At 71.3% G+C, this 56,500-nt stretch carries 56 protein-coding genes and 1 pseudogene (1 of these 57 cut by a window edge); 31 read left to right on the top strand and 26 right to left on the bottom strand.

All coding sequences use genetic code 11. From position 1 onward, the window contains the following. A protein-coding gene (gene hydA / locus RIN75_RS30725) for a dihydropyrimidinase (protein ID WP_309115544.1) crosses the window boundary here: on the top strand, positions 1-92 show its final stretch. It extends 1,294 nt beyond the left edge of the window; only the last 92 of its 1,386 coding nucleotides appear in the window; its start codon lies off the left edge, out of view; it ends in the stop codon at positions 90-92. Between the two features lie 11 nt (positions 93-103). Then, positions 104-1,096, top strand: a complete 993-nt coding sequence (locus RIN75_RS30720; protein WP_309115543.1) for a TIGR03842 family LLM class F420-dependent oxidoreductase — start codon at positions 104-106, stop codon at positions 1,094-1,096. Position 1,097: 1 nt separating this feature from the next. Here the strand turns inward: RIN75_RS30720 and RIN75_RS30715 are convergent, their stop codons facing one another. Beyond that, complete coding sequence (locus tag RIN75_RS30715; protein ID WP_309115542.1) at positions 1,098-2,003, bottom strand: LysR substrate-binding domain-containing protein; 906 nt, start codon at positions 2,001-2,003, stop codon at positions 1,098-1,100. Between the two features lie 78 nt (positions 2,004-2,081). Here RIN75_RS30715 and RIN75_RS30710 point away from each other — a divergent pair, with 78 nt between their 5' ends. From RIN75_RS30710 to RIN75_RS30675, 8 genes are all read left to right on the top strand, one after another. Next, positions 2,082-2,903 (top strand): TIGR03619 family F420-dependent LLM class oxidoreductase, encoded by an 822-nt coding sequence (locus RIN75_RS30710; protein WP_309115541.1) that lies wholly within the window; start codon positions 2,082-2,084, stop codon positions 2,901-2,903. A gap of 65 nt (positions 2,904-2,968) precedes the next feature. After that, positions 2,969-4,999: a threonine--tRNA ligase gene (gene thrS, locus RIN75_RS30705; RefSeq protein ID WP_309115540.1), complete on the top strand. Its 2,031-nt coding sequence runs from the start codon at positions 2,969-2,971 to the stop codon at positions 4,997-4,999. Further along, positions 4,996-5,538 (top strand): HIT domain-containing protein, encoded by a 543-nt coding sequence (locus RIN75_RS30700; protein WP_309115539.1) that lies wholly within the window; start codon positions 4,996-4,998, stop codon positions 5,536-5,538. Before thrS ends, RIN75_RS30700 begins: the two co-directional genes overlap by 4 nt. A 220-nt stretch (positions 5,539-5,758) precedes the next feature. Continuing rightward, entirely contained in the window at positions 5,759-6,598 is an 840-nt protein-coding gene (locus RIN75_RS30695; RefSeq protein ID WP_309115538.1) for a helix-turn-helix transcriptional regulator, read from the top strand. 981 nt (positions 6,599-7,579) lie between these two features. Continuing rightward, positions 7,580-8,188, top strand: a complete 609-nt coding sequence (gene pgsA, locus RIN75_RS30690) for a phosphatidylinositol phosphate synthase (protein ID WP_309115537.1) — start codon at positions 7,580-7,582, stop codon at positions 8,186-8,188. Beyond that, positions 8,185-9,117 (top strand): phosphatidylinositol mannoside acyltransferase, encoded by a 933-nt coding sequence (locus RIN75_RS30685; protein ID WP_309115536.1) that lies wholly within the window; start codon positions 8,185-8,187, stop codon positions 9,115-9,117. The genes pgsA and RIN75_RS30685 overlap by 4 nt, the downstream gene beginning before the upstream one ends. Beyond that, on the top strand, positions 9,114-10,232 hold the full coding sequence (locus RIN75_RS30680; protein ID WP_309115535.1) for a glycosyltransferase family 4 protein: 1,119 nt from the start codon (positions 9,114-9,116) through the stop codon (positions 10,230-10,232). Before RIN75_RS30685 ends, RIN75_RS30680 begins: the two co-directional genes overlap by 4 nt. Positions 10,233-10,342: 110 nt before the next feature. After that, positions 10,343-11,308: an NUDIX domain-containing protein gene (locus tag RIN75_RS30675; protein ID WP_309115534.1), complete on the top strand. Its 966-nt coding sequence runs from the start codon at positions 10,343-10,345 to the stop codon at positions 11,306-11,308. A gap of 302 nt (positions 11,309-11,610) precedes the next feature. On the opposite strand, the gene RIN75_RS30670 is transcribed toward RIN75_RS30675, so the two are convergent. The 5 genes from RIN75_RS30670 to RIN75_RS30650 all read right to left on the bottom strand — a co-directional run bounded on the left by RIN75_RS30670 (position 11,611) and on the right by RIN75_RS30650 (position 13,894). Further along, a complete protein-coding gene (locus RIN75_RS30670; RefSeq protein WP_309115533.1) occupies positions 11,611-11,985 on the bottom strand; it encodes a PH domain-containing protein in 375 nt (124 codons plus the stop codon). Continuing rightward, the gene (locus tag RIN75_RS30665; protein ID WP_309115532.1) at positions 11,982-12,518 is read right to left on the bottom strand and encodes a DUF4240 domain-containing protein; all 537 of its coding nucleotides are present in this window, start codon (positions 12,516-12,518) and stop codon (positions 11,982-11,984) included. The genes RIN75_RS30670 and RIN75_RS30665 overlap by 4 nt, the downstream gene beginning before the upstream one ends. Further along, entirely contained in the window at positions 12,505-12,837 is a 333-nt protein-coding gene (locus RIN75_RS30660; protein WP_375296046.1) for an aldo/keto reductase, read from the bottom strand. Before RIN75_RS30660 ends, RIN75_RS30665 begins: the two co-directional genes overlap by 14 nt. Positions 12,838-13,023: 186 nt before the next feature. Continuing rightward, positions 13,024-13,647 (bottom strand): Clp protease N-terminal domain-containing protein, encoded by a 624-nt coding sequence (locus RIN75_RS30655; protein WP_309115531.1) that lies wholly within the window; start codon positions 13,645-13,647, stop codon positions 13,024-13,026. Between the two features lie 19 nt (positions 13,648-13,666). After that, the gene (locus RIN75_RS30650) at positions 13,667-13,894 is read right to left on the bottom strand and encodes a helix-turn-helix domain-containing protein (protein WP_309115530.1); all 228 of its coding nucleotides are present in this window, start codon (positions 13,892-13,894) and stop codon (positions 13,667-13,669) included. A gap of 133 nt (positions 13,895-14,027) precedes the next feature. Between RIN75_RS30650 and RIN75_RS30645 the strand changes: the two genes are divergently transcribed. Further along, on the top strand, positions 14,028-14,501 hold the full coding sequence (locus tag RIN75_RS30645) for a hypothetical protein (protein ID WP_309115529.1): 474 nt from the start codon (positions 14,028-14,030) through the stop codon (positions 14,499-14,501). A gap of 5 nt (positions 14,502-14,506) precedes the next feature. Here RIN75_RS30645 and RIN75_RS30640 read toward each other — a convergent pair whose 3' ends face one another. Genes RIN75_RS30640 through RIN75_RS30620 form a run of 5 tightly spaced genes read right to left on the bottom strand, consistent with a single transcriptional unit; the run spans position 14,507 to position 19,358 of the window. Then, complete coding sequence (locus RIN75_RS30640; RefSeq protein ID WP_309115528.1) at positions 14,507-15,208, bottom strand: GntR family transcriptional regulator; 702 nt, start codon at positions 15,206-15,208, stop codon at positions 14,507-14,509. Continuing rightward, positions 15,208-15,975 (bottom strand): 3-oxoacyl-ACP reductase, encoded by a 768-nt coding sequence (locus RIN75_RS30635; protein WP_309115527.1) that lies wholly within the window; start codon positions 15,973-15,975, stop codon positions 15,208-15,210. The genes RIN75_RS30640 and RIN75_RS30635 overlap by 1 nt, the downstream gene beginning before the upstream one ends. 14 nt (positions 15,976-15,989) lie before the next feature. After that, positions 15,990-17,348 (bottom strand): aldehyde dehydrogenase family protein, encoded by a 1,359-nt coding sequence (locus tag RIN75_RS30630; protein ID WP_309115526.1) that lies wholly within the window; start codon positions 17,346-17,348, stop codon positions 15,990-15,992. Then, positions 17,345-18,037 carry a gamma-glutamyl-gamma-aminobutyrate hydrolase family protein gene (locus RIN75_RS30625; protein ID WP_309115525.1) on the bottom strand — a complete coding sequence of 231 codons (693 nt, stop codon included), beginning with the start codon at positions 18,035-18,037 and terminating at the stop codon, positions 17,345-17,347. The genes RIN75_RS30630 and RIN75_RS30625 overlap by 4 nt, the downstream gene beginning before the upstream one ends. Beyond that, the gene (locus tag RIN75_RS30620) at positions 18,018-19,358 is read right to left on the bottom strand and encodes a glutamine synthetase family protein (protein ID WP_309115524.1); all 1,341 of its coding nucleotides are present in this window, start codon (positions 19,356-19,358) and stop codon (positions 18,018-18,020) included. The genes RIN75_RS30625 and RIN75_RS30620 overlap by 20 nt, the downstream gene beginning before the upstream one ends. A 156-nt stretch (positions 19,359-19,514) precedes the next feature. Here RIN75_RS30620 and eat point away from each other — a divergent pair, with 156 nt between their 5' ends. The 5 genes from eat to RIN75_RS30595 all read left to right on the top strand — a co-directional run bounded on the left by eat (position 19,515) and on the right by RIN75_RS30595 (position 25,537). Continuing rightward, positions 19,515-20,927, top strand: a complete 1,413-nt coding sequence (eat, locus tag RIN75_RS30615) for an ethanolamine permease (RefSeq protein WP_309115523.1) — start codon at positions 19,515-19,517, stop codon at positions 20,925-20,927. A 318-nt stretch (positions 20,928-21,245) separates the two neighbouring features. Then, entirely contained in the window at positions 21,246-21,485 is a 240-nt protein-coding gene (locus RIN75_RS30610) for a cellulose binding domain-containing protein (protein WP_309115522.1), read from the top strand. A 108-nt stretch (positions 21,486-21,593) separates the two neighbouring features. Continuing rightward, a complete protein-coding gene (locus RIN75_RS30605) occupies positions 21,594-22,457 on the top strand; it encodes a 3-hydroxybutyryl-CoA dehydrogenase (protein WP_309115521.1) in 864 nt (287 codons plus the stop codon). Between the two features lie 690 nt (positions 22,458-23,147). Continuing rightward, a complete protein-coding gene (locus RIN75_RS30600) occupies positions 23,148-24,182 on the top strand; it encodes a tryptophan dimethylallyltransferase family protein (RefSeq protein WP_309115520.1) in 1,035 nt (344 codons plus the stop codon). A 32-nt stretch (positions 24,183-24,214) separates the two neighbouring features. Continuing rightward, a complete protein-coding gene (locus RIN75_RS30595) occupies positions 24,215-25,537 on the top strand; it encodes an NAD(P)-binding domain-containing protein (protein WP_309115519.1) in 1,323 nt (440 codons plus the stop codon). Positions 25,538-25,545: 8 nt separating this feature from the next. Here RIN75_RS30595 and RIN75_RS30590 read toward each other — a convergent pair whose 3' ends face one another. The 7 genes from RIN75_RS30590 to RIN75_RS30560 form a co-directional block, all read right to left on the bottom strand. Then, entirely contained in the window at positions 25,546-26,139 is a 594-nt protein-coding gene (locus RIN75_RS30590; protein ID WP_309115518.1) for an ATP/GTP-binding protein, read from the bottom strand. After that, on the bottom strand, positions 26,120-26,494 hold the full coding sequence (locus RIN75_RS30585) for a DUF742 domain-containing protein (protein ID WP_121219503.1): 375 nt from the start codon (positions 26,492-26,494) through the stop codon (positions 26,120-26,122). Before RIN75_RS30585 ends, RIN75_RS30590 begins: the two co-directional genes overlap by 20 nt. Beyond that, positions 26,491-26,925, bottom strand: coding sequence for a roadblock/LC7 domain-containing protein (locus RIN75_RS30580; RefSeq protein WP_309115517.1), 435 nt, complete (start codon positions 26,923-26,925; stop codon positions 26,491-26,493). The genes RIN75_RS30585 and RIN75_RS30580 overlap by 4 nt, the downstream gene beginning before the upstream one ends. Positions 26,926-26,968: 43 nt before the next feature. Continuing rightward, entirely contained in the window at positions 26,969-29,455 is a 2,487-nt protein-coding gene (locus RIN75_RS30575) for a sensor histidine kinase (RefSeq protein WP_309115516.1), read from the bottom strand. A 238-nt stretch (positions 29,456-29,693) separates the two neighbouring features. After that, entirely contained in the window at positions 29,694-30,617 is a 924-nt protein-coding gene (locus RIN75_RS30570) for a superoxide dismutase (RefSeq protein WP_309115515.1), read from the bottom strand. Positions 30,618-30,768: 151 nt separating this feature from the next. Then, positions 30,769-30,894 carry a hypothetical protein gene (locus RIN75_RS30565; RefSeq protein WP_309115514.1) on the bottom strand — a complete coding sequence of 42 codons (126 nt, stop codon included), beginning with the start codon at positions 30,892-30,894 and terminating at the stop codon, positions 30,769-30,771. Positions 30,895-31,183: 289 nt separating this feature from the next. Further along, the gene (locus RIN75_RS30560) at positions 31,184-34,195 is read right to left on the bottom strand and encodes an NB-ARC domain-containing protein (protein WP_309115513.1); all 3,012 of its coding nucleotides are present in this window, start codon (positions 34,193-34,195) and stop codon (positions 31,184-31,186) included. Positions 34,196-34,544: 349 nt separating this feature from the next. On the opposite strand from RIN75_RS30560, the gene RIN75_RS30555 reads away from it, so the two are divergent. Continuing rightward, positions 34,545-35,606, top strand: coding sequence for a hypothetical protein (locus RIN75_RS30555; RefSeq protein WP_309115512.1), 1,062 nt, complete (start codon positions 34,545-34,547; stop codon positions 35,604-35,606). Positions 35,607-35,732: 126 nt separating this feature from the next. On the opposite strand, the gene RIN75_RS30550 is transcribed toward RIN75_RS30555, so the two are convergent. Next, positions 35,733-37,802: a tetratricopeptide repeat protein gene (locus tag RIN75_RS30550; protein ID WP_309115511.1), complete on the bottom strand. Its 2,070-nt coding sequence runs from the start codon at positions 37,800-37,802 to the stop codon at positions 35,733-35,735. Positions 37,803-37,957: 155 nt separating this feature from the next. Between RIN75_RS30550 and RIN75_RS30545 the strand changes: the two genes are divergently transcribed. Both RIN75_RS30545 and RIN75_RS30540 read left to right on the top strand, forming a co-directional pair. Further along, positions 37,958-39,370, top strand: a complete 1,413-nt coding sequence (locus RIN75_RS30545; RefSeq protein WP_309115510.1) for a DUF1996 domain-containing protein — start codon at positions 37,958-37,960, stop codon at positions 39,368-39,370. Between the two features lie 2 nt (positions 39,371-39,372). Next, positions 39,373-39,726: an Imm1 family immunity protein gene (locus RIN75_RS30540; RefSeq protein ID WP_309115509.1), complete on the top strand. Its 354-nt coding sequence runs from the start codon at positions 39,373-39,375 to the stop codon at positions 39,724-39,726. Between the two features lie 179 nt (positions 39,727-39,905). Here the strand turns inward: RIN75_RS30540 and RIN75_RS30535 are convergent, their stop codons facing one another. Beyond that, a complete protein-coding gene (locus RIN75_RS30535) occupies positions 39,906-40,286 on the bottom strand; it encodes a hypothetical protein (RefSeq protein WP_309115508.1) in 381 nt (126 codons plus the stop codon). A gap of 138 nt (positions 40,287-40,424) precedes the next feature. Then, complete coding sequence (locus RIN75_RS30530; protein ID WP_309115507.1) at positions 40,425-41,903, bottom strand: PucR family transcriptional regulator ligand-binding domain-containing protein; 1,479 nt, start codon at positions 41,901-41,903, stop codon at positions 40,425-40,427. A 150-nt stretch (positions 41,904-42,053) separates the two neighbouring features. Here RIN75_RS30530 and uraH point away from each other — a divergent pair, with 150 nt between their 5' ends. The 10 genes from uraH (at position 42,054) to RIN75_RS30480 (ending at position 51,534) form a co-directional block, all read left to right on the top strand. Next, positions 42,054-42,362, top strand: a complete 309-nt coding sequence (gene uraH / locus RIN75_RS30525; protein ID WP_375296045.1) for a hydroxyisourate hydrolase — start codon at positions 42,054-42,056, stop codon at positions 42,360-42,362. Next, positions 42,362-43,234, top strand: a complete 873-nt coding sequence (locus RIN75_RS30520) for a xanthine dehydrogenase family protein subunit M (RefSeq protein ID WP_309115505.1) — start codon at positions 42,362-42,364, stop codon at positions 43,232-43,234. The genes uraH and RIN75_RS30520 overlap by 1 nt, the downstream gene beginning before the upstream one ends. 4 nt (positions 43,235-43,238) lie before the next feature. Then, a complete protein-coding gene (locus RIN75_RS30515; protein WP_309115504.1) occupies positions 43,239-43,724 on the top strand; it encodes a 2Fe-2S iron-sulfur cluster-binding protein in 486 nt (161 codons plus the stop codon). Beyond that, complete coding sequence (locus RIN75_RS30510) at positions 43,721-45,076, top strand: 8-oxoguanine deaminase (RefSeq protein WP_309115503.1); 1,356 nt, start codon at positions 43,721-43,723, stop codon at positions 45,074-45,076. Before RIN75_RS30515 ends, RIN75_RS30510 begins: the two co-directional genes overlap by 4 nt. Then, complete coding sequence (locus RIN75_RS30505) at positions 45,073-47,316, top strand: molybdopterin cofactor-binding domain-containing protein (protein WP_309115502.1); 2,244 nt, start codon at positions 45,073-45,075, stop codon at positions 47,314-47,316. The genes RIN75_RS30510 and RIN75_RS30505 overlap by 4 nt, the downstream gene beginning before the upstream one ends. 18 nt (positions 47,317-47,334) lie before the next feature. Further along, positions 47,335-47,817, top strand: a complete 483-nt coding sequence (locus RIN75_RS30500) for a nucleoside deaminase (protein WP_309115501.1) — start codon at positions 47,335-47,337, stop codon at positions 47,815-47,817. A gap of 263 nt (positions 47,818-48,080) precedes the next feature. Next, the gene (locus RIN75_RS30495) at positions 48,081-49,505 is read left to right on the top strand and encodes an NCS2 family permease (protein ID WP_309115500.1); all 1,425 of its coding nucleotides are present in this window, start codon (positions 48,081-48,083) and stop codon (positions 49,503-49,505) included. Between the two features lie 14 nt (positions 49,506-49,519). Then, positions 49,520-50,578: an XdhC family protein gene (locus tag RIN75_RS30490; protein ID WP_309115499.1), complete on the top strand. Its 1,059-nt coding sequence runs from the start codon at positions 49,520-49,522 to the stop codon at positions 50,576-50,578. Next, the gene (locus RIN75_RS30485) at positions 50,487-50,861 is read left to right on the top strand and encodes a gamma-glutamylcyclotransferase (RefSeq protein ID WP_309115498.1); all 375 of its coding nucleotides are present in this window, start codon (positions 50,487-50,489) and stop codon (positions 50,859-50,861) included. Before RIN75_RS30490 ends, RIN75_RS30485 begins: the two co-directional genes overlap by 92 nt. Positions 50,862-50,886: 25 nt before the next feature. Beyond that, positions 50,887-51,534, top strand: coding sequence for a hypothetical protein (locus RIN75_RS30480; RefSeq protein ID WP_309115497.1), 648 nt, complete (start codon positions 50,887-50,889; stop codon positions 51,532-51,534). Between the two features lie 37 nt (positions 51,535-51,571). Here RIN75_RS30480 and RIN75_RS30475 read toward each other — a convergent pair whose 3' ends face one another. The 4 genes from RIN75_RS30475 to RIN75_RS30460 are packed head-to-tail and all read right to left on the bottom strand — an operon-like array spanning position 51,572 to position 55,068. Then, positions 51,572-52,195 carry a response regulator transcription factor gene (locus RIN75_RS30475; RefSeq protein WP_309115496.1) on the bottom strand — a complete coding sequence of 208 codons (624 nt, stop codon included), beginning with the start codon at positions 52,193-52,195 and terminating at the stop codon, positions 51,572-51,574. 37 nt (positions 52,196-52,232) lie between these two features. Beyond that, positions 52,233-53,432, bottom strand: a complete 1,200-nt coding sequence (locus RIN75_RS30470; protein WP_309115495.1) for a sensor histidine kinase — start codon at positions 53,430-53,432, stop codon at positions 52,233-52,235. Positions 53,433-53,440: 8 nt separating this feature from the next. After that, positions 53,441-54,166, bottom strand: a complete 726-nt coding sequence (locus RIN75_RS30465; RefSeq protein WP_309115494.1) for an ABC transporter permease — start codon at positions 54,164-54,166, stop codon at positions 53,441-53,443. After that, entirely contained in the window at positions 54,163-55,068 is a 906-nt protein-coding gene (locus RIN75_RS30460) for an ABC transporter ATP-binding protein (protein WP_309115493.1), read from the bottom strand. The genes RIN75_RS30465 and RIN75_RS30460 overlap by 4 nt, the downstream gene beginning before the upstream one ends. Before the next feature lie 187 nt (positions 55,069-55,255). On the opposite strand from RIN75_RS30460, the gene RIN75_RS30455 reads away from it, so the two are divergent. Together RIN75_RS30455 and RIN75_RS30450 are read left to right on the top strand one after the other, a co-directional pair. Continuing rightward, positions 55,256-55,798, top strand: a complete 543-nt coding sequence (locus RIN75_RS30455) for an EF-hand domain-containing protein (RefSeq protein WP_309115492.1) — start codon at positions 55,256-55,258, stop codon at positions 55,796-55,798. A gap of 53 nt (positions 55,799-55,851) precedes the next feature. Continuing rightward, entirely contained in the window at positions 55,852-56,247 is a 396-nt protein-coding gene (locus RIN75_RS30450) for a hypothetical protein (protein WP_309115491.1), read from the top strand. On the opposite strand, the pseudogene RIN75_RS30445 reads toward RIN75_RS30450, so the two are convergent. Then, positions 56,244-56,500 (bottom strand): annotated as a pseudogene (locus RIN75_RS30445) (hypothetical protein); the annotation flags it as partial. The gene RIN75_RS30450 and the pseudogene RIN75_RS30445 sit on opposite strands and share 4 nt — an antisense overlap.

The following is a 56,500-nucleotide window of genomic DNA, read 5'->3' as shown; positions in this document are numbered from 1 at the left end:
GCGGCCGGGTGGTGGTCGACGGCGCGGGCTTCCACGGCGCGCCCGGCCACGGCCGCTTCCTGTCCCGCGACCTGAACCAGTACCTGGCGTGAGGGGGCCGGCCGTGGACTTCGGTGTCGTGCTGCAAACCGACCCGCCCGCGCGGGACGTCATCGCGGGCCTGAAAGCCGCCGAGGACAACGGTTTCCGCTACGGCTGGACGTTCGACTCGACGGTGCTCTGGCAGGAGCCGTTCGTCATCTACTCGCAGGTGCTCGCGCAGACGTCGTCGCTGGTGGTCGGCCCGATGGTGACCAACCCGAGCACGCGGGACTGGTCCGTGCTCGCGTCCCTGTTCGCGACCTTGAACGACATGTTCGGCAACCGCACGGTGTGCGGCATCGGCCGGGGCGACTCCGCGCGCCGCGTGATCGGCCAGAAACCGGCGTCGCTGGCGTACCTGTCGCAGGCCATGACCGTGATCAAGGGCCTGGCCGAGGGTCGGGAGGTTCAGCACCACGGCACACCCGTGCGCATCCCGTGGGTGCGCGACGGCAAGTTGGAGATGTGGATGGCCGCGTACGGTCCGCGCGCGCTCAAGATGGTCGGCGAGCAGGCCGACGGGTTCATCCTGCAAACGGCCGACCCGGACATCGCCCGCTGGACCATCGGCTCGGTGCGCGAGGCGGCCGTGGCCTGCGGGCGGGACCCGTCCTCGATCACCATGTGCGTCGCCGCGCCCGCGTACGTCGGCGACGACCTGCCCCACCAGCGCGACCAGTTGCGGTGGTTCGGCGGGATGGTCGGCAACCACGTCGCCGACCTGGTCGAGCGCTACGGCGCGGACGGCGTGGTGCCCAAGGCGCTGACCGACTACATCAAGGACCGGGAGGGCTACGACTACTCCCACCACGGCAAGGCGGGCAACCGTTCGACGGATTTCGTGCCGGACTACATCGTCGACCGGTTCTGCCTGCTCGGTCCGGCCTCCGCGCACGTGGAACGGTTGCAGCAGTTGAAGGAACTGGGCGTGGACAACTTCGCGCTGTACCTGATGCACGACGAGAAGGAGAAAACCCTGACCACGTACGGGAACGAGGTCATCCCGCACGTCTAGGTCAGCGATCCTGGAGCCGGTGGCGTAGCTGCACCGCCAACTGTGCAGCTACGTCATGCAACGCGTCCGCGAACGGGTGTCCCTCGTCGTCCGCCCTTGTCGCGATCACGACGGTTCGGCGGGCCTGCGGGTCGCGAACCCGGACCAGGGCCACGTCCGGCCGGACGGCGGGCGCGGCCAGGCCCGGCACGAGTGTCACGCCCAGTCCGGCCGCCACCAGGCCCAGCTTCGCCGTCCACTCCCGGACCGCGTACTCGACGCGCGGCGGGTCCGGCCAGGCGGCCAGGAACGTGTCGCTGGGGTCGTGGCTGCCCGCGATCCACCGCTGGCCCGCCAACTCGGTCAAGCCCACCGCGCCCCGGCCCGCCAGCGGGTGGTCGCGGGCGACGGCCAGCAGCAGCACGTCATCGAGGAGCGGTTCGAACGTCAGGCCCTCCTCCGCCGGGACGCCGGGCAGGGTGACGACCACCGCCAGGTCGACCGTCCGCGCGCGCAACCGCCGCAGGTGGGTCGGGGTCAAGCCCTCCCTGAGCACCAGGTCGATGCCGGGGTGAGCGGACCGGAAGGCCACGATCGCCTGCGGGACCAGCGACGCCACGGCCGTCGGGAACGCGCCGACGCGCAGTCGGCCCCGGCTGCCCCGCACCCCGTCCAGCTCTCGCCGCGCGGAGTCGACCTGGTCAAGGACGGCGTCGGCGTGGCGGCGCAGCACGTGGCCGGCGGCGGTCAGGCGGACGCCCCGGGCGGTCCGGTCGAACAACCGCGTGCCGGCCGCCGACTCCAGGGCGGCAACCTGCCGGGAGACCGCCGACTGCGTGTAGCCCAGCGCCTCGGCGGCGGCCGTGAAGGTGCCGCGAGTGGCGACCTCCCGCAGGACGCGCAGGCCGATCAGGGTGAACTCCGCCATGAGGCATGCCTATCACGCATTGGTCGCGTGCCAGATGCTCATTTGTCGCATGGCATGGGCGAACCTACGTTCGGAGCCATGAAGATCGGCCTGTTCGGCATCAACATGGGGCCCTGCGCGGAGCCGGGGGCGTTGGCGAAGATCGGCGGGCTCGCCGAAGAACTCGGGTACCACCGGCTGTGGCTGGGCGAACACGTCGTCGCCCCCTCGCCGCGGGTGCCGCCGTCGCCGATGGACCCGGACCTGCCGATCCTCGACCCGTTGATCGCGCTGACCTACCTGGCCGCGCTCACCCGCACGATCCGGCTCGCCACCGGGATCGTGATCCTGCCCCAGCGCAACCCGGTCGTGCTGGCCAAGGAACTGGCCAGCCTGGACGTGCTCAGCGGCGGGCGGCTCGACCTGGGCGTCGGGGTCGGGTACGTGGAACCGGAGATGCGCGCGGTCGGCGTGCCGATGGCGGGGCGGGGTGCGCGGGCCGACGAGTACCTGGCGGCGATGCGGGCGCTGTGGGAAATGCCGGCGCCGGCGTTCCGCGGCGAGCACGTGGCGTTCAGCGGGGTCGACGCCCACCCGAGGCCGCGGCAGCGACCCGTTCCGGTGTTCGTGGGCGGACACAGCGTGACGGCCCATCGGCGTGCGGCACGTCACCAGGGGTGGTACGGGTTCATGCTCGACCGGCGGCAGACGGCCGAGCGGGTCGCCTCCCTCGGCCCGGGCGTCGAGGTGGTGGTGACGCCCTCAGAACGGCTCGACCCGACCGTGGTGGCCGATTACGCGGAGTTGGGGGTGCACGAACTGGCGGTGTGCCCGCCCCGACGGCATTGGCTGCCGAGTGCCCCGGTGGACGCGTGGGAGGAGTTCGTGCGGGCGAACGCGCCGTCAACCGATGTCCGCTGATAAGCGCTGGGTGAGCACCGATAACATCTCGGGGAAAGGCACCACCAGCGACCCGAGGAGTCACCGTGTCCCAGTCGAGCCCCGCAGCCGCTCTCGCCCCACCGCGCGTGGTGGTGCCGGCCGGGACCACTGCGGGCACCGCCGTCCGGGAAGCCGGGCTGCCGGGCAAGGGGCCGGACGCGATCGTCGTGGTCCGCGACGCCGAGGGCCACCTGCGCGACCTGTCGTGGGCGCCGAAGGTGGACGTCGAGGTCGAGGCGGTGGCCGCGGACACCCCCGACGGCCGCAGCGTGATCCGGCACTCCGCCGCGCACGTGCTGGCCCAGGCCGTGCAGCAGCAGTTCCCCGAGGCCAAGCTGGGCATCGGCCCGCCGGTCAAGGACGGCTTCTACTACGACTTCCAGGTCGAGAAGCCGTTCACCCCCGAGGACCTGCAGGCGCTGGAAAAGCGCATGAAGCAGATCATCAAGGGCGCGCAGCGGTTCGACCGGCGCGTGGTCGAGTCCGTCGACGCGGCCAAGGCGGAGCTGGCGAACGAGCCGTTCAAGCTGGAACTGGTCGACATCAAAGCCGAAGGGTCGAGCACCGTTGTGGACTCCTCGGAAATCATGGAGGTCGGCGGCGGCGAGCTGACGATCTACGACAACCTCGACCCGCGCTCCGGCGAGCGGGTGTGGGGCGACCTGTGCCGCGGCCCGCACGTGCCGACGACCAAGCACATCCCGGCGTTCAAGCTGACCCGCGTGGCGGCGGCGTACTGGCGCGGCAACGAGAACAACCCGCAGCTTCAGCGCATCTACGGCACGGCGTGGGAGTCCCAGGAGGCGCTGGACGCCCACCTGGAGCTGCTGGCCGAGGCCGAGCGCCGCGACCACCGCAAGCTCGGCGTCGAGCTGGACCTGTTCAGCTTCCCCGACGAGCTGGGCTCGGGCCTGGCGGTGTTCCACCCCAAGGGCGGCATCATCCGCCGGGAGCTGGAGAACTACTCGCGCCGCCGGCACGAGGAAGCCGACTACGAGTTCGTGAACACGCCGCACATCAGCAAGAGCGGCCTGTTCCACACCTCGGGGCACCTGCCGTACTACGCGGACACGATGTTCCCGCCCATCGAGTTCGAGGGCGAGGACTACTACCTCAAGGCCATGAACTGCCCGATGCACAACCTGATCTTCAGGTCGCGCGGGCGGTCCTACCGCGAGCTGCCGCTGCGGCTGTTCGAGTTCGGCACGGTGTACCGGTACGAGAAGTCCGGTGTGGTGCACGGCCTGACCCGCGTGCGCGGCCTGACCATGGACGACTCGCACATCTACTGCACCAAGGAGCAGATGGGCGCGGAGCTGCGGTCGCTGCTCAAGTTCGTCCTCGACCTGCTCGCCGACTACGGCCTGACGGACTTCTACCTGGAACTGTCCACCCGGGACGACTCGCCGAAGTTCATCGGCGACCCGCAGGAGTGGGAGGACGCCACCGAGACGCTGCGGCAGGCGGCCGAGGACTCCGGCCTGGAACTGGTCCCGGACCCGGGCGGCGCGGCCTACTACGGCCCGAAGATCTCGGTGCAGGCCAAGGACGCCATCGGCCGGTCGTGGCAGATGTCGACCATCCAGCTGGACTTCAACCAGCCCAAGCGGTTCGAGCTGGAGTACACCGCGCCGGACGGCTCGCGGCAGCGGCCGATCATGATCCACCGGGCGCTGTTCGGGTCGATCGAGCGGTTCTTCGGCGTGCTGACCGAGCACTACGCGGGCGCGTTCCCGGCGTGGCTGGCCCCGGTGCAGGTGGTCGGCATCCCGATCGCCGACGAGCACGTGGAGCACCTGGAGCAGGTCGCGGCTGCGTTGAAGTCGCACGGCATCCGGGTCGAAGTGGACGCTTCCGACGACCGGATGCAGAAGAAGATCCGCAACCACACCACGCAGAAGGTCCCGTTCATGCTGCTGGCCGGCGGCAAGGACGTGGAGAGCGGCGCGGTGTCCTTCCGGTTCCGGGACGGGACGCAGATCAACGGCGTGCCGGTGGCGCGGGCCGTGGAGACCATCGTGGACTGGGTGGCGCGGCGCGAGAACGCCTCGCCCACGGCGGAACTGGTCCAGTGACGCCGCGGTACGAGGAGCAGGACGGGGTCGGGGTCCACGACGCGCTGCAACGGCTGTGGACCCCGCACCGCCTCTCGTACGTGCGCGGTGAGGGCAAGGCGGTCGGCGACGAGCCGGAGGGCTGCCCGTTCTGCCGGGTGGTCGAGCTGGACGACGCCGACGGCCTGATCCTCGCGCGCGGCGAGCGGGTGTTCGCGGTGCTCAACCTGTACCCGTACAACCCCGGGCACCTGATGGTCCTGCCGTACCGGCACGTCCCGGACTACACGGACCTGACGGTGGAGGAGACGGCCGAGTTCGCGGCGTTCACGCAGCGGGCGATGCGCGTGATCTGGGCCGTGGCGTCGCCGCACGGGTTCAACATCGGCATGAACCAGGGCGTCGTGGCCGGGGCCGGGATCGCGGCGCACCTGCACCAGCACGTGGTGCCCCGGTGGGGCGGGGACGCGAACTTCATGCCGGTCATCGGGCACACCAAGGTCCTGCCGCAGCTGCTCGGCGAAACCCGGCAGTTGTTGTCGGAGGCCTGGCATTTGTGATTCGCGGTCGCCGGTAATCGCCCGTGCAGCTGCATTGGCGGTTGTTGTTCGGTGTTGGGGGTTGTGCCGGCACTTGTCGCGAGTCGGGCGCTTGTCGCGGGTCGGGCGCTTGTGGGGTGGCGCGAATCACGTGCGATGTGCCGGATGATCTCCGGGTAACGGCCAGTATTCCCTGTGTGGCCGATCGTCACGGATCGCGTTCATCGATAACGTGCGTTTCATGACCGCACCTGAGCGTTCGCGGCTGGCCCGAGAACGGCTCTCGCGCGAGTTACGCAGGCTGCGCACGGAGGCCAAGATGACCGGCACGGCCACCGCGCGGGCGACCGGGATGAGCCAGTCGAAGCTGTCCAAGATCGAGAACGGCATGCTCCTCCCGTCCGTGACCGACGTGGAGCGCCTGGTCGCCGAGCTGTCGGCGACCCGGGAAACCCGGCTCGAACTGGTCGAGCTGGCCCGCCAACTGCACGCCGAAGCCGAAACCCGCCGCGTCGTCCTGCACCGCGGCGCCCACCGCCACCAGCAGACCGTCGCCCGCATCGAGGCGAGGGCGACCACGAGCCGCTTCTTCCAGAACGCCGGGGTCCCGGCGCTGTTGCAGAGCGAGAACTACCTCCGGGTGGTGCTGTCCGCCACGCCGGCGCACGAGCAGGAGACCGCGGTGGCGACGCTGCGCAGCCGCCGGGCGCGGATGGACGACCTGGGCAAGCGGTTCGTGTTCCTGCTCGCCGAGGCGGCCCTGCGGTGGCGGATGGGGTCGGCGGACCTGATGTGCGAGCAGCTGGACCACCTGCGTGCCTTGATGCGACGGCCGAACGTGCAGTTGGGGGTGGTGCCGTGGACAGCGGATGTGAACACGGTGGCGCTCCACGGGTTCCAGGTTTACGACGAGCGAGTGGTGACGTTGAGCGTGTTGACCGGGAACGCGACGATCACCGACCCGCACGACGTGCGCGAGTACTTGACGTTGTTCAACCGGTTGGAGAGGTTGGCGATGCGGGGGGAGCAGCTGGAGGACCTGCTGGACACGATCGCAACTGACCATCGGAAGCTGGGGTGACCCTGCTGGGGTGACCCTGCTGGGGTGACTTGGCTGGGGTGACTTGGCTGGCGTGATCCCGCGGGGGTGACTTGGCTGGGGTGACCTGGTCCGACCGGGCTGACCTGGTCCGTCCGGGCTGACCTGGTTCGACGTGGCTGATCGGGGCGCCTCGGCGCTACTGGGCGGCTGTGGTCGGCGGCGCGTGTGGGGCGGTGCGGCTCGGGGGTGCCGAGCCGCGGGTTGGGTTGGCGCGGGTGCCTCGGCGGGGTGGCGTGTCTTCTGCGGCTTCCGGACGGTCGGTGGTCGGCACGGCACAGGGCGCACAAGCCAGGGCGGCGCTGCCGCCGCCTCGCGGCTCCGCCGCGCGCGACTTCGTCGCCGGCACCTCGCCGCACTCCACCCTCCCCGTCCCCGGCCGCCGGACCGCCCCCGGTCGCTGCCCACCCCATCGCGCGCCCCACCGGCAGCCGCCCCGCCCTCGGCAGCCGCCGCCAGCCACCGCACGCCCGCCGGACCCGTGCCCCGCCACCCGCCGCCTGGCCACCGCCCCGCCGCCGGACTCGCGTCCCGCCGCTTGGCCGCAATCCCCGCAGCCGGACTCGTGCCCCGACACCCGCCGCCTGGCCGCCGCCTCTCCCCTCGCCCCGCAGCCTCACCATCCCCGCCACCCACCGCCCTATCCCCTCGCCCGCCGGCCACCCACCAGGTCGCCGCCCCTCCTCTTGCCCGCCTCCACCCAGCCCTCCCCCACCCCACCGGACCGTCGCCGGCCGCCGGTTTGGCGCGCGTTCGATCACCCCCGCCACCCTCCTCCCCCTGCTTTGTCGGTGCCCCGTGGGACAATGGAGACGGGGGCCGGAGGCCGCGACCGAGAGTGTTCTGGCTGGTGGTGGGCGACACGACAGGGATCTTCCGCCTACCGCGTCGGCTCGGGCTGAGCTGGGCCGTTAGGCTGCCTGGGACCCAGTCGTCCCCACCGGTAGGTGCAGTCGCCGCCCCATGCTGAACATCTTCGCCCGCGCGTCGGTTTCGCGCGTCACCGATCCGATCGGGGCGTGGCTGCTGCGCCGCGGCCTCACACCCAACGTCGTCACCGTGGCGGGGACGGTCGGTTCCGTCGCCGCCTCCCTCTGGTTCATCCCGCGCGGGCAGTTGTTCGTGGGAGCGGCGGTGGTTACGGCGTTCGTGTTGTTCGACCTGATCGACGGCGCGATGGCGCGGGCGCAGGGGGGTGGGACGAAGTTCGGGGCCGTGTTGGACGCCAGTTGCGACCGGATCGCGGACGGGGCCCTGTTCGCGGCGGTCGCGTGGTGGTGCTTCGGGGCCGGGGAGCACGGGTTGGCGGCGGCCTCGATGGTTTCGCTGGTGGGTGCGCAGGTCATCTCGTACGTGAAGGCGCGCGCGGAGGCCTCCGGGTTGGCGGCCGACGGCGGGGTCGCGGAGCGGGCCGAGCGGTTCATCGTCGTGCTGGTCGGGGTTGGGCTGCACGGGCTCGGTGTTCCGTACATCCTGCCCGTGGCGCTGTACCTGCTGGCCGCGCTGGTCCTGGTCACCGTGGTGCAGCGGGTGGTGGCCGTGTGGCGTGCCGCGAAGGAGCTGGGGACATGAAGGAGCGGCTGGCCGACCTCGGGTACGCGGCGGGGTGGCGGCTGGTGCGGCTGTTGCCGGAGAAGTGGGCGGTAGCGGCGTTCGACCGGGCCGCCGACTTCGCCGCCAAGCGCGATGGTGACGGGGTCCGGCAGTTGCGCGCCAACCTGCGGCGGGTCGTGCCGCAGGCCGGGGAGGCCGAGCTGGACGACCTGGTCCGGCTGAGCCTGCGCTCCTACGCCCGCTACTGGCGCGAGGCGTTCCGCCTGCCGTCGATGGACCTCAAGGCCGTCTACGCCGAGTGCGACCGGACCATCAGCGGTGTCGAGAACCTGGACGCGGCGCTCAAGGCGGGCAACGGCGCGGTCTGCGCGCTGCCCCATTGCGGCAACTGGGACATGGCGGGTGTGTGGCTGGTCGGGCACGTCGGTTCGTTCAGCACGGTCGCCGAACGGCTCCAGCCGGAATCGCTCTACCAGCGGTTCATCCGGTTCCGCGAGTCGCTGGGCTTCGAGGTGCTTCCGTTGACGGGCGGTGAGCGCAACCCGGCGGTGGTGTTGACCGAACGGCTGCGGGCGAACGGTGTCGTGTGCCTGCTCGCCGATCGGGACCTGACCGCAGGCGGTGTGCCGGTGACGTTCTTCGGGGAGCGGACCCTGATGCCCACCGGCCCCGCTCACCTGGCCGCGACGACCGGCGCGGCGCTGTTGCCGGTGGGGCTGTGGTTCACCGATGGCGGCTGGTCCATCCGCATCCACCCGCCGATCCGGGTGTCGGGCACGAGCGGGGTCGGGCCGGCCACCCAGCAGATGGCCGACGTGTTCGCCGCCGACATCGCCGCGCACCCCACCGACTGGCACATGCTCCAGAAGCTGTGGTTGGCCGACCTGCCGAAGAGCAGGCAGCGGGCGCTGCAACGGGTCCTGGCCCGCAGGGAGGGCACCCGGTGAAGGTCGGCATCGTCTGCCCGTACTCCTTCGAGGTCCCCGGAGGGGTGCAGGCGCACGTGGTCGACCTGGCGCGCGCCCTGCGCTCCCTTGGCCACGAGGTCGAGGTGCTGGGGCCGGCGGACGACGACACGCCCGTGCCCGAGTTCGTGACCCCGGCCGGGCGGGCGGTGGGCATCCCCTACAACGGGTCGGTGGCGCGGCTTTCGTTCGGGCCGGTGTCGTTCACGCGGGTCCGGCGGTGGATCGCCGAGCACGACTTCGACGTGCTGCACCTGCACGAACCGACCGCGCCGTCGCTGTCGATGCTGGCGCTGATGGTGGCGGACGGGCCGATCGTCGCGACCTTCCACACCTCCACGCCGCGGTCGAAGATGCTGGCCGCGTTCCAGGGGGTGCTCCAGCCGTTCCTGGAGAAGATCACCGCGCGGATCGCGGTGTCCGCGCTGGCCCGGCGGGTGCAGGTGGAGCACCTGGGCGGGGACGCGGTGGAGATCCCCAACGGGGTGGACGTCGGGTTCTTCGCCGACGCGTCCCCGTTGGACGGTTACCCGCGTCCGGGCGGGACGGTCGGGTTCGTCGGCCGGTTCAGCGAGCCGCGCAAGGGGATGCCGGTGCTGCTGGAGGCGTTCCGGGCGCTGCCGGCGGAGGTCCGGCTGCTGGTCGTGGGGCGCGGGGACGAGGACGAGTTCCGCAAGGCGGCGGGACCGGAGTTGGCGGCCCGGACGGTGTTCCTGGGCATGGTCGACGACGAGACCAAGGCGCGGGCGCTGCGCAGCGTCGACGTGTACTGCGCGCCGAACACGGGTGGCGAGAGCTTCGGGATCATCCTCACCGAGGCGATGTCGGCGGGTACGGCGGTGGTGGCCAGCGACCTGGACGCGTTCCGCCGGGTGCTGGACGACGGCAAGGCGGGGGTGCTGACCCCGGTGGGCGACTCGGCGGCGCTGGCGGCGGCGTTGGGCGACCTGCTGGCGGACCCGGGTCGGCGGGCGGACTACGTGGACGCGGCGCGGCAGCGGGTCATGACCTACGACTGGTCCGTGGTGGCGGCGCAGGTGCTGCGGGTGTACGAGAGCGCGATGGCGGCCGACCCGCGGCGGGTGGGTGAAGCGTGACGAGTTCAGGCGGGGCGTGGCGGGTGCGTGGGGCACGGCCGGTTCCGGTGTGCCGCGGCAGGTGGGTGAGGCGTGACCAGTTCGGGCGGGGCGCGGCGAGTGGGTGAAGCGTGACGAGTTCCGGTGTGGCGCTGACGTTCCTGGTGCTGCTGGGGGTCGTGGTGCTGGTCGGGCCGTGGGTGTTGGGCACCGCCAACCGGCTGGACCGGCTGCACGTGCGGACCGACGCGGCGTGGGCGGCGCTGGACGCGGCGCTGGCGCGGCGGTCGGTGGTGACGCGGGCGGTCGCGGCGGTGTGCGGGACGGACGAGTTGCGCGCGGCGGCGGATCGGGCGGAGCGTGCCGGGCGGGCCGACCGCGAGACCGCCGAGAACGAGCTGAGCGCCCTGCTCGACGGGCTGGACCGGTCCGTGCTGGCGCCCGCGCTGGCGGCCGAGTTGGCCGACGCCGAACAGCGGGTCGTGCTGGCGCGGCGCGTGCACAACGACGCCGTCCGGGACACGCTGGCGTTGCGGCAGTGGCGGATGGTCCGGTGGCTGCGGCTGGCCGGCACCGCGCCGACGCCGTCGTACTTCGAGATCGCCGAACCGGACACCGACGCCCCGACGCCGCGCCTGTCGGCGCGGATCGTGCTGGCCGACGAGACCGGGCGGGTGCTGCTGTTCGAGGGGTTCGACCCGGCGCGGCCCGACGAGTTCTTCTGGTTCACCGTGGGGGGCGGGGTCGAGCCGGGCGAGGAGCTGCGGGACGCGGCCGTGCGGGAGGCGCACGAGGAGACCGGGCTGGTGGTGGCGCCGGACGAGCTGGTCGGGCCGGTGTGGAAGCGGCACGTCGCGTTCACCTTCGACGGGCTGAGCTTCGCGTCGGAGGAGTGGTTCTTCGTGCACCGGGTGGACGGCGTGGAGGTCGACACGTCGCGGTTCCAGGAGCTGGAGCAGCGGACCATCCGACAGCACCGGTGGTGGTCGGTGGACGAGCTGCGCGAGACCGGGGACACGGTGTACCCGGTGCAGCTCGCCGAGGTCCTGCCCGACGCCCTGAACGGCTGGGACGGCACCACCCGTTCCATCCGCTAGCCCGGACTGGGCCCAGCCACCCCATGCGTGTCGAGCTGGATCGGGCCAGCCGCCTTGACCACTGAGCCGGGAGCCGTTGAGCCGAGGATGCGTTGAGCGGGATCGGACCGCGTGCGCCAACTGCTGGAGCCTGAGGCGGGTCGCCTGATCGGCCTGCTGTCCTGGGACCGAGGGCTCCCCCGTCCCGCGCTCCTTGTTCACGGGACGCGCGAGGAGCGGTTCGGTGCCGAATTCGACATGTCGCACGATCGGGTGACATGTCGGGTGGCCTTCAGAGCGCCGGCCTTCAGAGCGCCGGCTTTTCAGAGGACGAAGGTGGCGATCATCTGGCCCAGCAGGCAGACATCGGCGTGACCGCGGAACTCCAGTCGGACCTTGCCCAGGCCGGAGAACCACAGGTCCAGTTCGGCGTCCATGTCGAACGTGCCGGCCGTCTCGATGGAGAACGCCTGCACGCGGCTGTAGGGCAGGGACGTGAAGTCCTTCTTCCGACCCGTCATGCCCTGCACGTTCACCGCGATCACCCGCTTGTTGGTGAACACCACGAAATCGCGCACCGTCTTGAAGCACGACACGATCTGCTCGCCCTGGATGAGGATCGGGGACACCTGTCCCGCGATGTCCTCCGGCTTGCACGGGGCGAGCTTGAACACCGACGCCTTCTCGAAGTCGATCACACCTCCGACGGTACCTCCGCTCCGGCCCACCCGGCCCGGTTCGCGCCCGATTCCCGGGAGATCCCCGACCCCGTCTCCGGGTAATCCCCGAACCGCTCCTTGTGCAGGTGGGCGAAGAAGTAGCAGAAGTCCTCGGCCTCCGCGTCGACCACCGCCAACCCGGGGTCCCGCGCGACTGCCTCGTAGTACTCCCGGCCGAGCACCACGATGAAGCCGCGCGCGTAGAGGAAACCGTCGTCGGACCCGTCTGTGTGCTCGTGGACGTCCTCGCGGTCGATCTCGTGCAGCTTCCGCTCGGCCACCCGGTCCAGCGCGGTCAACTCCTCACTGGTCAGGTCCGCGCACAGCGCTGTCAGCCGGTCGAGCACGCCCTCGACCTGCTCCTCCAGCACGGCGGCGTGGTCGAAGCCGTCGTCCTCCTCCGGGTCGCGCCGGACCAGCGCCCGACGCGCCCGCGCGGCCTCGGCACCGGCCTCCGCCCACGCCTCTTCCAACAACGCCCAGAAACGGGTCTCTTCCTCAACGGTGATCATGCCGAGGACGGTACCGACGGGGTACGACAATTTCGTGCTCAGCCGTTGAGGTTGCGCTGACGGCGGGTCCGGCGATCGGCACCACGTCCTCGCCGCGGTGTTGCACCCAGGCCAGGGCGAGTTGGCCGGCGGTCACGCGCTTGTCCGAGGCCATGTCTTCCAGAAGGGAGACGACTGAGAGGTTGTGTTCTGGGTTGGCGGCGGCGAAACGGGGCTGGGAACGGCGGACATCGTTGTCCGTGAAGGCTTCCGTCGACTTGTACCGGCCGGTCGGGAAACCGCGGCCGAGTGGCGGGAACGGGACCAGGCCGATGCCCAACTCTCAACACGTGGGCACGATCCCGGCCTCGATGTCCCAGGTCCACAGAGACCACTCGCTTTGCAGGGTCGAAAATCGGGTGCACGTCGGCCGGCGGGTGGGGATGGTCGCCATGGTTGCCTCCTGATCGGGTGATCTTCGACCAGGACGCTGCGACCTGGAGCGCGCTCCAGGTCAAACGAAGCGTCAGTCGGCGATGAAAGCGGCCACTGAGGACACTGGGGTGCGGCCGGTGGTGCGTTGGTAGCGGGTGGTCAGGTCCCGGTGGCGGATTGTGCTGCCGAGGCGCCTTTCCAGGCGCAGCAACGGGTTTCGGCGTGGGGGCGGGAAGGTTCGGGCGAGGTGGTGGGCCAGGGCGAGGCGGTTGACGTTCGCGGTGTCGAGGGTCCACGCGACGCCCGGGTCGAGGGTGACGAGGATCAGGGCCAGGTGTTCCGGGCGGTGGGTGCGTTCGCGGCGGGCGAGGGCGAAGCGCAGGGACGCCTCGTAGGCGGCTTGGGCGTCCAGGCCCAGGGGTGGGCTCAGGCGGGCGCAGCGTTCGCGGGCTTTGGCGGCGCCCAAGGGGAAGAAGGGCTCCTTCGCCGGTGGCTGGTCAAGGCGGATGCCGGAGAGCAGTTGGTCGAGGTCGATGCCGAGGGTGGCCAGGGCTTCGCGGTCGGCCGCGGCGCCTGCGCCGTGCGGGGCGGCTTTCTGGACGGCTTCGCGGATGGCTGACTCGTGGCCGACCAGGGAGGTCAGGGCGAGGAGGAGGTGTTCGCTGCCGGTGCGGGGGTGGCCGAGGTCGCGGGCGAGTTCGAGGGCGCGGTCCACGGTTCGGAGCGTTTCGGGGTCAGCGCGGAACATCGGGTTCGCTCCGTCCGTACTTGCGGTGCACGGTCTGCTTGGTGACGCCGAGGCGGGTGGCGATGTCGCGCCAGGACCAGCCGGCGCGGCGGGCGGCGGCGACGTGGGCCGCCTCCAGTTGCTCGACCAGGACGCGCAGGCGGGCCACGGCGCGCAACCCGGCGTCCGGGTCGGTGCCCTGGGCGGCCTGGCCCAGATCGGTGATCGTCGACATGTCGTCAACATATGCTGACGGAGACCGGGCGTCAACACATGCTGACGACAGCGCATTCACAGCTGGGGATCAGGGTCCGCTCAGGTGGGCGACGCACGCTGGTGGGGCAGACCCATGAGCACAGGAGCCAGTCATGTCAGACCAACCACGTCCCGAGGACACGCCGGACCCCGGAACTCGGCCGCTGCCCACGCCGCCGGTCGAGGGGCAGGCGACCGGTCCTGCCGACGAGAGCACGGGGCGGCCGGCTGGGACGGCCCCGGTGGCGGGGCCGCCGGAGCAGGCCGGAGCCGAGCCGCCGCACGAGCCCGGGCCGAGCGCGGCCGGCAGTGGGCAGGCGGTGCCGCCCGCGCCGCCGCCGGCCCACGCGGGCTTTCCGCCGCCCCGCCGGGAGACCCGGGTCGGCCGGGTCGCGCGGCACCGGGCCACCCAACTGGTCGCCGTCGGGTTGCTGGGACTGGTCCTGGGCGGCGGGCTGGTGGCGTTGTTCGACCACGACCGGGGGCACGACCGGCGCGGGGCGTTCGACCGGCCCGGGCACTCCCGGATGGACGACCGCGGACCCGGCCGGGACTTCCACGAACGCGAACGCGACCGGGAACGCTGACCACCTCAGCTCAGGAAGCCGCGCAGCAGGGAAGCCGTGCCGTCCAGGTGCTCGGCCATCGCCTGCCGCGCGGCCTCCGGGTCGCCCTCCAGGATCCGGGTCACGATGAGTTCGTGCTGGTCGTTGGAGTGCGCCAGGTTCGGCGGCAGCAGCGGAATGCGGTCCAGCAGTTCGTTCACCCGCATCCGGACGTCGGCGATGGCCGCGGTGAGCGACGCCGAGCCCGTCGACTCGGCGATCGCCAGGTGCAGGCGCGAGTCCTTGCGGCGGTACTCGTCCAAGGACGCGCACGAGCACTCGGTCAGCCGCGCGCCCAGGTTGCGACGCTCGGCGGGACCCAGTGAACGGGACGCGGCGCACTCGGCGGCACCGGTCTCCAGGACGGTGCGCAGGGTCAACGCGTCCAGCAACTCGGGTGGCGCGATCGGACGGCCCGGGGAGGCCGCGGGCAAGGTGGTGTTCACGAAAGTCCCGCCGTACCGGCCGCGCCGGGACTCCACGTACCCGGCGTCCTGCAACGACCGGATGGCCTCGCGCAGGGTCGCCCGGCTCACCCCGAGCCGGGTCGCCAGTTCCCGTTCGGCGGGCAGCCGCTCACCGGGCGGCACCACGCCCAGCCGGATCGCCTGCATGAGCCGCTCGACGGTCTCCTCGAACGCGTTGCCCGCCCGGACGGGGCGGAACAACGCGTCCTGCAAGGGCATCATCACAGCGGGGTGACGTAGGCGCCCGCGATGCCGCCGTCCACCAGGAAGTTCGACGCCGTGATGAACGACGAGTCGTCGCTGGCCAGGAACGCCACCGCCGCCGCGATCTCCTCCGGCTCGGCGAACCGCCCCAGCGGCACGTGCACCAGCCGGCGCGCCGCGCGCTCGGGGTCCTTGGCGAACAGCTCCCGCAGCAGCGGCGTGTTCACCGGTCCGGGCGACAGGGCGTTGACCCGCACCCCCTGCCGCGCGAACTGCACGCCCAGCTCCCGGCTCATCGCCAGCACGCCGCCCTTCGAAGCGGTGTAGGAGATCTGGGACGTGGCCGCGCCCATCGTCGCCACGAAGGACGCCGTGTTGATCACGGAACCCTTCCCCTGCTCCAGCATGTGCGGGATGGCGTACTTGCAGCACAGGTAGACCGACGTGAGGTTGACCTTCTGCACCCGGTCCCACGCCTCGATGCCCGTGGTCAGGATCGAGTCGTCGTCCGGCGGCGAGATGCCCGCGTTGTTGAACGCGATGTCCACCGACCCGTAGGTGTCCGCGGTGGTCTTGTAGAGCGCCGACACCTGCTCCTCGTCGGTCACGTCCACCTGCACGAACAGCCCGTCCACCTCGTCGGCGGCGGCCTTGCCGGTGCCCGTGTCGAGGTCCGCGACGACCACCCGCGCGCCCTCGCTCGCGAGCCTGCGCACCGAGGCCAGGCCGATCCCGCTGCCGCCGCCGGTGACGACGGCCACCCGGCCTTCCAGTCGCTGTGCCATGTCTCTCCCAATCATCAATGTGCGATGAAGACGTTCTTGGTCTCGGTGAACGGTTCCAGCGCGTCGGGCCCCAGCTCCCGCCCCAGGCCGGACTGCTTGAACCCGCCGAACGGCGTCCAGTAGCGCACCGAGGAGTGCGAGTTGACCGACAGGTTCCCGGCCTCGACCGCCCGCGACACGCGCAGCGCCCGGCCCACGTCCCGCGTCCAGATCGACCCGGACAGCCCGTACTCGCTGTCGTTGGCCAGGCGGACGGCGTCCTCCTCCTCGGCGAACGGGATCACCGCCACCACCGGCCCGAAGATCTCGTCCACCGCCGCCGGGTCACGCGGCGACACGGGCGCGAGGACCGTGGGCGGGAACCAGAAGCCGGGTCCGTCAGGCGCGCTGCCCCGGAACGCGACCGGTGCGTCATCAGGAACGTAGGCCGACACCCGCTCCAACTGAGTGGCCGAGATCAACGGTCCCATCTCGGTCTTCTCGTCGCCCGGCTCGCCCACCACGACACCCTTCACGGCGGGCTCCAGCAGCGCCATGAACCGGTCGTACACCGAGGCCTGCACCAGGATGCGCGACCGGGCGCAGCAGTCCTGCCCGGCGTTGTCGAACACCCCGTAGGGCGCGGTCGCGGCGGCCTGCTCCAGGTCGGCGTCGGCGAACACGATGTTGGCCGACTTGCCGCCCAGCTCCAGCGTCACCCGCTTCACCTGCTCGGCGCAGCCCGCCATGATCTGCTTGCCGACCCGCGTGGACCCGGTGAACACCACCTTGCGCACCGCCGGGTGCGTCACGAACCGTTGCCCGACAACAGGTCCGGCCCCCGGCAGCACCTGGAAGACACCCTCCGGGATACCGGCCTCCAGCGCCAACTCCGCCAGCCGCAGCGCGGTCAACGGCGTCAGCTCCGCCGGCTTGAGCACCACGGTGTTCCCGGCGGCCAGCGCGGGCGCGAAACCCCAACCCGCGATCGGCATCGGGAAGTTCCACGGCACGATCACGCCCACCACGCCGATCGGCTCCTGGAACGTCACGTCCCAGCCGCCCGCCACCGGGATCTGCCGCCCGAACAGCCGCTCCGGCGCGGCGGCGTAGTAGTGCAGGACGTCCCGGACGTTCCCGGCCTCCCAACGGGCGTTGCCGATGGTGTGCCCGGCGTTGAGCACCTCCAGCGCGGCCAGCTCCTCGATCGCCCCGTCGACCTTGTCGGCGAACCGGCGCAGCAGCCGGGCCCGGTCACCGGGCGCGACGGCCTTCCACGCCGGGAACGCGGCCTGCGCCCGCGCGATCGCCGCGTCGGTCTCCTCCACCGACGCCAGCTCGACCGACCGCACGACCTCCGCCGTCGCCGGGTTGATGACCTCGAAGGCAGTCACTCGCCCCCACCTTTCCTCGCCGCCTCGACGAACGCACCGAAGACCCGGTCCTCCCGGTCGGCCTCCGGGTGCGACTGGACACCCACCACGAACCGCCGGTCCGGCAGCTCCACCGCTTCCACGACCCCGTCCGGCGCGCGGCCGACCACGGAAAGCCCTTCCCCCACCACGTCCAACGCCTGGTGGTGGTGGCACATCACGGACACCGTCGGTCCGACGATCCCCGCCAGCCGACCGGCCGACACCGACACGTCCACCTTCTCGAACACCGCCGGCGTCACGTTGTGCCCGTCGACGTGCTGGACCAGCGTCCCGCCCAGCGCCACGTTCAGGATCTGCATCCCCCGGCACACCGCCAACAACGGCAGGTCGGCCTCAAGAGCGAGCGCCACCAGCGCGAACTCGGCCGCGTCCCGCTCCACCGCCGCCGGACCGGTGCGCGGATCACGCACCGCCCCGTACCGGGCCGGATCGACGTCCGCCCCACCGGCGAGCACCAATCCGTCCACAAAGGACAGGTCGGTCCACTCCCCCACCGGCGGCAGCAACACGGGTTGCCCGCCCGCCCGGACGACGGCGTCAAGGTAGTCGCGGTGCAGCACGGCGGCGTCGGCGTCCCACACGCCGAACCGCGTCCGCTCCAGGTAGGTGCTGATCCCGATGAGCGGCCTAGAGCCGTTCGAAGCCACGGATGCGCTCCCAGTCGGTGACGAACGAGTCGTAGGCGGCCAGCTCCACCCTGGCCGCGTTCAGGTAGTGGTCCACGACGTCCTTGCCGAACGCCTCCCGCGCGATCTCGCTCTGCGCCAACAACGCGGCCGCGTCGCGCAGGGTGGTCGGCACGGTCGCCCGGTCCGAGCCGTAGGCGTTGCCCTCGAACGCGTCCTCCAGTTGGAGGTCGTTCTCCACGCCGTGCAGCCCGGCCGCGATGAGCGCCGCCACCGCCAAGTACGGGTTGACGTCCCCGCCGGGCACGCGGTTCTCGAACCGCAGCGACTGCCCGTGCCCGACCACGCGCAGCGCGCACGTCCGGTTGTCCCGGCCCCACGCCACCGCGGTCGGCGCGAAGCTGCCCGGCACGAACCGCTTGTAGGAGTTGACGTTGGGCGCGAGGAAGTAGGTCAGCTCGCGCAGCCCGGCCAACTGCCCGGCCAGGAACGACTTCATCAGCGCGGACATCCCGTGCCCGTCCGCGAACACCGGGCTGCCGTCGGTGGCGCGCAGGCTCAGGTGGATGTGGCAGGAGTTGCCCTCGCGCTCGTTGTACTTGGCCATGAAGGTCAACGACTTCCCGTGCTGGGACGCGATCTCCTTGGCACCGGTCTTGTACACGCTGTGGTTGTCGCACGTGGCCAGCGCTTCCTTGTAGCGGAAGGCGATCTCGTGCTGACCGGGGTTGCACTCGCCCTTGGCCGACTCGACCTCCAGGCCCGCGCCCGCCATGTGGTTGCGGATGGCGCGCAGCAGCGGCTCGATGCGGGCGGTGCCCAGCAGGGAGTAGTCGACGTTGTACTGGTTGGAGGGTGTCAGGTCGCGGTAGCCGCGCTTCCAGGCCTCCTCGTAGGTGTCGTCGAAGACGATGAACTCGAGCTCCGTGCCCACGAACGCCTGGAGGCCGCGCTCGGCCAGCCGGTCGAGCTGGCGGCGCAGCACCTGCCGGGGCGAGGCGACGACCGGTTCGCCGTTCTCCCACTCGATGTCGCACAGCACCATGGCGGTGCCCTCGTGCCACGGCACGCGGCGCAGCGTGGACAGGTCGGGCTTCATCACGAAGTCGCCGTAGCCGCGGTCCCACGACGACATCGCGTAGCCGGCGACGGTGTTCATGTCGACGTCCACCGCGAGCAGGTAGTTGCAGCCCTCGGCGGCGTGCGCCAGGACCTCGTCGAGGAAGTAGCGCGCGGCGCAGCGCTTGCCCTGGAGCCGGCCCTGCATGTCCACGATCGCCACCAGGACGGTGTCGATCTCACCGGCGTCCACCAACTCGCGCAACTCGTCGACCGTGAGCATCCCGGCGAACCTCCAAAGGTATGACTGCGAGCCATTGGGCGCCCCATCCTGACACCAACCGCGCCAGGACACTAGCCCCCCATTGACATGACCGCAGCGCACGCGCCACCCTCAACCACCTTCAAAGGAGCGCAACTAACCCATTAGGGAGCGCAGATGGCGAAGCACGTCGAGTACGAGAAGGTGGGCGACGAGTACCTGGAGCACCGACAGCTCAAACGCGGCGCCGCGGGGTGGGTCCTGCTGGCCGGACTCGGTGTCTCGTACGTGATCTCCGGCGACTTCGCCGGCTGGAACTTCGGACTGGCCGAGGGCGGGTGGGGCGGCCTGCTCATCGCCACGGTGCTGATGGGCGCCATGTACACGTGCATGGTGTTCGGCCTGGCCGAACTGGCCGCGGCGCTGCCCGTGGCGGGCGCCGGGTACGGCTTCGCGCGCCGCGCGCTCGGCCCGCTGGGCGGCTTCGCCACCGGGATCGCCATCCTCATCGAGTACGCCATCGCGCCCGCCGCCATCGCCGTGTTCATCGGCGGGTACGTCGAGACGCTTGGCCTGTTCGGGCTGACCAACGCGTGGCCGGTGTACCTGGTGTGCTTCCTGATCTTCATCGGCGTGCACCTGTACGGCGTGGGCGAGGCGCTGCGGCTGATGTTCGTGATCACCGGCATCGCCGTGGTGGCGCTGCTGGCGTTCGTGATCGGCATGATCCCCAAGTTCGACGCGGACAAGCTGTTCGACGTCGGGGATGGCTCGTTCCTGCCGTTCGGGGTGACGGGCGCGCTGGGCGCGCTGGTGTTCGCGATCTGGTTCTTCCTGGCCGTGGAGGGCGTTCCGCTGGCCGCCGAGGAGGCGCGCGACCCGAAGCGGGACATGCCGCGCGGCATCATCGGCGCGATGCTGGCGCTGCTGCTGTTCGCGGGCGCCATCCTGGTGTTCGCGCCCGGCGGGGCGGGTTCGGAGGCGTTGAAGGCGTCGAACAACCCGCTGCCCGACGCGGTGCGAGCGGCTTACGGTGGGGACAACCTGCTCGCGCAGGTGGTGAACTACGTGGGCCTGGCCGGTCTGGTCGCCAGCTTCTTCTCGATCATCTTCGCCTACTCCCGGCAGCTGTTCGCGCTGTCCCGGGCCGGGTACCTGCCGCGGTGGCTGTCGCGGACCGGCAAGCGCAAGACGCCGTACCTGGCGCTGATCGTGCCCGGCGCGATCGGGTTCATCCTGGCCTCGGTGACGCAGAACGGCGCGTTGCTGATCAACATCGCGGTGTTCGGCGCGGCGCTGTCGTACGTGCTGATGATGTTGTCGCACATCGTGTTGCGGGTCCGCGAGCCGAACCTGGAGCGCCCGTACCGCACGCCCGGCGGCGTCGTCACGACCGGCGTGGCGCTGGTGCTCGCGGTCGCGGCCGTGGTGGCCACGTTCTTCGTCGACGAGTTGGCGGCCGGCATCACCGCGGGCATCGTCGTGGTCGCCCTGGCCTACTTCTGGTTCTACAGCCGCCACCACCTGGTCGCCGCCGCGCCCGAGGAGGAGTTCGCGGCCATCGAGGAGGCGGAGCGCGAGCTGAGCTGAGTCACATATCTGGACCCTGTCCACATACTTGACGGTCTAGACCACTCGCGAATAACCCTCCGCCCAACCGCCGCCTACGGACAAGTCCCGTAGGAGCCCTCATGGAGCACCGCGCGTTAGCCGCGAGCGCCGCCACGCTCGCGGCCATCGCCGTCTCGCTGACGGTCGTCGCCGCCGCCCCGCAGGCCCAACCCCAGGCGTCACTCGACCTCAGCGCCGCCAACCGCCGCGCACCGCTGCCGGGCCTGCCCGACTGGAGCAAGGCCGGCTACCGGGGCGGGCGGGAACACCTGGTCCACCGGCTACAACGGCCAGTACGTGATCACCAACGGCGGCGGCAGCCAGGTCACCTCGTGGCGAGTCGGGTTCGACCTGCCGCCCGGCACGACACTCGGCAGCGCCTGGCGGGCCGACGTCACCCGGAACGGCACCCGCCACACGCTCGCCAACAAGCCCTACAACGGCACCCTCGCCCCCGGCGCGTCGACCGACTTCGGCTTCGGCGTGACGGGTCTCGGCGTGCCGCTCGACTGCACGGTCAACGGCTCACCCCGCTGAGCGACGGAAGATCTTTCGGCTCACGCGCCGACCGGCCGGTGAACCTACTGGCCGGTCGCCCTCCGACTGGAGATGTGCGCGCCCGACCCCTCCTGGCAGTATCAGGGCGTGAGTGACATTCAACGTGTTGGAGTGGTGGGTGGCGGGCTCATGGGGTCCGGCATCGCCGAGGTCTGCGCGCGCGCCGGCCTCGACGTGCTGGTCTCCGAGGTCAGCCACGACGCCACCGAGGCCGCGCGAGGGCGGATCGCCTCCTCGCTCGGCAAGGGTGTGCGCAGCGGCAAGCTGAGCGCGGAGGACCGGGACGCCGCGCTGGAGCGGCTCCGGTTCACCACCGACCTCGCCGACTTCGCCGACCGGAACCTGGTCGTCGAGGCCGTCGCGGAGAACGAGCAGGTCAAGACCGAGGTCTTCGCCGCGCTGGACAAGGTCGTCGAGGACCGCCGGGCGATCTTCGCCTCGAACACCTCGTCGATCCCGATCATGAAGCTGGGCATGGCGACCAGCCGCCCGGAGCAGGTCATCGGCGTGCACTTCTTCAACCCGGTGCCGGTGCTCAAACTGGTCGAGCTGGTCCCCTCGCTACTGACCGGCGAGCAGACCCGCGAGCGGGCCGAGGCGTTCGTGACCCAGGTCCTGCACAAGGAGGTCATCCTGTCGCAGGACCGGGCCGGGTTCGTGGTGAACGCCCTGCTCATCCCGTACCTGCTGTCCTCGATCCGGATGCTGGAGTCCGGGTTCGCCTCCGCCGAGGACATCGACAACGGCATGGTGCTGGGCTGCGCGCACCCGATGGGGCCGCTGCGCCTGGCCGACCTGATCGGCCTGGACACCACCAAGGCGATCGCCGAGTCGATGTACGAGGAGTTCAAGGAGCCGCTGTACTCCCCGCCGCCGCTGCTGCTGCGCATGGTCGACGCGGGGTTGCTGGGCAAGAAGAGCGGGCGCGGGTTCCACAACTACGCCAAGTAGTGCTTGCGTGTGCATGGGACAGCCCCGGGATCGGGCTGTCCCATGCACACGACCCGGCTGAACGGCGAGGGCGAGCCGCACATCTCCAACGTGCCAGTCGGGTACGGGCACCGTCCTGGTGGGACTGTCCATGTCGGCGGCCGGACCCGACTCGGACGCCGCGCTGCACGCGTACCGGACCGCCGTGGACCTGCGGGACGCACTCCTCGTGCCGCGCCGACCGCGAGCCGGCGCTGCTCGTCCCGCCCGCCGAAGAGCTGCGGTGGCGGGCACGGGCGCCCTACCACATGAGGAACCCTCACACGACCGCCAAGTGGCACGAACAACAATTCCCCATACCGTCTTGAATGGGGAGCCGCATTGGTGCGGAAACTTCGGAGTTTACCCCACCGACGCCCCCGGACAAAGAACACGATGCGTCATCGAGAGCCACCGCGCAGTGCGTCGAAAGGCTGACGACATTCGCCGTCAATATGCCGTTCGGAGCAGTTTCGACTACCGGCCCCAAATGTGACAACAGCCGCTCCGGCGCTTTAGAGTGCGCTGCGTCACGCCCGGGTCCCCCGGTGGACAAGCCGCTTTGCATAACGTACTTTCGGTGCGCACCCCCGAGGAGGACTCGCCTTGGCCGCCGGAGAGGTATCCATCCGCGATTTCACCACCAGCCAGTTGACCGGTCTACTGCATTCCGTGGGTATTGGCGACAATATCGCCGATTGTGTTTCGCTGCTCGCCGACGCACTCGGCCCGGGCGCGCTGCGGTCGATTTCCGACCCGATTCGGTGGGCCTCCGGCGTGGCGGACGACCACTCGCCGGTCGAGTTCTCCACGGCCTTCGGCATCGGCGAGCGGCCGGTGGTGCGGATGATCGTCGAGCCGACCGCCAACACCCCGTCGCGCCAGGACAACACCGCCGCCGCCCTGCGCGCGCTGCGGCGGATGGCCCGGCGCGCGGACGTGGACACCTCCCGGTTCGACGCGGTGGCGGACCTCTTCCTGCCCGAGCACCCCGAGCAGGACTTCGTCTTCTGGTACTCGCTCGTGCTCCAGCACGCCACCCCGCCGGCCGTGAAGGTCTACCTGAACCCCGAGGTCAGGGGCGGTGCGGCGGCTGACGGGCTGGTCCACGAAGCGCTGTCGCGGACCGGGTTCGGCGCCGGGCACGCCGCCCTGCGCGCGCACGCCCTGACCCGGCCGGGCCTGGACCGCTACTCCTTCTTCGCCCTCGACCTCGTCGAGCGGCGGCGCGCCCGGGTCAAGGTCTACGTCTCGCACGACCTCGCGGGCGTGGCCGACGTGACCCGCGCGGCGCAGGCCGCGACCGGGGTGGACAGCGACCGGCTGCCGGACTTCTGCCTGCTCACCGGCGGTCGCGAACATCCCACGTTCGGGGGTCGCCCGCTCGTGTCCAGCTTCACCTTCATGGACGGCGACGACACCGCGCCCAGCGGCTACTCCCTCTACGTCCCGATCCGCGACTACGTCAACGACGACGCCGAGGCCCGCGCCCGCGTGCTCGCCGTGATGGCGAAGTACGGCCTGGACGCGACCCAGTTCGACCGCGCGCTCGACAGCATCGCCCAACGCCCGCTCGACGAGGGCGTCGGCCTGATCGCGCACGTCTCGCTGCGCATGGGCCGCCCGCGCCCCGGCATCTCCGTCTACCTGTCCTCCGAGGCGTACAGCACGACGGCACCCCGGTCCGCGACGAGCGTGGCGGTGTGAGAAGCCGGCCAAGACCGCACGTCGAGTGGCCCGTGGTCGACCACACCTGCGTGGTCGGCGCGGGCCTGTCCGGCATCGCCGTCGCCGCCGCCCTGCGCGCCCGCGGCCTGCCGGTCACCGTGCTCGACCGCGGCGACGCCGTCGGCGGCCTGTGGCACCAACCCGACGACGACAGACCCGGCCCCGGGTACCGGTCGCTGCACCTCAACACCGCGCGCGGCCTCACCGGCTACCCGGACTACCCCATGCCCAGCAGCCTCCCGCGCTTCCCCCGCCACGACCAGGTGGCCGCCTACCTGCGCTCCTACGCCGAAATCAAGGGCGTCACCGAGGTGACGGAGCTGGGCGTGGAGGTCCAGTCGGCGGCGCGCGACGAGGACGGCACGTGGCTGGTCACCTCCGTCGACCGGTCCGGCGCGCGGCGCAGGCGCCGGTTCGGGCACCTGGTGGTCGCCGCGGGCCACCACTGGTCGCCCAAGGTGCCCGCACTGCCCGGTGACGAGACTTTTCCCGGTCGCAAATCGCACTCCTTCGACTACTCCACCCCGGTGGCGCACGCGGGCAAACGGGTGGTGGTGGTCGGGTTCGGGAACTCGGCCGCGGATATCGCGGTCGACCTGTCCCGGATCGCCGCGCGCACCGTCGTGGTGCAGCGGCGCGGGGTGCACGTGCTGCCCAAGACCCTGCTCGGCATCCCACTGGACGAGATCGCCGGGATGCGGTGGTGGACCCGCTTGGCGTTCCCGGAACAACGGCGACTGGTCGAGGTGATGCTGCGGGTGATTCGCGGACCGCTGCGCGACTACGGTCTCGCGGAACCGGACCACCCGTTGTTCGGCGGGGCCATCACGGTGTCCGACGAACTGCTCAGCCGGATCGCGCACGGTGACATCGTCGTGAAACCCGCCGTCGACCACGTCGATCAGTCGGCGATACATTTCGCGGACGGCTCGGTCGAGGTCGCCGACGAGCTGCTCTACTGCACCGGCTACCACATCGAATTCCCATTCCTGCCGTTCGAATGGGTGTTCGAACCCGGCGGGCGGGTCGCGCTCTACCAGCGGGTCGTCTCACTGACCCAGCCGGACCTCTATTTCGCCGGGCTGATCCGGCCCTTCGGGGCCATCACGCACCTCGTGGCCGCACAGGCGGAATGGATCGCGGACCTGGTCGAGGGAATCGCCGAACCGCCGTCGCCGCAGGCCATGCGCAAGGAGGTCGCGGCACACCTGAAGATGGCGGCGGCGCGCTACGGCACTTCGGCCGCCGACTCCATCCAGGTCGACTACGCGCCGTACCTGGCGGCGCTGCGCGCGCAACGCCGCTCGAAGGTCCTCACCACCCGCCGGGGCTGACGCACGCGTCAGACGGTCGCGTCGAGGCGGTCCATCGTGTGCTGGATCAGGCTCACCAGCACCGTCTTGCTCGACTCGCGGTCGCGGGCGTCGCACAGCACCACCGGGATGGCGTCGTCCACGTCCAGCGCCCGCCGCACCTCGTCCACTTCGTACCGGTGCGAGCCCTCGAAGCAGTTGACCCCGATGACGAACGGGATGCCGCGCCGCTCGAAGAAGTCGATGGACGGGAAGCTCGAGTCCAGCCGCCGCGTGTCCACGAGGATCACCGCGCCGATCGCACCGTAGGCCAGCTCGTCCCACATGAACCAGAACCGGTTCTGGCCGGGAGTGCCGAACAGGTACAGCACCACCTCGGGGTTGATCGTGATCCGGCCGAAGTCGAGGGCGACCGTCGTGGTCTCCTTCTGCTCCAGCCCCACCACGTCGTCGACCCCGACACCGGCCTCGGTGAGCAGCTCCTCGGTGTGCAGCGGGGGTATCTCGCTGACCGAGTTGACCATCGTCGTCTTGCCGGTGCCGAAACCGCCGGCGATGACGATCTTGACTGGGGTGGGGACCAGCAGTTCCCCGCCCGGCCGCTCAGATTCCACGGACACCATCCAGCACCGCCTGCAACAGGTTCCGGTCCGGCACCACCGGAACTCGGGAGGGGTCTCTGATCACCACGTCGCCGCGCTGGATCAGGTCGGACAGCAACACCTTGACCACCACCAGCGGCACGTCCAGGTACGCCGCGACCTCGGCCACCGACAGCGGCCTGCGGCACAGCTCCATGATCTCCAGGTGCTCGACCGACAGCGCGTCCGGGTCGGACGGCGACGGCATCGCGCGCACCTGGGTCACCAGGTGCAGCTCCGGGCGCAGCGGGCGGGTCCGGCCGCGCACCATCGCGTACGGGCGGACGAGCGGACCCGCCGCCTCGTCGTACCACCAGTCCCCGCGGCCGGACTTCACGACGACCGCCGGGCGCTGGGCAACGCGGAGCCGGTGCCGCGCGGCGCCGAGGACAGGTACGTGCCGACCCGCTTGACGAGCATGTTCATCTCGTAGGCGATCATGCCCATGTCGGAGTCCTCTTCGCCGAGCACCGCCAGGCACGCGCCGTGCCCGGCCGCGGTGACGAAGAGGTAGGCGTGCTCCATCTCGACGATGGTCTGCCGCACCGCGCCGCCGCCGAAGTGCCGGCCCGTGCCGCGCGCCAGGCTCTGGAACGCCGAGGCCATCGCCGACAGGTGGTCGGAGTCGTCCTTGGACAGTCCCGGAGAGCGACCGAGCAGCAGGCCGTCCGCGGACAGCACCACCGCGTGCCGGGCGCCCACCACACGGCTGACCAGGTCGTCCAACAACCAGTTCAGTTCGTTGTGCTGGCTGGTCATGTCGTTCATCGGCTTGCCTTTCCGGTTTCCAGTCGTCCGGTCGCGGTCGTGGTCAGGGTTCGAGCGCGTCGTCGGAGCGGCGTGCGTCGCGCGTGCCCCGCTGGAACGCCGACAGGCCCTTGCGGGTCCGCTCGGCGGACTGCTCGACGTCGACCTCGGCGAGCGGTTCGGGCGAAGGGTGGAAATCGTTGCGCACCAACTGCGGGGCGAGGTTCTGCTGCCGGCGGCGGCGGGGCAGCTCCGGCCGGGAGCCGGTGTCCTCGTCCGTGGCGGTGGTGCGCTTGCGCTGCGGCAGGTCCAGCTCGCCGCCGCGCTGCGGCAGGTCGAGGGACCCGCTGCGCTGGGAGAAGTCGTGCTGGTTGAAGTCGAGGGATCCGCTGTGCGAGGACAGGTCGAGCGCTCCGCTGTGCGAGGGCAGGTTCAGTCCTCCGCTGAGTCCGTCGTCCGCTGGAAGGGAATCGCTGTTGGCCGCGGCCTCGGCGGCGGCCCAGAAGCCTTCCAGCTCTCGGGAAGTACCGGGAAACCTGGCCTCGCGCACCACCTCCTCGGCGGGTTCGGGCACCAGGTGGTCCTCGTAGGCGCGCCGCGGCAGCTGGCCGGTCTCGGCGAACTCGCCCGCCGTGGCGGAGCCCGCGACGATCGCGGACGGGATGAGCACGAGCGCGAGCGTGCCGCCGTAGGGCGACTCGCGCAGCTCGACGTGGATGCCGCGGCGGGCGGCCAGGCGCGCCACCACGAACAGGCCCAGCCGGGACTCGCCGCGCAGCCGCATGGCGTCGAACTCGGGCGGGTCGGCGAGCATCGCGTTGTGCTGCTCGCGGTCCTCGGGGTTGATGCCCAGGCCGTGGTCCTCGATCTCCACCACGACGCCCTGCGGCACCTCGCTGGCGTGGACCTGCACCTGGGAGCGCGGCGAGGAGAACGCGGTGGCGTTGTCGACCAGCTCGGCGATCAGGTGGATGGTGTCCGCGACGGCCGCGCCGACCAGGGCGGTGTCGGGCACCGGGTTCACCTTGACCCGCACGTACTGCTCGGTCTCGGCGACCGCGGCGCGCAGGACGTCCAGCAGCCGCACGGGCTTGCGCCACTGCCGGCCGGGCTGCTCGCCGGCCAGGATGATCAGGTTCTCGGCGTTGCGGCGGGCGCGCGTGGCCAGGTGGTCGAGCTGGAACAGCGCGTCGAGCTGGTCGGGGTTCTCCTCCTCGCGCTCCAGCTTGTCCAGGATCTTGAGCTGGCGGTGCACCAGGCCCTGGTTGCGGTGGGCGATGTCGAGGAACACCCGGTTCACGCCCTCGCGCGCCTGGCTCTCCTTCACCGCGGCGGCGACGGCGGTGTACTGGGCGGCGTTGAACGCGTCGGCCACCTGGCCGATCTCGTCGGTGCCGTAGTCCAGCGGCGGCACCTCGGCCTCGACGTCCACGTGCTTGCCCTCGCGCAGCCGGTCGACGATGTCGGGCAGCCGTTCGTGGGCCAGCGCCAGGGAGTCCTTCTTCAGCGAGGTCAGGCGGGTGATCAGGGCGCGGTTGACCAGGCGGTTGGAGGTGCGGACGGCGGTGATGATGCCGCCCAGGACGACGATCAGGGCGATCAGCGAGCCGACGAGGACGGTGATGAACCGGTTGTTGCCGCGGTCCAGGCCGATGTCGGCGGCGAGCGTGCCCTGGTCGACGGCCAGCGCGACGAGCTTCTCCGAGATCGGGTCGGCCACCGCCTGCCACTGCTGGGCGGAGACGTCGGCGTCGGGCGAGGAGATCAGCCGGTTCTCCAGCTCCAGCAGTTCCTTCCAGCCCTGGGACTCGGTCAGCACCCGGTACTCGCGCTGCACCGCCTCCTCCGCCGACGGCATGAGGACGTCGAGCTGGGCGTGGTAGGAGCCGACGAGGCGGACGAACTCCAGCCGGTCCTCGGCGGCCGGCTTGTCGACGGTCAGCGCGGAGGCGGCGACGGAGGAGGCGCGGGACATCCAGTCGGCGGCGCGGAACATGTCGGTGGCGTTCAGACCGCCCTGGGCGGCCACCGAGTCGGGCACCGAGCGGGCCTGCGCGGTGAACAGGCGGGTGCCCGCGTCGATGATGTCGTTGTAGAACTTGTAGACCTGGTTGCGGTCGGCCTTGCCGCCCTCGAACTGGCGGCGCTGCTCGGGCAGCTGGTCGAGCTGGGCGTTCAGGCCGTTGATCTTGACGACGATCTCGTCCGGCGCCTTGCCGGCCACGTCGGCGAACGCGGTCCGCATCGACTTGGTGGTCTCGTCGACCACGCGCTGCTGGGCGTGCAGCTCGTCCAGGTCGGCGTCGCGCCGGCCGAGGGCGGTCATCGCGAGCTCGCGTTCCTTCTGGATGGCGACGAACGCGCTGACGGCGGGGATCGAGGCGTCCTTGACGCTGACCGCGACCGCACGGGTGTAGAAGCCGTCGAACACCGTGTAGGAGGAGAACGCCAGCCACATCACCAGCAGGACCACGCTCGGCACGACCACCACACCGGTGAGCCGCGAGCGGATCGTCTTCTGGCTCGTCTCCGCCTTGCTCTTCTGCTTCACAGTGCTCCGCAGCCTCGTGAACTCGTCCACCTGGTCAGGCGCAGCACAATGAGCACTGCCTCTTCGTCACCTGATCGTTGGCCACGGAACGGTAACACCTGAAGATCATCATTACGAAGAGACAGCGATCACGTGCGCGACGCGACTGCGAGGTTACCCAGTCGAGTGACATGCCGAACAGGGGGCTGATGTGAACTTTGCGCTCATCAGCCCCCTGACTCTTAACCCGTGGGACGGACTAAGGCTTGGGAACCGCCACCGCGTTGTACGGGGTGGATGGTGTCGGCGGCGTGGTGAAACGGGCGTTGGGCAGATAGAGCCGGTTGGCGAACGAGGCCACGGTGGTCGGCACGTCGAAGCGGGTGTCAGTGATCTTCGTCACGAGCTTTCCACTGGTCCCTGCTTTGTCAAGTTCGAATGCGGCCAGCGTGTTGAGACGGTTCTGCACCACGTACAGGGTGCGGCCCTCGACGAGCAGGCCGTCGCCGTTGGTCAGGACGTATCCGCCCAGGTCAACGATCTTGGTCACGCCGTCGTCGGTGAGCCGGTGCAGCAGGCCCTCGTTGCTCTGCACGACCAGCAGCGCGCGGCGGTCGGGCGTCTGCGCGATGCCGTTCGCATTGTTGACACCGGCGGTGAGCTTGAAGTCGCCGGTCAGCGGGATCGCGGTGTGGGCGGCGGGCAACTCGCCGTGCCGGCCGAATGGGATCTTGTAGAGCAGCGCCTTGCGGGAGTCGGTGAAGTAGGCGGCGTCATCGGTGATCACGACGTCGTTGACGAAGGTGTCGGAGGTCGCGAATTTGTAAGAACTGAGGATCTCTCCAGTTTTCGCGTCGACGACCCGCCCGTCACCTCCCGCGCCGCCGGCGACGAACAGCCGTTTCCACCGGTCGACCTTCAACCCGACCGAAGCCGTCCCCGGCCCCTGGCTGAACACCTCCCCGTGCCCGGTCCGCAGGTCGACCCGGAAAAGATCACCGTCCGCGCGCGACCCGAAGTAGGCGACGGGCGCGTGGCCGATGGCGATGCCCTCCGGCAGGAAGCCGTTCGGCAGGGCGAACTCGTCGGGGAAGGGATGCGCTCTCTCGGCGGCCGCCGGCGCCGCGGCGACCAGGGAAACCCCGAGCACCACCGCGGCCAGCGCCCCCAGTGTGCGAGACATGACCACTCCTTCGGTTGTCCGTGGGCGCGAGTCTGGCGCAGCGGGCGGCGGGGGTGAACGGTCTACAGCAAACCGACAGGAACCCCTTGCCCCGGTCACGGAACCGGCCCGCCTCGAAGATCGAGACGGGCCGGACCGGTGGGGACTCGCGTCAGGCGCCCTGGGAGGTGCCGGACTCGGTGACCGAGTTGACCGACCAGTAGTCGGTGGTCACCGCACCAACGGTCGCCAGCACGGCGAGGGCGAGCGACATCGCCACAACGAAACGGGGAAGCACGGGAGTCTTTCTCCTCACAGAACGAAAGGGATTGGCGCCGCCGCCGACCGGGCGGGGGCGGGCTGATCATGCAGGAGAATAAACCGCCATTACAAGTCGCCTGAAATTATCCAGCACTCATGCTGCGTGACCAGGGCGTTCCGACTCGCGGAGCAGGCAGAAGCGACGAATCCACACGTTCGGCGGCTGGACCAGGGGCTCCGTGCTCGCTGCGTCACCGACCGAGGAGCCGATCAACGCTCGGCTTCACCCTAACGCCCGCAGCCGGGCAGGACCCACCGAGAGCAAATCACTCGCCGGAATAAAACGCTTTCGGGTGATTTCCGCAATTCTGCGTGCCGGGTCGTTGCGATTGGGTTTCCCGGCCGCGCTCGGCCGGGGTGCCGCTGTTCCGGGCGGTCGGGATCGGGTGGTCGTGGGACAGGCGGGCCAGGCGGGCCGCCACGTCGGGTGCGCGGGGGTCGCCGGCGTCGGTGAAGATCTTCAGGGCCTGCTCCCAGCCCTCCTCCGCCGCCGCCTGCGCCTTGGCGCTCTCCCGCAGGTCGGCGAGCAGCAGCAGCGCCTCCGCCCGGCCCAGCGAGTTGGCCGGGCGGTCGGTGAGTTGCACGGCTTGGCGGGCGCACTGCGTCGCGGCCACCACGTCCCGCATGTCCCGCTTGATCGACGCCAGGACCACGTAGGCGCGGGCCGCCATCACCCGGTCGCCGCCGCGCCGGTGCAGCGCCACCGACCTTCGCGCGTACCGGTCGGCCGTGCTCAGGTCGCCCTGCCGCCGGTGCAGTTCGCCCAACTCGCAGAGCGTGTCGGCTTCTCCGGAGATGTTGTTGGAGCGCAGGTCCAGCGCCTTGTGGAAGTGCACGGCCGCGTCCAGGCGCCGGTTCTGCGCCATCGCCACCACGCCGAGCCGGTGCCACGTCGCGGCCTCGACCTCGACCAGGTCGGAACCGCCGCCGCGCACCAGTTCCAGCACCTGCTCGTAGCGCTCGATCCCGCGTTCCACGGCACCGTCCGCGACGTCCGCCTGGGCCAGGTTGTGCAACGAGGACGCCATCGCCAGCCGACGGCCCGTCCGCTGCGCGATCATGTGCCCCCGGTGGAAGTACTTGCGCGCTTCGAGGTAGGACGACTCGCGCAGCGCGATCAACCCCAGGTCGTTGAACGCAGCGCCCTCGGCGTCGAGGTCGCCTTCGAGCTGGGCCGAGCCGATGGCCAGGGTCAGGGCGGACCTGGCCTGGTCGTAGTAGCCGCAACGGCGGAACACGTCACCCAGCAGGTGCGCCAGCCGGGTGACCCGCGTGTGCAGGCCGCGCCGGGCGGCGAGGTCCAGCACGGCCATGAGGTTGCCGCGCTCGCCGACGGCCCACGCCAGGGCTTCGCGGTCGCTCTCGAACTGCAGCGGCAGCACGCCGTCCACCGGTGGCGGCACCTCGATCCCGGGCCGGTAGGGGAACGCGATGGAGTCGGCTTCCTTGGCGGTGTGCAGGAAGAAGTCCACCAGGCGCAGCTCGGCGGCGGCCTGCTCGGCGGCGGGCACCTCGGCGTGCGCGCACTCCTCGGCGTAGTCGCGCAGCAGGTCGTGGAAGCGGTAGCGGCGCAGCGAACCCGGCTGCTCGACCAGGTGGGTGGCCACCAGGAGGTCCAGGCAGTCCAACGCCGCCGAGCGCCGCACGCCCAGGACGGCCGCCGCCGCGTCGACGCCGATGTCCGGGCCGGGGTGCAGGCCGAGCAGGCGGAACGTGCGCCGGTCGTCGTGCCGCAACGCCCGGTAGGACCACGAGAACACGGTCTTGAGGCTGATGTCGCCACCGTGGCCGCCGAGGTCGAGCAGGCGCCGCTCGTCGCGCAACTGCTCGACGAACTCGGCGAGCGGCGCGCCCGGGCTCGCGGCGATGCGGTGCGCCACGATGTCGATCGCCAGCGGCAGGCCACGGCACAACGCGACCAGGTCCTCGACCGCGCGCCGCTGGTGGGCGCTGCGGTCGCCGATGCGCGCGTCGAGCATCCGGACGGCGTCGGCGGTGTCCATTGAGGACACTGGGAACGCGTGACGTCCCAAGCCCGACAAGCGGTTGCGGCTGGTGATCACCACGGTGCAGTCGCGCAGCACGGACAGCAGCGGCTCGACCTGCGCGCGTTCCCGGACGTTGTCCAGCACCACCAGCACCCGCCGGTCGGCCAGCAGCGACTCCAGCCGGCGCGACCGCCGTTCGGCCGTGGTCAGGTGGTCGACGTCGGCGCCCAGCGCCTCCAGGAACCCGTCCACGACCGTGGCCGGGTCGAGGGCCGCGTCGGCGGAGAAGCCCTTGAGGTCGCGGTGCAGCACCCCGCCGGGGAACTGGTCGGCGACCCGGTGCGCCCAGTGCACGGCGAGCGCGGTCTTGCCCACCCCGGCCGCGCCGTCGAGGAGCACGACACCGGGCCGGGGTTCGCGCCGCCCGCACCCGGTCACCGCGTCGATCTTGGCCAGGAGGGCTTCCCGGCCGACGAAACCCTCCACGTCGTGCGGGAGCCGGCGCGGCACCACCGCGCCACCGCCCCACCGGCGCGGTTCGACGGTCGCGGGTTCGGACAGCCCTTCGAAGAACACCTTGAGCGCTGCCGCCGCCGCGTCCTCGAACTCGTCCTGGAGCCGGCGGCGCATCGCGAAGTAGTAGGCCGTCATCTCGGTGCGCAAGTGCAGGCCGTGCAACGCTTCCAGCCTGCGCATCACCAGCGGCAGGTGCGCGGAGTCCACCGGCGGCAGGCCGTCGATGTGGGCCAGCACGGCGCGGTGGTCGCCGAGGGCGTGCAGGCTCTCGCACAGCGCGTTCTGCAGCGGCAGCCACAGGTTGTCGCGGGCGTTGCGCCGCCACGCCTGCGCGGGTTCGCCGGGCAGGTCGGCCAGGGGCTCGTCGAGCCAGTGGTCGATGGCCTCGCGCAGCAGGACGACGGCCGACGCCGGGTCGTGGAGGGTCCGCGCGCGGTCGAGCAGCGCGGCGGCGGCGAAGTAGTCGATCGCCGAGTGCGGCACGACGATCCGGTACGCGCCCCGGCGCTGCTCCAGCTCGGCCGCGCCGCTCATCGCCCGCAGCCCGTCGCGGATGCGCTTGGCGTAGTTGTAGAAGGTCTGCGCGACGTTCTTCGGCAGCCGGTCGTCGGTGGTCCACATCCAGTCGACGAGGCTCGTGGTGGTGAACCACTCCCCCGGCCGGGTCAGCAGCGCGCCGAGCATGGCGCGGGTCTTGGGCGCGGCCCAGTCCCGGCGCAGGCCGGCGCCCAGTCGTATGCGAGTCTGCCCCAAGATCGTGAAATGACAGGTCACAGCGCCACCCCTCGCTGAAGCCCGTCCAGTATTGTGCGGCGGCCCCGCGGCAGTCGTGCCCCGTGCTAAAAACGTTATCAGCTGTCCACGTTTTGACAGATCTCTGACAGATCATCGCGAATTTCGCCCGCAATGTTGCGGAATTGCCTGCGCAGAAGGCCCTGACCTGGGCAGACAGGGTTCCGGGAGATCAGTGACAGCAGGTCGACGACACCATGCCGCACGTTTTCCCCATCGACTCGAATCAAATGGGGAGGTGCTCGTGGTCGGCGACGGATGGACAAATGGCCCTATCGGCTTGGGAGCGGATGCACGGATCACGCGGACCGATTGCCGCACGGTCCTGGTGGTGGTGCCGCACGTGGTGGCGGGCACCCGGCTCGCGGACCTGCTGCCGCTGCTGGAGGCGGACCACCGCGTCCAGGTGCTGTTCACCGTGCACGGCGCGACGCACGGCACGGAGGAGTTCGTGCGGGGTCTCGGCGGCCACGTCGTGCCGTGGCAGCAGGCGGTCCGCCACCGGTTCGACCTGGTCCTCGCGGCCAGCCACCGCGGCCTCGACGAACTGCACGGCCCGGTGCTGGCCCTGCCCCACGGCGCGGGCGCGCTGAAGTCCCGGTCCCGCCCGCGCCGGGGCGGCACGTTCCCCGCGCACGGCCTGAGCCGGGAGCGGCTGATCCGGGACGGCCGGGTCGTGGCCGCCGCCATCGTGCTCGCGCACCACGACGAGCACCGCGTGCTGGCCGAGTCCTGCCCCGAGGCCGTGCCCGCGGCGGTGGTGGCCGGTGACGTGTGCCTGGACCGCCTGCTCGCCAGCACCCCCTACCGCGACCACTACCGGCGGGCCTTGGGCGTGGCCCCGGTCGAGCGGCTGGTCACCGTCAGCTCGACCTGGACCCGGCACTCGACGTTCGGCGCCCACATCGGCCTCTACGGCGCGCTGTTGGAGCGGGGCGAGCGGGTGGCGGCCGTGCTGCACCCGAACGTCTGGAGCGTCCACGGCGCGCGGCAGGTCCGCGCCTGGCTGCCGCGCGAGGTGCTGGTGGTGCCGCCGGACGAGGGCTGGCGGGCCGCCGCGGTGGCCGCGGACGCGGTGATCGGCGACTTCGGCTCGACCACGCAGTACGCCGCCGCCGTGGGACGGCCGATGCTCGTCGTGCCGATCCCCGACGACATGCTCCGGCCGGGCAGCCTGGCGGACCTGGTGTACCGGACCGCGCCCGTGGTGGACCCGGAGTGCCCGCGGGTGGAGGACGCGGTCGTGGTGCCGGGCGTCGCGGAGGCGATCAGTTCGTACCCGGGCGGCGCGGGTGTGGCGACCCGGCGCACGATGTACCGCCTGCTGGGTCTGCCCGAGCCGACGCACGCGGTGCCGGTGTCGCCGGTGGCGGTGCCCCGTGTCGTGGGGTGAGTGGCAGGTCGTGGCACCCGGTGTGTGGCGCGCGGTGGGCGGTTGTCGGGACGGGTTCCTCGTGGCGGACGGCGGGATCGCCGACAGCCGGTGGATCGCGGTGGCGGACCTGGTCGTCTAGGCCCGTCACGTCGTCAGGCGGGAGCCGATGTCGTCGGGCACCGGCTCCCCCACCGCCGTGTAGGCATCCGCCGCCGCGCGCAGGTGGAGACGGGCTTTGGCGGGGTCGTTCCTGCGCTCCGCCACGTCCGCCAGGGGCAGGAGCACGGCGGCCAGGTACGCGGGAGAACCGGTCTCGGCCAACACCGGATGCGCGGCCTCCAGCAACCGCGCCGCCTCGTCCACCCGGTCCAGTTCCAGGAGGGGTCGGGCCATGACGCCGCGCAGGCGGGCCAGTTCCACCCGCTGCCCGAGGTCCGCCAGGATCTGTCCGGCTTCGGTGAACTCGGCGACTGCTTCCTCCAAGCGGCCGAGATCGGTCAGGGCCTCACCTATCCGCCGGTGGGCGAGGGCGACGCTGCGGGGTCGGCCGAGTTCGGTCGCGACCGCGAGGGAGTGCCGGAAGTAGGTGAGAGCGCCTTCGGCGTCGCCGCCGGCGCGGGCGATCCGGCCGAGTTGGCGCAGCGCGGTGGAGACGGAACCGAGGTCGCCGGCGGCCTTGCCGAGGTCCAGGGCGCGGGACACCTCGCGGGAGGCGTCCTCCCGGCGTCCCAGCTCGACGTAGCCGATGGCCAGTTGGAGGCGCAGGCGCGACTCGGCCACGGCGTGGCCGGCGCGGCGGGCGGCACGGGCGCCGATCTCGAACGTGGTCACCCAGTCGGTGAGGTGCCTGCGGTGGAGGTACAGGCCCCATTGGGCTTCGGCGAGCTGCCAGGCGAGATCGTGGCGACCGTGGTCGGCGGCCTCGCGGGTGGCGTTGACCAGGTTGCCGCGCTCGGTCTCCAGCCAGCCCAGGGCTTCGGCGACGCGGCCGAACGCGGCCGGCGCCACCTCGTAGCGCGGGCCGACGCGGGGGCGGTCGGGCACGACGACCCGGTCCGCCGCGACCGCCCCGTCCAGGTACCACTGGACGACCCGCCACAGCGCGGCGTCGCGCTCGGCCGCCGAGTGCCACTCCGCGTGCTGCCGGGCGTGGGCGCGCAGCAGGTCGTGGTACCCGTAGCGCTCGTCGCCGACCTCGCTGAGCAGGTTCTTGTCCACCAGGTCGGCGAGCACGGGGGCGATGTCGGGCGGCGGTTCGTCGGCCGCCGCGGCGGCGGCGCCGAGGCCGAACGAGGTGCCGGGGTTGACCGAGCACAGCCGGTAGATCCGCGCGTGCCGCGCCGGAAGCTCCACATAGGACAGATCGAACACGGCCTCCACGGACACACCGCCGTCCACGCTCAGCGAACCCAGGCGTTCGGTGCGCAGGGAGCCGACTTCGCCGGAGAGGGTGCGGCGGGGGTGGGTGGAGAGGCGGGCGCCTACTACGGAGAGGGCTATGGGGAGGCCGCCGCAGAGGTGGGCGAGTTCGCGGGCCGCGTCGGGTTCGGAGGTGACTCGGGGGCCTAGGGCGTGTTCGAGGAGTTCGAGGGAGGCGTTGAGGTCGAAGGATTCGACGTCTACGAAGCGGGCGCCGTCGACGGCGAGGCCGCTCAGGCGCCAGCGGCTGGTGACCAGGACGGCGCTGTGCGGGGAGGTGGGCAGCAGGGGGCGGATCTGGGCGGCGGAGACGGCGTCGTCGAGGAGGAGGGCGAGTCTGCGGTCGGCGGTGAGGGTGCGGAAGAGGGCCTGTCTTCGGGACACTTCAAGGGGAATCTCGGCGGCGGGGGTGCCCAGGGCCAGCAGGAACCACTCCAGGACCTCCGACGGGGTGGCGGGGCCGCCCGGGGAGTGGGCGCCGAGTTCGACGTAGAGCTGGCCGTCGGGGAAGCGGGTGCGCGCGGTGTGCAGCCAGCGCAGGGCCAGGGACGTCTTGCCCACGCCGCCGGGGCCGGAAACCACGGCCACCAGGGCGTCCTCGGCGTCGAACCAGCGGTCGAGGTCGGCGAGTTCCCGGCGGCGGCCGGTGAAGAGCCTGGGGGCGGGTGGGAGTTGGCGCGGGATGACCGGGGCGCGGGGCTCGTGGTGGTGGAAGTGGATGTCGTTGACGCGGCCCGCTTGGACGACCGGTCCGTGGGTGGTGCCGGACATGACGTTCTCTGCGCCGTGGTCCACGGGTCCGAGTGTCCAAGTCAGGGGTGGGCGTCCGATAACGAAAAGGTAACGGCCAGGTCGCGGACCGGGATCGGTACGTATGCCCCGGTGTCCACCGCCCACCGGCGGTCGGGGTTCGAAGCGAATGCGCGTACCTACGACGAGGTGACACATCCATGACGCGAAACCAGGGGCGGCACCGCTTCTCGCGGCGCACCAAGCTCACAGCCGGCGTCGCCGGGCTGGCGCTGACGATCGGCCTGGCGGTCGCGATCTCCACCACCGGAGACCAGGGCACCGCCCAGGCGGACGGGGCCGACAAGTCCCTGTTCGTCGACATCACCAAGCAGGCGCGCAACGTCAAGGCGCCCAGGCCGGAAGGCGACGCCACCAACGGCACGTTCACCGTCGACTGCGGGCGCAACGAGAACGGGCACTTCAACCCGGACAACTTCATCGCGCAGCCCGGCGTCCGCAACGGCGCCCAGCACCTGCACGACTACGTCGGGAACGTGTCCACCGACGCCGACTCGACCAACGAGAGCCTCCAAGAGGCCGACACCACCTGCAAGAACGGTGACAAGTCCACCTACTTCTGGCCCGTGCTCCGCATCGACAAGGAGAACGAGGAGGAAGAACCCGGACAGCCGAACAACGCCGAGGTCGAGTGCCCGGACGTCAAGCGCAAGCTGCGCAACGTCCCCCAGCAGGCCCGCGCCGAGGTCGACCGCAACCTCAACCAGCTCAAGGCCCAGATCGCCGAGGCCAACGACAAGCTGAAGAAGGCCGCGAACGTCGACGACCCGAACTTCGTGAACAACGCGATCCTGGGTCCGTTGCGGGACAAGCGCACCGCGGCCATCGGCCGGATCGTCGAGGCCATCGACCGGGTCGCCCAGCGCCCCCGCGGCCTGCAACGCCTCGCCCCCTGCACGGTCAAGGACGGCGACGCGAAGGACGCGAAGGTCGCCGAAGCCCAGAAGGAAGCCGAGGCGGACGCGCCGGAGAAGGGTGACGGCAAGAGCCGGAGCGACGAGAACGAACTGCCCGGTAACGAGGGCGAGATCCAGCGCCCCGAGGTCGTCGACCTGACCTTCCGCGGCAGCCCCACCGGCAAGGTCGTCGCGATGCCGCAGTTCCTGCGCATCCTCTACGGCGACGCCAAGGTGTCCACCAACGGCCCGAAGAACGCCCGGAAGTCCTGGACCTGCACCGGTTTCGAGGACAAGGTGCTGATGGACAAGTACCCGATCTGCCCGCAGGGCAGCAAGGTCAAGCGCGTCCACGACTTCCCGAGCTGCTGGGACGGCAAGAACACCGACAGCGCCAACCACCGCGACCACATCGTCTACCCGAACGAGAACGGCAAGTGCCCCAGGGGTTTCCGCGCCGTGCCGCAGTTGCGCATCAGCCTGACCTACAACATCCCCCGGGACGTGCAGCAGAACGGCCAGTACGCGGTCGACGCGTTCCCCGAGGAGGAGCACAACCCGTTGTCCGACCACGACGACTTCGCCAACGTGATGGGCGAGGAGATCATGAACCGCGTCGTGGACTGCATCAACTCCGGCAAGAAGTGCAGGGAGTGACGATGATCCAGGCACACCACCGGACCGGCGTGGACGAACTGCGCGGCACCGAGGACGTCCGTCGCCTGCTCGACCTGCTCTCCGTCGCCGAGGACGCGACCCTCGTGCACCGCGACACCCCGGACAACCGGGTGTGGGTGGGCGTGCGCGGCGACCGCGGGGCGATGCTGTTCACCGACGTGATCACCGGGTCGTGGGCCAGCCTCGGCGAAGGCCCCCGGCAGCGCCCCCGCTACGCCGGGGTCCGGTTCCCGACCCACTGCGAGATCCCGGTGGCCGACCTGGCCAAGGCGATCGAGGAGTTCCTGGCCACCGGCGAACGCCCGACCCGGGTCCCCTGGCAACAAGTCAGGTAGAGAACGGCCGCGAGTCGCGGTGTCTGATTGCGCCGCCTCCGGCGCCGCGGCGAGGCCGCCCGGTAGTCGGCCCGTCGCGCCGCTTTTCCCGGCGATCGAAGAACGTGATCACCGGGAAAAGCGGCGCGACAAGCCGACGCGGCCTCGCGGGCCATCCCCTGGAGCGCGGCGGCGGTGCGTCAGGGGATGGCCAACCCCTCTTGCCGCAGAGCTTCTTCGACGCGAAGCCTCTCGATGTCCCGGTCGACCCCCTCCGGCAGGTCGTCCAGCCGGTGGGGCACCCCGACCGCCGCACAGGCCTGTGCCAACAGGACGTCGTACGCCTGCCGCACCCCTGCGCGGCGGGCGTACGGCGTGCCCGGCCGGATGAGGGCCAGCACGCGGTGCACCCGCCTCAGGTCGGCGGCCAACTGTTCGATCGGAAGTCCCCGTGGAGTCAAGGGTTCCCGCCGCAGCCGCCGGAGCAACCGGGGGATGTGGAGCACGGCCCAGCACAGCGCGGACGGCGCGAGCGCGACACCCACGAACAAGGCGAAGTTGCCCCACGGCGCGGAGGCCATGCGCCAAGTATCAACCCGCGAGGCCGCGTCGGCTTGTCGCGTCGCCTTTCGCTCCGATCACGCTTTTCGACCGGAGCGGAAGGCGGCGCGACAAGCCGACTTTCGGCGGCCGAGCCGCCGCGACGGAGTCGCGGCCGTTCAACCGTGCAGGGCGAGGTACAGGTCCACGCGAGACGTGAAATCCGAGAGGTCCACGCCCAACAGCTCCTCCACCCGGCCGACCCGGTAGCGCAGGGTGTTCACGTGGACGTGCAGCCGCGCCGCCGCCGTCGTCCACGAGCCGGAGCAGTCCAGGAACACCCGCAGGGTCCCGACCAGGTCCGACCCGTGCTCGGCGTCGTAGTCCAGCACCGGCCCCAGCACCCGCCGCCGCAACGACCCGCGCAACTCCTCCGGCACCCCCGCCAGCAGCAACTGGTGCAACGCGATCTCCTCGCCCGCCACCACACAGGTCCGTCCCGGCCGCCGCTCCCCCAGCCGCCGCGCGTGCGACGCCTCCTCCGCCGCACCCCGCAACCCGGCCGCCCCCACCGCCGACGAGATCCCGACCAGCACCCGCACCGACCCCAACCCGGGTTCGACGGTCCGCAAAGCACCTCGCACCGCCTCGGCCCACCCCGGACCCGACGGCGCGATCGCGTACACCTCCTCGCCGTGCACGGACACCAGGGCGTGCGGCGCGATGGGCGCCAGCACCTCCTCCAGCAACGCCGCCGCCTGCTCGACCCGCCCGTCCGTGCACGACGCGACCACCACCCGGAACTCCGGCGCGTCCCACCCCACGGCGGCCAGCCGGGGACCCAGGTCGCCCGACCCGGACAGCACCTCGCGCAGCAACGGCCCCGCGGCCCGGTTCTCGATGCGCCGCTCCTGCACCACCCGGGTCCGCTCGACGCCCACCAGGCTGGCCAGCTCGGCCGCGACCTCGTCGTGCGCCCGGTCCCCGTCGACCACCACGATCCACGTGGCCACCCGCGACCCGCCGCGCTCGGACACCGGCAGCAGCGTCGTCCGCCGCACCACCCGGGGCAGCCGGTCGGCCAGCAGGAACTCCCGCACGAACAACCCAGCGTCGGCCGGCTCCGGACCGGCCACCACGTGCCCGGTGGTCGACAGGACCCGCACCGGGGCGTCCAGCTCCGCCGCGCCCGCCGCCACCAGCTCGCCGAGCCCGCCGCCGTCCGCGACCACGGTCAGCAGCCGCCGGTGCCGACCCAGTTGGGCGCCCGCGTCCCCGACCCGTTCGGCGGCCAGTTCGAGCACGACCCGCTCGGTGATGGTCGCGAACGACAGGTCGATCGGAACCTCCAACAACGGCACCCCGTGCCGACGGCAGGCCTCGACCAGCGCCGCCGGCAATTCACGGGCCTCCGGATCGCTCGCGGCCAACGCGGCGACCCCGGCGTGCGCCAAAGAGCCGACGAAGGTCTCGCAATCGGCCGCCGAACGGTGCCAGAGCAGCCCCGACAGGACCAGCTCGCCGCCCGACAGGTACCGCGCCGGATCGGGCAGCTCGGTGCCATAGAGCCTCGTCACGGGCCGGTCCAGGAACTCCTCCCCGACCACGAGGCGTAGTCGCAGTTCCGGCATCCGCAGCAAGGTGCGTACGAGCAACATGATCGCCTCCTCCACGTCATCGGGGCGGCTTACCTTCGTCCGATCGTGTTTGTAGGAAAGCACAAAACCACTCGCCGTAGGAGCGTGGGATTCATGCGCCGTGGCCGTAGCTGAACGGCCGGCCCGGTCTGTGTACTGGCTCACACACCGATGGGAGGACGAGTGACGATCAGCACCCACGTGCTCGACGCACAGCGCGGCAGGCCGGCGGTCGGCTTGGCGGTGCGCCTGGAGCACGACGGCGAGACGGTGGCCCAGGCCCGCACCGGCGAGGACGGCCGCATCACCGGCTGGCCCAGCGAGCGGGCCGGGGTCTACCGGCTGGTGTTCGACACCGGCGACTTCGCCCCGTTCTTCCCCGAGGTGGTGCTGACCTTCCGGGTCACCGAGCCCGGCGAGCACCACCACGTGCCCCTGCTGTTGTCCCCGTTCGCGTACTCCACCTACCGAGGCAGCTGATGGACTTCCTTCGACCCGAGACCCTCGCCGAGGCGCTGGCCCTCAAGTCCGAGCGCCCCGACGCCGTCCCGATCGCGGGCGGCACGGACGTGATGGTGGAGCTGAACTTCGACCACCGCCGCCCGGCCGCCCTGCTGGACCTGACCCGCATCCCCGAACTCCGGGAGCACTCCAGCGAGAACGGGGTGGTGCGGATCGGGTCCGGCGTGCCGTACGTGCGGATCATCGACGAGCTGGGCGGCGCGCTGCCGGCCCTGGCGATGGCGTCCCGCACGGTCGGCTCGCCGCAGATCCGCAACCGGGGCACGGTCGGCGGCAACCTGGGCGCGGCGTCCCCGGCCGGCGACACGCACCCGGTGCTGCTGGTGGCGGGCGCGACCGTCGAGGCGGCGTCGGCGCGCGGGGTGCGGTTCATCCCGGCCACCGAGTTCTACCTGGGCGTGAAGCGCAACGCGCTGGAGCCCGACGAGCTGATCACCGCGATCCACGTGCCGGCCACGCGGGCGCCGCAGCAGTTCTCCAAGGTCGGCACGCGCAACGCGATGGTGATCGCGGTGTGCTCCTTCGCGGTGGCGCTGCACCCCGGCGAGAACCGGGTGGGCGCGGCCGTGGGCAGTGCCGCGCCCACCCCGCGCCGGGCGACCGAGGCGGAGGAGTTCCTGTCCGGGGAGCTGACCGCCACCGGCCAGTGGGAGTCGCCGAAACCCCTGCTGGACTCGGTGAAACGCCGGTTCGGCGAGCTGGTCGCGCAGGCGGCGAGCCCCATCGACGACGTGCGCGGTTCGGCCGCGTACCGCAAGCACGCACTGTCCGTGCTGGCCCGCCGGACGCTGGGCTGGGCGTGGCAGGACTACACCGGGAAGGCGGCCTAGGGCGATGCGCGTGAACGTGACGGTCAACGGCGAGCAGCGGCAGGCCGACGACGTCTGGGAGGGCGAGAGCCTGCTGTACGTGCTGCGCGAACGGCTCGGCCTGCCCGGCTCGAAGAACGCCTGTGAGCAGGGCGAATGCGGCTCGTGCACGGTGTACCTGGACGACGTGCCGGTGTGTTCGTGCCTGGTCGCCGCCGGTCAGGCGCAGGACCGCGAGGTGCGCACGGTCGAGGGCCTGGCCGAGGGCGACGCGCTGGACCCGGTGCAGGAGGCGTTCGTCGAGGCGGGGGCGGTGCAGTGCGGGTTCTGCACGCCCGGTCTCGTGGTCGCCGCGCACGACCTGGTCAACCGGGTGCCCGACCCGTCCGACCCGGAGATCCGCGAGGCGCTGGCGGGGAACCTGTGCCGCTGCACCGGTTACGAGAAGATCCTGGACGCGGTCCGGCTCGCCGCCCGGAAGAAGAGCGCACAGCAGAAGAGCGCGCGATGACGCCGACCATCCTCGACGGCGTGGCGGTGTCCACGATGGACTCCGCCGGCACCGAGCACGCCTTCGGGCACGTGGTTTTCGAGGACGGCCGCATCACCGCCGTCGGCCCCGGCCAGGCCCGGAAGCCGACCGGCCCGCACACGTGGGTCGACGGCAGCGGCTGCCTGGTGACGCCGGGCCTGGTCAACACCCACCACCACCTCTACCAGTGGGCCACCCGGGGCTACGCCCAGGACGCCACCCTGTTCGAGTGGCTGACCACGCTGTACCCGGTGTGGCGCGGCCTGGACGCGGAGATCACGCACGCGGCGGCGTCGGCCGGCCTGGCCAAGCTGGCCCTGACCGGCTGCACCACCGCCGCCGACCACCACTACGTGTTCCCCCGCGAAGGCGGCGACCAGTTCGAAGCCCTCGTCACCGCCGGCCGGCGGGTGGGCATCCGCCTGCACGCCATCCGCGGCTCCATGGACCGGGGCCAGTCCCATGGCGGGCTCCCGCCGGACAACCTGGTAGAGGACACCGAATCGGCTCTTGCCGCGACCGAGAAGGCGATCGACGACTACCACGACCCGTCCCCGGACGCCCTGGTCAAGGTCGCGGTCGGCCCGTGCTCGCCGTTCTCGGTGAGCCAGGGTCTGATGACCGGCGCGGCGGAGATCGCCCGCCGCAAGGGCGTCCGCCTGCACACCCACCTCGCCGAGACGCTGGACGAGGAGGACCAGTGCCAGGCCGAGTTCGGCTGCTCCCCCACGGAGTACGCCGAGCGGGTCGGGTGGCTGGGCGACGACGTGTGGCTGGCGCACACCGTGCACCTGTCGCCGGACGCGGTGAAGAAGCTCGGCGCGACCGGCACCGGTTCCGCGCACTGCCCCACCTCCAACGGCCGCCTGGGCACCGGCATCGCCCCCGTCCGGGACCTGCTCGACGCGGGCGCGCCGGTCGGCCTGGGCGTCGACGGGGCGGCGTCCAACGAGTCCTGCGGGATGGTCGAGGAGCTGCACCAGTCGGTGTTGCAGGCCCGGCAGCGCGGCGGGCCCAAGGCGTTGGACGTCCGGGAAGCCCTGTGGCTGGGCACCATGGGCGGCGCGAAGTGCCTGGGCCGGGCCGACGAGATCGGCTCGATCGAGCCGGGCAAGCTCGCCGACCTGGCCGTGTGGCGGCTCGACGGGCTCGACCACGCGGGCATCGACGACCCGGTGGCCGCCCTCGTCCTGGGACCGCTGCCGAGGCTCAAGCTGCTGCTGGTGGGCGGCCGGGTGGTCGTGGACGACGGCGAGCTGCGCACCGCATCCGAATCCGACCTCGCACGCGACCTGCGTGCCGCGAGCGCACGACTGAAGGTGACCCGATGAGCCTCACGCCCGCTGAACTGACGTCCTCGGTGTCCGGTGGCATCGGCTCCAGCCCGCAGCGCCCGGACGGCAACCTCAAGGTGCGCGGCGAGTACGCCTACGCCTCGGACCTGTGGCACGAGGACATGATCTGGGGCGCGACCCTGCGCAGCCCCCACCCGTACGCGAAGATCCTCTCGATCGACCTGACCGAGGCGCTGAAGGTGCCCGGCGTGTACGCGGTGCTCACCCACCAGGACGTACCGGGGCGGAACCTGTACGGCTTGGAGCACAAGGACCAGCCGGTGCTGGCCGAGGACGTCGTGCGCTACCAGGGAGAACCGGTGGCGCTGGTCGGGGCGGACCACCCGGAGACCGCGTTGCGCGCCATGAAGCGCATCAAGGTCGAGTACGAGGTGCTGACGCCGGTCGTGGACATGGAGACCGCGATCGACGACACCCCGTTGCACCCCGGCGGGAACCTCGTGCGGCACGTGCCGATCCGGCGCGGCGACGTCTCGGCGAAGGCCGACGTGGTGGTGACCGGCCGGTACGAGGTCGGCATGCAGGACCAGGCGTTCCTCGGGCCGGAGTCGGGTCTGGCGGTGCCCGCCGAGGACGGCGGGGTGGACCTCTACATCGCCACCCAGTGGCTTCATGTCGACCAGAAGCAGATCGCCTCCGCGCTGGGGATGCCGCTTCCGAAGGTGCGGCTGACGCTGTCCGGCGTCGGTGGCGCGTTCGGCGGGCGCGAGGACCTGTCGATGCAGGTGCACGCGTGCCTGCTGGCGCTGCACACCGGCAAGCCGACCAAGATGGTCTACAACCGCGAGGAGTCCTTCTACGGGCACGTGCACCGGCACCCGGCGGTCCTGTACTACGAGCACGGCGCGGACCACACCGGCAAGCTGGTGTACGTCAAGGCCAAGATCTACCTCGACGGTGGGGCTTACGCGTCCAGCACGTCGGCGGTCGTCGCCAACGCCGCCACGCTGGGCATCGGGCCGTACGAGGTGCACAACCTGTCCATCGACGCCTGGGGTGTGTACACCAACAACCCACCGTGCGGCGCGATGCGCGGGTTCGGCGCGGTGCAGGCGGCGTTCGCCTACGAGTCCCAGATGGACAAGCTGGCCGAGGCGCTGGGCATGGACCCGGTGGACGTGCGGATCATGAACGCGATGACCGAGGGCACGCTCATGCCGACCGGCCAGGTCGTCGACTCGGCCGCGCCCGTCGCCCAGTTGCTCAAGCTGGTCAAGGACAAGCCGCTGCCGCCGCCCTCGGGCAGCGTCGGATCTGCCGGCTCGGCCGGCGTCGACCTGCGCAACCTGCCCGGTGGTGTCTCGAACACCACCCATGGTGAGGGCGTCGTGCGGGGCGTCGGCTATGCGGTGGGGATCAAGAACATCTGCTTCTCCGAGGGCTACGACGACTACTCCACCGCCCGCGTGCGGTTGCAGGTCATCAACGGCGAACCGGCCGCGCTGGCGCACACCGCCGCGTGCGAGGTCGGACAGGGCCTGGTGACGATCATGCAGCAGATCGTGCGCTCCGAGCTGGGTGTCGAGCGGGTGACGATCCTGCCGATGGACACCAGCATCGGCAACGGTGGCTCGACGTCCGCGTCCCGGCAGACCTACGTGACCGGTGGCGCGGTTCGAGCGGCCTGCCTGGCGGTCAAGGACAAGCTGGCCAAGCTCGCCGCCGGCCGCTCGACCACGGACCTGGTGGAACTGCTGGGTGACCAGGTCATCGACGAGACCGTGGAGTGGCGGCACCGGGCGACCGAGCCGCTGGACCCGGTGACCGGCCAGGGCAACGCGCACGTCCAGTACGGGTTCGCCGCGCACCGGGCGGTGGTGGACGTGGACATCGAGCTGGGCGTGGTGAAGGTGGTCGAGCTGGACTGCGCGCAGGACGTCGGCAAGGCGCTCAACCCGCAGGCGGTGATCGGCCAGATCCAGGGCGGTTCGGCGCAGGGCCTGGGGCTGGCGGTGATGGAGGAGATCCAGACCGCCGGCGGCAAGGTGCGCAACCCGTCGTTCACCGACTACCTGATCCCGACCGTCCTGGACATGCCCCCGATGAGCATCGACGTGCTCGAACTGGCCGACCCGAACGCTCCCTACGGCGTGCGCGGAGTGGGCGAGCCGCCCACGATCTCTTCGACTCCGGCCATCGTGGCGGCCATCCGCAACGCCACCGGCTTGGCCCTGACGCGCGTACCCGTGCGCCCCGAGCACATCACCAACACCTGATCTTTGGAGCTTCGCACAATGACCACGTCCGTTTCGCCCGACCACGCCTGGCTGCGCGAGTCGATCGAGCTGGCCACCCGCAACGTCGCCGCCGGCGGCGGCCCGTTCGGCGCGGTGATCATCCGGGACGGCGAGGTGATCGCCACCGGCACCAACCAGGTCACCCCGACCCTCGACCCGACCGCGCACGCCGAGGTGGTGGCGATCCGCGCCGCCTGCCAGGCCATCGGCGACTTCCGGCTCACCGGCTGCGTGCTGGTGTCGTCCTGCGAGCCGTGCCCGCTGTGCCTGTCCGCCGCGCTGTGGGCGCGGGTGGACCGGGTCGTCTACGCCGCCGACCGGCACGACGCCGCCGCGGCCGGCTTCGACGACCGCGAGTTCTACGAGCTGTTCGGCAAGCCCCGCGAGCTGTGGAGCCTGCCGGTGCACCAGATCTCCACGGGCGAGGACAACGCGCCGTTCACGGCCTGGCTGTCCCGAACCGACCGCGTCGACTACTGACGCATCACCCCGGAGCGGTCACAAACCGCTCGGCGAGGCCGCGTCGGCTCGTCGCACCGCCTTTTCCGCCGATCGAAGAGCGTGATCGTCGGAAAAGGCGGTGGGACGAGCCGACTACCGGCGGCCTCGCCCGCGACGCCGGAGGCGGCGCAATCCAACACAGTGCTGACCGGAGCACCAAAACCACTTCAAACGCGTCCGGCGGGGCCTTGCTTGCAGGCCTCGCCCCGCCGAACGCGCCCACCGGCATGGGAAGGATCGTCATGACCCAGCTCAGGGATGACGTACCCACGCAGTCCACACAACTCGACCGGTTCTTCCGCATATCCGAGCGCGGCAGCACCATAGGTCGGGAAGTGCGCGGCGGTATCACCACGTTCGTGGCGATGTCGTACATCGTATTGCTCAACCCGCTCATCCTGGGCGCGTCGGCCGACATCACCGGCGCGCGCCTGACCACCGAGCAGCTCACCACCGCGACCGCGCTGGCCGCGGGCGTGATGACCATCCTGATGGGGGTCGTCGGCAACGCCCCGCTCGCCCTGGCCGCCGGTCTGGGCGTGAACGGGGTCGTGGCGTTCCAGATGGCCCCGACCATGACCTGGGCGCAGGCGTTCGGCCTGGTCGTGCTCGAAGGCCTGTGCATCGTGGTGATGGCGGCCTCGGGCGTCCGGGAGAAGATCATCAACGCCATCCCGGGGCCGTTGAAGACCGCCATCACGGTCGGCATCGGCCTCTACATCGCCCTGGTCGGCCTGGTCAGCGCCGGGTTCGTGACCCGGACGCCGGACGCGGTCGGTTCGTCGGTCCCGGTCCGGATGGGTGTCGACGGCCACCTGTCCGGGTGGCCGATCGCGATCTTCTGCCTCGGGCTGCTGCTGATGATCGTGCTGATGGCCCGGGGTGTGCCGGGGGCGGTGCTGATCAGCATCGCGGCGGCGACCGTGCTGGCGATCGCGGTCAACGCGGTGTTCGACGTCGGGGGTTGGGGGTTGGTGACGCCGAACGTGCCGGACAGCGTCGTCGCCGCGCCGGACTTCGGGTTGTTCGGGCAGGTGGACCTGTTCGGCGGGTTCGTCTCGGCGGGTGTGATCACGGCGACGGTGTTCCTGTTCACCCTCGTCCTGTCCGGGTTCTTCGACGCGATGGGCACCATCACGTCGGTGTCCGACGAGGCCGGGCTGACCAGGGACGGCAAGGTCCAGGGCATGGGCCGCATCCTGCTGGTCGACGGCGCGGGGGCGGTGGCCGGCGGCGTGACCGGGTCGTCGCCGAACACGGTGTTCCTGGAGTCGGCGGCGGGTGTCGGCGAGGGCGCCCGGACGGGTCTGGCCAGCGTGGTGACCGGTGTGATGCTGGCCGCGACCCTGCTGTTCACGCCGCTGGCGGCGGTGGTGCCGGCGCAGGCCGCCGCGCCCGCGCTGGTGGTGATCGGCGGGCTGATGATGGCCCAGTGCCGGCGCATCCCGTGGCACGACACGGATTACACGATCCCGGTGTTCCTGACGGTGGCGGTGATCCCGTTCACCTACTCGATCACCAACGGCATCGGCGCGGGGCTCGTGTCGTACGTGGTGATCAAGATCTGCAAGGGCCAGTGGCGGTCCGTCGGCTGGCTGATGTCCGTGATCGCGGCGCTGTTCGTCCTGTACTTCGGGGTCGAGGGCGTGACCGCGGTGCTGCACTAGAGGAGGAACCCGGAGTGCGCGAGCTGGCTTCTCTCGTGGCGGACTGGGACGGGCCGTACGCGGTGGCGTCCGTGGTGGCCGTGCGGGGCAGCGCGCCCCGTGAGGTCGGCGCGGCGCTGGCGGTCCACCCGGACGGGCGGGTCGTGGGCAGCGTGTCCGGCGGGTGCGTGGAGGGCGCGGTGTACGAGCTGGCGCTGTCCGTGCTGGAGACCGGCACGCCGCGGCTCGCGCGCTTCGGGTACTCGGCGGAGGACGCGTTCGCCGTCGGGTTGACCTGCGGCGGTGAGCTGGAGGTGTTCGTCCAGGTCGTGACGCCGGAGATCCGTTCGGCGCTGCGCGCTGCTTCTGAGGGACGTCCGGTGGTGCTGACGCGGTCGTTGGAGACCGGCGACGGCAAGGTGTCCTTCCCGCCCTGCGCCGTGAGCCGATCGTCCGTTGTGGACGGTCAGCTGGTCGAGTCGTGGGGCACCGCACCGAGGTTGCTGGTGTTCGGCGCGATCGACTACGCGGCGGCCGTGGCCCAGCAAGGCAAGTTCCTCGGCTACCACGTGACCGTGTGCGACGCACGGCCGGTTTTCGCCACGCCCGAAAGGTTTCCGGCGGCGGACGAGGTCGTGGTGGACTGGCCGCACCGCTACCTCGCCACAACTCCGGTCGACTCGTCCACGGCGGTGTGCGTGCTGACCCACGACCCGAAGTTCGACGTGCCGCTGCTGAAGGAAGCCCTGCGGCTGCCGGTGGGCTTCGTCGGCGCGCTGGGTTCGCGGCGCACCCACGTGGACCGGCTGGCCCGGCTGCGCGCCGAGGGCGTGACCGAGGCGGAACTGGCCCGGCTGCGCTCCCCCATCGGCCTGGACCTGGGCGCGCGGACGCCCGAGGAGACGGCCGTGTCCATCGCCGCCGAGATCATCGCGGTCCGGCGCGGCGGCGGCGGGCTGCCCCTGACCACCACCGACACCCCGATCCACAAGGAGGACCCGAATGGCCCTGATCTTCCTCAACGGCGGCGGGATGCGTGGCGGCCCGCTGCACCACCAACTCCAGGGCACGCCCCTGTTGTGTGTCGCGCGTAGTGCGCCCAAGTACCGGTACTTCTCGGTGGGCGACCGGTTCCCCGCGATGCACGCGTCGGGCACCGGGAGCGTCGTCGGCGAGCTGTACGACCTGCCGCTGACCGTGCTCCGCGACCACCTGCTCCCCGCCGAACCGCCCGAACTGGAGATCGCCGTGATCGAACTGGCCGACGGCAGCGCCGCGCTGGCCACCGTCCTCCGCGACGCGTACCTCGACGCACCCGAGCTGACCGACATCACCGCCGTCGGCGACTGGCGCGCGTACCTCGACCGAACCCGCTGATCACCGGTCTCCTACAGTCCGTGCCATGAGATTCGGGGGGATCGTCCTCGCACTGCTGGTCCTGGTCGGCTGCTCGTCGAGACCGGCCGCCGCACCGCCGGCGAGCACCACCACGACCACCACGACCACGTCCACCACACCGACAGCACCGAACCCGGACACCATCGAGCCGCGCATCAAGGCCGCACAGCTCACCGCCGACATGCTCCGCCCGCTGGGGTACGTCCCCTCGTCGCGCGGCGAGGAGCAGGAGTGGTACAGCATCGTGTCCTGCCCGGAGCGGCTGGACACCGACGGCCGGCAGTCCGCGACCAGGACCGCGAGCCACTGGCTGGACCAGCCCGCCCGCACGTCGTTGATGCAGTACACCACCTCGTACGGGAAGATCTCGGCGGCGGCCCAGACCGTGCAAGTGGCCCGCGAGTCGCTGGAGTGCGGCGCGTTCACCAGCGCCGACGTCGAGTACACGTCGGTCGGGGAGTTGGACGTCCCGCCGCTGGGCGCGGACGCCCAGTTCGCGGTGTGCTACCACTCGGCCAGGCTCGTGCAGTGCGCGCTGCTGCTGAGCAAGGCCGACCTGCTGACCGTGCTCACCATCTTCACCCCGGAACGCAGCCGCGCCGCCCACGACCTGCAAGCCGCCGGCCGCGCCGTCCTACCCCTGCTGGGCTGACCCTCGCCACGGCCCGCTGCCCGGCCGCAGCGGGCCGTTATCGGTCCCCGGTCAGCACGCCCCGCTCGTACGCCACCGCCACCGCAGCCGCCCGGTCGTTGACGCCCAGCTTCGCGTAGACGTGCACCAAGTGCGTCTTCACCGTCGCCTCGCTGATGAACAGCCGCGCCGCCGCCTCCCGGTTCGTGCACCCCCGCGCGATCAAGCCCAGCACCTCGACCTCGCGATCGCTCAACGGCTCAGCCGCCGGCGTCCGGACCTGCCCGACCAACCGCGTCGCCACCGACGGCGACAACACCGCCTCCCCGCGCGCCGCCGACCGCACCGCCCGGAACAGCTCCTCCCGAGGCGTGTCCTTGAGCAGGTACCCGGTCGCCCCGGCCTTGATCGCGGGCAGGACGTCGCTGTCCGTGTCGTACGTCGTCAACACCAGCACCCGCGCCGGCACGTCCCGCAGCCGACCGATCGCGGTCACCCCGTCCATGCCCGGCATCCGCAGGTCCATCAGCACGACGTCCGGCACGACCGCCCGCACCACGGCCTCCGCCTCCGCCCCGTCCGCCGCCTCGCCGACCACCTCGACGTCCCCGGCCGCCGCGAGCATCCCGCGCAACCCGTCCCGCACCACGGGGTGGTCGTCCACGATCACCACCCGGATCACCGCACGACCTCCGCCCGGATCACCGCACGACCCCGGATCACCGCACGACCTCCGCCGGGATCGCGGGCACCGAAGCCGACACCGCCGTGCCGCCACCCGGCTCGGACTCGACCACCAGCGACCCCGCCAGCCGCGACACCCGCTGCCGCATCCCCACCAACCCGAAACCACTGCCACCACAAGACGTGTCGAACCCCGCCCCGTCGTCCCGCACGTCCAGCGTCACCACGTCCTCCATGTAGGACAAGGTGAGCCCCACCCGCGACGCCCGAGCGTGCTTGGCCACATTGGACAGTGCCTCCTGCGCGGTCCGCAGCAGCGCCACCTCCACCTCCGGGTGCAACGGCCGTGCCGCCCCCGTCGTGGCCACCGACGCCGGGACACCGGTCTGGTCCGTCCAACCCCCGGCGACCTCGACCAGGGCGTCGGGCAGGTTGGCGTCCTCCAAAGCAGGTGGGCGCAGGGCGTGCACGGAACGGCGGGCCTCGGCCAGGTTCTCCCGCGCCAGCCGCAGCGCGGTCTCCACGTGCCGCGAAGGCGTGTCCACCGCCTGCAACTGGGTGATGATCCCGGTGAACCCCTGCGCGAGCGTGTCGTGGATCTCCCCCGCCAGCCGCTGCCGCTCGTCCAGCACGCCCGCCTCCCGCGCCTGGATCAGCAACTGGGCGTGCAGCCCCGCGTTCTCCTCCACCATCGCGGCCAGTTCGGCGACCATCTCCTTGCGCCGCCGGGACTGCTCGGTGGTGATGTGCCCCAGCATGGTGAACGTCAAGGCGATCGTCATGAAGAACAACGCCACCACCACGAACACCACGATCGCCACCGGTTCGGCCGGCGGCGGCCCGCCGTACAGGGCCATGGTCGCGAGCACCGCGTTCACCAGGACACCGACGACCATCCGCCGCCCCGGCAGCACATCGGCCGCGTACAGGTACCCGGCGAACGAGTAGAACCCCATGATCGGATCGCGCAACCCGAGCAGGGCGTAGAACACCAGCACCCCGACGAAGAACACGGTCATCAGACCCGTGCGTCCCCGCCACTGCGGGTGCAGCGTGTGCCACCACGCCATCCACAGCGCCGCGCCGACCACGATGCCGACCGTGATCGCCTTGTCCGCCACCGTGTCCGGCACGGTGAGCACGTACAGCAGCGCGGGCAGCCCCAGCGCGAGGTACGGCACGACCTGGATGACCCGGCTCAGCCGGCGCTCCCACCCGTCGAGGCTGTCCGACACTCCCCCACCTACTCCCAGCGGAACGACCTGGCCGCGACGGTACCCGCCACGACCGTCGTCAGGGCCAGGATTCCCAGGTGCACCAGGCTCGGCGCGGTGCCCAGCCACGCCTCCTGGAGCGCGCCGACCCCCGGCGGCAGGTGTTCGCCGATGCGCACCAGCACCTCCGGCAGCAGGAACCGGGGCAGGTAGGCGCCGCCGAAGAACATCACCAGCATGAACACCCCGGCGGCCCAGCCGTTCGCGGCGCGGGCGGTCGGCGACCAGGCGGCGATGAGCAGGCCCAGCGCGGACAGCGCGGTGGTGCCCAGCAGGCACGCGGCGGCGAAGCCCAGCGGGTGGTGCGGCAGGTCGACGTCGAACACGAGCCGGCACACCACCATCACCAGCAGGACGGAGATCCCCGCCGCGATCGAGTTCACCACCAGTTGCGCGGCCAGCAGCTTGCCGGGGTGGACGGGTGTGGTCGAGTACCGGCGCAAGATCCCCTTCTCGCGGTAGGTCGCGACCGTGCTCGGCAGCTTGTTCAAGCACAGGAACGCCAGCGCGATCACGACCAGCGTGGACACGTAACCGTCCACGAACCGCAGGCCGCCGAAGGCCGGGTCGGGCGTGCGCAACGCGGGGATCGCGCCCAGCACGAGGATCAGCACGGTCGGGAACAGCACGCCGAACGCGACGGCCCCCGGTTCGCGCAGGAACAGCTTCCACTCGATGGCGATGATCTTGGTCACGTCAGCTCCCGGCCGGTGAGTCGGATGAAGGCGTCGTCCAGGCCGGCCTGCTCGACGCGCAGGTCGGCGGCGACGACGTGGTTGCGGGCCAGGACGGAGGTCACGGCGTGCAGCAGGTTGCCGGTGCCGGTGACCACGACCTGCGGCCCGTGCTGCGCCACCGCGGTCACCTCGGACAGCGCCGCCAGCAACGCGGTGTCCAGGGCGGACGTCGGCCGGAACCGCACGGTCTGCTCACCGCCCAGCCGCGCGACCAGCCCGGCCGGGCTGTCCACCGCGACGACCTTCCCGGCGTCGATCAGCGCGAGCCGGTCGCACAGCCGCTCGGCCTCCTCCATGAAGTGGGTGACCAGCACGACCGTCACCCCGGAATCGCGCACGCCCTCGACCAGGCTCCACGTGTCCCGGCGCGCCTGCGGGTCCAGTCCGGTGGTCAGCTCGTCCAACACCGCCACCCGCGGCTTGCCGACCAGCGCCAACGCGATGGACACCCGCTGCTTCTGCCCGCCGGACAACGCCCGGTACTCGGCCTTGGCCTTGTCCGCGATCCCCAGCAGCTCCAGCAGTTCCCGCCAGTCGGCGGGCCGCTCGTAGAAGGAGGCGAACAGCTCCATCACCTCCCCCACCCGGATCCGCTCGGGCAGCTCGCTCTCCTGGAGCTGCACGCCCAGCACCCGCCGGACCTCGTCCCGGTCCGCGCGCGGGTCGAACCCGAACACCCGGACGGTGCCGGAGTCCGGCGCGCGCAACCCCTCGACGCACTCGACGGTGGTGGTCTTGCCCGCCCCGTTGGGCCCGAGGACCCCGAAGATCTCCCCCTCGTCGACGGAGAACGACACCCCGTCGACGGCAACCTTCGACCCGTACCTCTTGACCAGGTCGACAACCTCGATCACTGCCATGCGCCCAGCCTCGCGGGCCACCCGTTCGGGCGAATCGCTCAGCGGGCCAGACCTGACATCAACCGATCGGTTGATGCACCGCTCCACCACACCGGATCAGGTGAACGACCGCACCCGATCTCGCGATGCCCAATCAGGTACACCGCTTCTACGCTCGCCTCCGGACGGCCCCAGGAGAGGACAGGCGATGTCGGAACAGGTGCGACTGGACAACATCTTCCGCGTGTTCACGGCCTTCGACACCGACGACGACAGCCGCATCTCCTGGCGCGACTTCGAGGTGAAGGCCCGCGGCATCGGCCTGGAGTTCCGGCTGGCCGGGGCGTCCCCCGAGGTCACCGCCCTGACCGAGGCGTACCGCGAGATCTGGGACTACATCCGGGGCGCGGACGTCGACGTCGACGGCGAGGTGACCCAGGAGGAGTTCCGCGAGGCCCACGAGGCAGGCCGCCTGACCACCGGCGAACTGCTGACCAAGTGGGAGACCGCCGCCGCCCGCGCGTTCGCCATCGCCGACCGCGACGGCGACGGCCGCCTGGACGAGCAGGAGTTCACCCGGCTCTACCGCGGCGCGGGCATCACCGACCCGCAGGTGGCCGCGATCGCGTTCGCGTCGGTGGACGTCGACAGCGACGGCCTGTTGGAACTGTCCGAGTTCATCACCCAGACCCGCGGCCTGTTCACCGCGACCGACGAGTCCGCGAAGGGCACCCACCTGCTCGGTGAGTGACCTGTTGCCCAACCGTTGCCGGTTCCGGACGCTCGTCACCGACTCTGGATCAGGTGACCGACTTGTCGGAGAAGCGCCAGGACTGGGTGTGGGCGTTGTGGCTGGTGCTGGGGATGCTGTGGGTGCTCACTGTCCCGCTCCTGGCGTTCCGAGCGGCCATGTCGGTGCCGTTCATGGGTGTGCCGACCGAAGCCCAGCTGGACCGGCGCGAGTTCCTGTCGACGTGGGCCGAACGCGCCGCGATCGGGGTGCCGCTGCTGGGGCTGGCGGCGGCGGTGCTCCTCAAGCGGCGGGTGGCGGCGCTCGTGCTGGGCAGCGTCCTGCTGTTCACCGCCGGCGGCATGGCAATCGACTCGACGCGCGACACCGCCCGCACCGAGCCCACGGTCTACACCCCCGGCGGCTGCCAGGAGCACAGCGGCGGCGACAACAGGTGCCCCGGCGGCTAACCGCGCAGCGGCCCGTTTTCGCCGCGCAGCGGCCCGTTTTCGCCGCGCAGCGGCCCGTTTTCGCCGCGCAGCGGCCCGTTTTCGCCGCGCAGCGGCCCGTTTTCGCCGCGCAGCGGCCCGTTTTCGCCGCGCAGCGGCCCGTTTTCGCCGCGCAGCGGCCCGTTTTCGCCGCGCAGCGGCCCGTTTTCGCCGCGCAGCGGCCCGTTTTCGCCGCGCAGCGGCCCGTTTTCGCCGCGCAGCGGCCCGTTTTCGC

Origin of the sequence: Saccharothrix sp. (assembly GCF_031180885.1) — a bacterium.
Classification (GTDB): Bacteria; Actinomycetota; Actinomycetes; order Mycobacteriales; family Pseudonocardiaceae; genus Actinosynnema.
Note: the sequence above shows the minus strand (reverse complement) of the source record. Positions and strands in the feature narration are given on the sequence as shown.

Excerpts from the sequence above, each read along its gene's own strand:
- RIN75_RS30715 (WP_309115542.1), bottom strand. The coding sequence starts at position 2,003 with ATGGCGGAGTTCACCCTGATCGGCCTGCGCGTCCTGCGGGAGGTCGCC.
- RIN75_RS30710 (WP_309115541.1), top strand. The coding sequence starts at position 2,082 with ATGAAGATCGGCCTGTTCGGCATCAACATGGGGCCCTGCGCGGAGCCG.
- RIN75_RS30695 (WP_309115538.1), top strand. The coding sequence starts at position 5,759 with ATGACCGCACCTGAGCGTTCGCGGCTGGCCCGAGAACGGCTCTCGCGC.
- pgsA (WP_309115537.1), top strand. The coding sequence starts at position 7,580 with ATGCTGAACATCTTCGCCCGCGCGTCGGTTTCGCGCGTCACCGATCCG.
- RIN75_RS30685 (WP_309115536.1), top strand. The coding sequence starts at position 8,185 with ATGAAGGAGCGGCTGGCCGACCTCGGGTACGCGGCGGGGTGGCGGCTG.
- RIN75_RS30665 (WP_309115532.1), bottom strand. The coding sequence starts at position 12,518 with ATGATCACCGTTGAGGAAGAGACCCGTTTCTGGGCGTTGTTGGAAGAG.
- RIN75_RS30650 (WP_309115530.1), bottom strand. The coding sequence starts at position 13,894 with ATGTCGACGATCACCGATCTGGGCCAGGCCGCCCAGGGCACCGACCCG.
- RIN75_RS30645 (WP_309115529.1), top strand. The coding sequence starts at position 14,028 with ATGTCAGACCAACCACGTCCCGAGGACACGCCGGACCCCGGAACTCGG.
- RIN75_RS30640 (WP_309115528.1), bottom strand. The coding sequence starts at position 15,208 with ATGATGCCCTTGCAGGACGCGTTGTTCCGCCCCGTCCGGGCGGGCAAC.
- RIN75_RS30635 (WP_309115527.1), bottom strand. The coding sequence starts at position 15,975 with ATGGCACAGCGACTGGAAGGCCGGGTGGCCGTCGTCACCGGCGGCGGC.
- RIN75_RS30620 (WP_309115524.1), bottom strand. The coding sequence starts at position 19,358 with ATGCTCACGGTCGACGAGTTGCGCGAGTTGGTGGACGCCGGTGAGATC.
- eat (WP_309115523.1), top strand. The coding sequence starts at position 19,515 with ATGGCGAAGCACGTCGAGTACGAGAAGGTGGGCGACGAGTACCTGGAG.
- RIN75_RS30590 (WP_309115518.1), bottom strand. The coding sequence starts at position 26,139 with ATGGTGTCCGTGGAATCTGAGCGGCCGGGCGGGGAACTGCTGGTCCCC.
- RIN75_RS30580 (WP_309115517.1), bottom strand. The coding sequence starts at position 26,925 with ATGAACGACATGACCAGCCAGCACAACGAACTGAACTGGTTGTTGGAC.
- RIN75_RS30570 (WP_309115515.1), bottom strand. The coding sequence starts at position 30,617 with ATGTCTCGCACACTGGGGGCGCTGGCCGCGGTGGTGCTCGGGGTTTCC.
- RIN75_RS30545 (WP_309115510.1), top strand. The coding sequence starts at position 37,958 with ATGACGCGAAACCAGGGGCGGCACCGCTTCTCGCGGCGCACCAAGCTC.
- RIN75_RS30540 (WP_309115509.1), top strand. The coding sequence starts at position 39,373 with ATGATCCAGGCACACCACCGGACCGGCGTGGACGAACTGCGCGGCACC.
- RIN75_RS30535 (WP_309115508.1), bottom strand. The coding sequence starts at position 40,286 with ATGGCCTCCGCGCCGTGGGGCAACTTCGCCTTGTTCGTGGGTGTCGCG.
- RIN75_RS30530 (WP_309115507.1), bottom strand. The coding sequence starts at position 41,903 with ATGTTGCTCGTACGCACCTTGCTGCGGATGCCGGAACTGCGACTACGC.
- uraH (WP_375296045.1), top strand. The coding sequence starts at position 42,054 with ATGGGAGGACGAGTGACGATCAGCACCCACGTGCTCGACGCACAGCGC.
- RIN75_RS30520 (WP_309115505.1), top strand. The coding sequence starts at position 42,362 with ATGGACTTCCTTCGACCCGAGACCCTCGCCGAGGCGCTGGCCCTCAAG.
- RIN75_RS30515 (WP_309115504.1), top strand. The coding sequence starts at position 43,239 with ATGCGCGTGAACGTGACGGTCAACGGCGAGCAGCGGCAGGCCGACGAC.
- RIN75_RS30510 (WP_309115503.1), top strand. The coding sequence starts at position 43,721 with ATGACGCCGACCATCCTCGACGGCGTGGCGGTGTCCACGATGGACTCC.
- RIN75_RS30505 (WP_309115502.1), top strand. The coding sequence starts at position 45,073 with ATGAGCCTCACGCCCGCTGAACTGACGTCCTCGGTGTCCGGTGGCATC.
- RIN75_RS30500 (WP_309115501.1), top strand. The coding sequence starts at position 47,335 with ATGACCACGTCCGTTTCGCCCGACCACGCCTGGCTGCGCGAGTCGATC.
- RIN75_RS30495 (WP_309115500.1), top strand. The coding sequence starts at position 48,081 with ATGACCCAGCTCAGGGATGACGTACCCACGCAGTCCACACAACTCGAC.
- RIN75_RS30485 (WP_309115498.1), top strand. The coding sequence starts at position 50,487 with ATGGCCCTGATCTTCCTCAACGGCGGCGGGATGCGTGGCGGCCCGCTG.
- RIN75_RS30480 (WP_309115497.1), top strand. The coding sequence starts at position 50,887 with ATGAGATTCGGGGGGATCGTCCTCGCACTGCTGGTCCTGGTCGGCTGC.
- RIN75_RS30460 (WP_309115493.1), bottom strand. The coding sequence starts at position 55,068 with ATGGCAGTGATCGAGGTTGTCGACCTGGTCAAGAGGTACGGGTCGAAG.
- RIN75_RS30455 (WP_309115492.1), top strand. The coding sequence starts at position 55,256 with ATGTCGGAACAGGTGCGACTGGACAACATCTTCCGCGTGTTCACGGCC.